This window comes from Nonlabens dokdonensis DSW-6 (genome assembly GCF_000332115.1).
Lineage (GTDB): Bacteria > Bacteroidota > Bacteroidia > Flavobacteriales > Flavobacteriaceae > Nonlabens > Nonlabens dokdonensis.
On record NC_020156.1, the window covers coordinates 230,686 to 288,356 of the forward strand.

The 57,671-nt window shown below is 35.3% G+C and carries 59 protein-coding genes and 1 tRNA gene (2 of these 60 only partly in view); 31 read left to right on the forward strand and 29 right to left on the reverse strand.

All coding sequences use genetic code 11. The features are described from left to right. Together DDD_RS00855 and DDD_RS00860 are read right to left on the reverse strand one after the other, a co-directional pair. Positions 1-309, reverse strand: the start of a protein-coding gene (locus tag DDD_RS00855; RefSeq protein ID WP_015360804.1) for an NAD(P)/FAD-dependent oxidoreductase. 1,248 nt of this gene lie to the left of the window's left edge; only the first 309 of its 1,557 coding nucleotides appear in the window; the start codon lies at positions 307-309; its stop codon lies off the left edge, out of view. A gap of 103 nt (positions 310-412) precedes the next feature. Beyond that, entirely contained in the window at positions 413-1,381 is a 969-nt protein-coding gene (locus tag DDD_RS00860) for an NAD(P)H-dependent flavin oxidoreductase (RefSeq protein ID WP_015360805.1), read from the reverse strand. 117 nt (positions 1,382-1,498) lie between these two features. On the opposite strand from DDD_RS00860, the gene DDD_RS00865 reads away from it, so the two are divergent. Both DDD_RS00865 and DDD_RS00870 read left to right on the forward strand, forming a co-directional pair. Beyond that, on the forward strand, positions 1,499-3,907 hold the full coding sequence (locus tag DDD_RS00865; RefSeq protein ID WP_015360806.1) for a TonB-dependent receptor: 2,409 nt from the start codon (positions 1,499-1,501) through the stop codon (positions 3,905-3,907). 3 nt (positions 3,908-3,910) lie between these two features. Next, positions 3,911-4,726, forward strand: coding sequence for a DUF4249 family protein (locus DDD_RS00870; protein WP_015360807.1), 816 nt, complete (start codon positions 3,911-3,913; stop codon positions 4,724-4,726). Positions 4,727-4,935: 209 nt separating this feature from the next. Here DDD_RS00870 and DDD_RS00875 read toward each other — a convergent pair whose 3' ends face one another. Continuing rightward, complete coding sequence (locus DDD_RS00875; protein ID WP_015360808.1) at positions 4,936-5,445, reverse strand: thioredoxin family protein; 510 nt, start codon at positions 5,443-5,445, stop codon at positions 4,936-4,938. Between the two features lie 66 nt (positions 5,446-5,511). Further along, positions 5,512-6,138 (reverse strand): NAD(P)H-dependent oxidoreductase, encoded by a 627-nt coding sequence (locus tag DDD_RS00880; protein WP_015360809.1) that lies wholly within the window; start codon positions 6,136-6,138, stop codon positions 5,512-5,514. 132 nt (positions 6,139-6,270) lie between these two features. Between DDD_RS00880 and DDD_RS00885 the strand changes: the two genes are divergently transcribed. From DDD_RS00885 to DDD_RS00905, 6 genes are all read left to right on the forward strand, one after another. Then, positions 6,271-6,657 carry an acyl-CoA thioesterase gene (locus DDD_RS00885; protein WP_015360810.1) on the forward strand — a complete coding sequence of 129 codons (387 nt, stop codon included), beginning with the start codon at positions 6,271-6,273 and terminating at the stop codon, positions 6,655-6,657. Then, the gene (locus DDD_RS00890) at positions 6,657-7,316 is read left to right on the forward strand and encodes a SanA/YdcF family protein (RefSeq protein ID WP_015360812.1); all 660 of its coding nucleotides are present in this window, start codon (positions 6,657-6,659) and stop codon (positions 7,314-7,316) included. Before DDD_RS00885 ends, DDD_RS00890 begins: the two co-directional genes overlap by 1 nt. A gap of 182 nt (positions 7,317-7,498) precedes the next feature. Next, the gene (locus tag DDD_RS18075) at positions 7,499-7,648 is read left to right on the forward strand and encodes a hypothetical protein (RefSeq protein ID WP_015360813.1); all 150 of its coding nucleotides are present in this window, start codon (positions 7,499-7,501) and stop codon (positions 7,646-7,648) included. A gap of 133 nt (positions 7,649-7,781) precedes the next feature. Then, positions 7,782-7,866, forward strand: a tRNA-Ser gene (locus tag DDD_RS00895). Positions 7,867-8,223: 357 nt separating this feature from the next. Then, entirely contained in the window at positions 8,224-8,523 is a 300-nt protein-coding gene (locus tag DDD_RS00900) for an isoamylase early set domain-containing protein (RefSeq protein ID WP_015360814.1), read from the forward strand. A 219-nt stretch (positions 8,524-8,742) separates the two neighbouring features. Beyond that, on the forward strand, positions 8,743-9,561 hold the full coding sequence (locus DDD_RS00905; protein WP_015360815.1) for a universal stress protein: 819 nt from the start codon (positions 8,743-8,745) through the stop codon (positions 9,559-9,561). Positions 9,562-9,729: 168 nt separating this feature from the next. On the opposite strand, the gene DDD_RS00910 is transcribed toward DDD_RS00905, so the two are convergent. Next, on the reverse strand, positions 9,730-10,887 hold the full coding sequence (locus DDD_RS00910; protein WP_015360816.1) for a PAS domain-containing sensor histidine kinase: 1,158 nt from the start codon (positions 10,885-10,887) through the stop codon (positions 9,730-9,732). A 72-nt stretch (positions 10,888-10,959) separates the two neighbouring features. Next, on the reverse strand, positions 10,960-11,664 hold the full coding sequence (locus DDD_RS00915; RefSeq protein ID WP_015360817.1) for a Crp/Fnr family transcriptional regulator: 705 nt from the start codon (positions 11,662-11,664) through the stop codon (positions 10,960-10,962). 266 nt (positions 11,665-11,930) lie between these two features. Here DDD_RS00915 and DDD_RS00920 point away from each other — a divergent pair, with 266 nt between their 5' ends. From DDD_RS00920 to DDD_RS18085, 12 genes are all read left to right on the forward strand, one after another. Continuing rightward, a complete protein-coding gene (locus DDD_RS00920; protein ID WP_015360818.1) occupies positions 11,931-14,381 on the forward strand; it encodes a heavy metal translocating P-type ATPase in 2,451 nt (816 codons plus the stop codon). A gap of 8 nt (positions 14,382-14,389) precedes the next feature. Then, on the forward strand, positions 14,390-14,782 hold the full coding sequence (locus DDD_RS00925; RefSeq protein ID WP_015360819.1) for a hypothetical protein: 393 nt from the start codon (positions 14,390-14,392) through the stop codon (positions 14,780-14,782). 106 nt (positions 14,783-14,888) lie between these two features. Next, entirely contained in the window at positions 14,889-15,068 is a 180-nt protein-coding gene (ccoS, locus tag DDD_RS00930; RefSeq protein WP_015360820.1) for a cbb3-type cytochrome oxidase assembly protein CcoS, read from the forward strand. 24 nt (positions 15,069-15,092) lie between these two features. Next, positions 15,093-17,300 (forward strand): cytochrome-c oxidase, cbb3-type subunit I, encoded by a 2,208-nt coding sequence (gene ccoN / locus DDD_RS00935; protein ID WP_015360821.1) that lies wholly within the window; start codon positions 15,093-15,095, stop codon positions 17,298-17,300. A 1-nt stretch (position 17,301) separates the two neighbouring features. Next, on the forward strand, positions 17,302-17,493 hold the full coding sequence (locus tag DDD_RS00940; protein ID WP_015360822.1) for a cbb3-type cytochrome c oxidase subunit 3: 192 nt from the start codon (positions 17,302-17,304) through the stop codon (positions 17,491-17,493). Between the two features lie 2 nt (positions 17,494-17,495). Beyond that, entirely contained in the window at positions 17,496-18,476 is a 981-nt protein-coding gene (locus DDD_RS00945; protein ID WP_015360823.1) for a cbb3-type cytochrome c oxidase N-terminal domain-containing protein, read from the forward strand. 58 nt (positions 18,477-18,534) lie between these two features. Further along, complete coding sequence (locus DDD_RS00950) at positions 18,535-18,783, forward strand: cupin domain-containing protein (protein WP_236613387.1); 249 nt, start codon at positions 18,535-18,537, stop codon at positions 18,781-18,783. A 13-nt stretch (positions 18,784-18,796) separates the two neighbouring features. After that, a complete protein-coding gene (ccoG, locus tag DDD_RS00955) occupies positions 18,797-20,218 on the forward strand; it encodes a cytochrome c oxidase accessory protein CcoG (RefSeq protein WP_015360825.1) in 1,422 nt (473 codons plus the stop codon). A gap of 78 nt (positions 20,219-20,296) precedes the next feature. After that, the gene (locus tag DDD_RS18080; protein ID WP_015360826.1) at positions 20,297-20,434 is read left to right on the forward strand and encodes a hypothetical protein; all 138 of its coding nucleotides are present in this window, start codon (positions 20,297-20,299) and stop codon (positions 20,432-20,434) included. After that, positions 20,431-20,877: a FixH family protein gene (locus DDD_RS00960; protein ID WP_015360827.1), complete on the forward strand. Its 447-nt coding sequence runs from the start codon at positions 20,431-20,433 to the stop codon at positions 20,875-20,877. Before DDD_RS18080 ends, DDD_RS00960 begins: the two co-directional genes overlap by 4 nt. After that, positions 20,877-21,584: a sulfite exporter TauE/SafE family protein gene (locus DDD_RS00965; protein ID WP_015360828.1), complete on the forward strand. Its 708-nt coding sequence runs from the start codon at positions 20,877-20,879 to the stop codon at positions 21,582-21,584. The genes DDD_RS00960 and DDD_RS00965 overlap by 1 nt, the downstream gene beginning before the upstream one ends. Positions 21,585-21,608: 24 nt before the next feature. Continuing rightward, positions 21,609-21,755: a hypothetical protein gene (locus DDD_RS18085; protein ID WP_015360829.1), complete on the forward strand. Its 147-nt coding sequence runs from the start codon at positions 21,609-21,611 to the stop codon at positions 21,753-21,755. Between the two features lie 320 nt (positions 21,756-22,075). Here the strand turns inward: DDD_RS18085 and hemN are convergent, their stop codons facing one another. Both hemN and DDD_RS00975 read right to left on the reverse strand, forming a co-directional pair. After that, entirely contained in the window at positions 22,076-23,440 is a 1,365-nt protein-coding gene (hemN, locus tag DDD_RS00970; protein ID WP_015360830.1) for an oxygen-independent coproporphyrinogen III oxidase, read from the reverse strand. 5 nt (positions 23,441-23,445) lie between these two features. Continuing rightward, entirely contained in the window at positions 23,446-23,733 is a 288-nt protein-coding gene (locus tag DDD_RS00975) for a hypothetical protein (RefSeq protein ID WP_015360831.1), read from the reverse strand. Between the two features lie 245 nt (positions 23,734-23,978). Here DDD_RS00975 and DDD_RS00980 point away from each other — a divergent pair, with 245 nt between their 5' ends. Next, positions 23,979-26,405, forward strand: coding sequence for a M14 family zinc carboxypeptidase (locus DDD_RS00980; RefSeq protein WP_041566822.1), 2,427 nt, complete (start codon positions 23,979-23,981; stop codon positions 26,403-26,405). 47 nt (positions 26,406-26,452) lie between these two features. On the opposite strand, the gene deoC is transcribed toward DDD_RS00980, so the two are convergent. From deoC to tgt, 8 genes are all read right to left on the reverse strand, one after another. Further along, complete coding sequence (gene deoC, locus DDD_RS00985) at positions 26,453-27,112, reverse strand: deoxyribose-phosphate aldolase (RefSeq protein WP_015360833.1); 660 nt, start codon at positions 27,110-27,112, stop codon at positions 26,453-26,455. A gap of 359 nt (positions 27,113-27,471) precedes the next feature. Continuing rightward, a complete protein-coding gene (locus DDD_RS00990; protein WP_041566823.1) occupies positions 27,472-27,801 on the reverse strand; it encodes a GIY-YIG nuclease family protein in 330 nt (109 codons plus the stop codon). A gap of 806 nt (positions 27,802-28,607) precedes the next feature. Next, on the reverse strand, positions 28,608-29,792 hold the full coding sequence (locus DDD_RS00995) for a hypothetical protein (RefSeq protein WP_041566824.1): 1,185 nt from the start codon (positions 29,790-29,792) through the stop codon (positions 28,608-28,610). A gap of 253 nt (positions 29,793-30,045) precedes the next feature. Continuing rightward, on the reverse strand, positions 30,046-31,587 hold the full coding sequence (gene dnaB, locus DDD_RS01000; RefSeq protein WP_052329248.1) for a replicative DNA helicase: 1,542 nt from the start codon (positions 31,585-31,587) through the stop codon (positions 30,046-30,048). 283 nt (positions 31,588-31,870) lie between these two features. Continuing rightward, positions 31,871-32,824 carry an acetyl-CoA carboxylase carboxyltransferase subunit alpha gene (locus DDD_RS01005; RefSeq protein WP_041567270.1) on the reverse strand — a complete coding sequence of 318 codons (954 nt, stop codon included), beginning with the start codon at positions 32,822-32,824 and terminating at the stop codon, positions 31,871-31,873. Positions 32,825-33,096: 272 nt separating this feature from the next. Continuing rightward, positions 33,097-33,996, reverse strand: a complete 900-nt coding sequence (locus tag DDD_RS01010; protein WP_015360840.1) for a DMT family transporter — start codon at positions 33,994-33,996, stop codon at positions 33,097-33,099. Next, positions 33,983-35,053 carry an LptF/LptG family permease gene (locus tag DDD_RS01015; protein ID WP_015360841.1) on the reverse strand — a complete coding sequence of 357 codons (1,071 nt, stop codon included), beginning with the start codon at positions 35,051-35,053 and terminating at the stop codon, positions 33,983-33,985. Before DDD_RS01015 ends, DDD_RS01010 begins: the two co-directional genes overlap by 14 nt. After that, the gene (tgt, locus tag DDD_RS01020) at positions 35,053-36,183 is read right to left on the reverse strand and encodes a tRNA guanosine(34) transglycosylase Tgt (protein ID WP_015360843.1); all 1,131 of its coding nucleotides are present in this window, start codon (positions 36,181-36,183) and stop codon (positions 35,053-35,055) included. Before tgt ends, DDD_RS01015 begins: the two co-directional genes overlap by 1 nt. On the opposite strand from tgt, the gene DDD_RS18310 reads away from it, so the two are divergent. The 3 genes from DDD_RS18310 to DDD_RS01030 all read left to right on the forward strand — a co-directional run bounded on the left by DDD_RS18310 (position 36,182) and on the right by DDD_RS01030 (position 38,388). Beyond that, positions 36,182-36,310: a hypothetical protein gene (locus DDD_RS18310; RefSeq protein WP_015360842.1), complete on the forward strand. Its 129-nt coding sequence runs from the start codon at positions 36,182-36,184 to the stop codon at positions 36,308-36,310. The two genes, tgt and DDD_RS18310, sit on opposite strands and share 2 nt — an antisense overlap. 246 nt (positions 36,311-36,556) lie before the next feature. Continuing rightward, on the forward strand, positions 36,557-37,402 hold the full coding sequence (locus DDD_RS01025; protein ID WP_015360844.1) for a transketolase: 846 nt from the start codon (positions 36,557-36,559) through the stop codon (positions 37,400-37,402). Positions 37,403-37,434: 32 nt separating this feature from the next. Beyond that, on the forward strand, positions 37,435-38,388 hold the full coding sequence (locus DDD_RS01030; protein ID WP_015360845.1) for a transketolase family protein: 954 nt from the start codon (positions 37,435-37,437) through the stop codon (positions 38,386-38,388). A gap of 176 nt (positions 38,389-38,564) precedes the next feature. On the opposite strand, the gene DDD_RS01035 is transcribed toward DDD_RS01030, so the two are convergent. Next, entirely contained in the window at positions 38,565-39,215 is a 651-nt protein-coding gene (locus DDD_RS01035; RefSeq protein ID WP_015360846.1) for a hypothetical protein, read from the reverse strand. Positions 39,216-39,489: 274 nt separating this feature from the next. On the opposite strand from DDD_RS01035, the gene DDD_RS01040 reads away from it, so the two are divergent. Further along, entirely contained in the window at positions 39,490-39,957 is a 468-nt protein-coding gene (locus DDD_RS01040; RefSeq protein ID WP_015360848.1) for a hypothetical protein, read from the forward strand. 18 nt (positions 39,958-39,975) lie between these two features. Here DDD_RS01040 and DDD_RS01045 read toward each other — a convergent pair whose 3' ends face one another. Beyond that, positions 39,976-40,641 carry a class I SAM-dependent methyltransferase gene (locus DDD_RS01045; RefSeq protein WP_015360849.1) on the reverse strand — a complete coding sequence of 222 codons (666 nt, stop codon included), beginning with the start codon at positions 40,639-40,641 and terminating at the stop codon, positions 39,976-39,978. A 196-nt stretch (positions 40,642-40,837) separates the two neighbouring features. Between DDD_RS01045 and DDD_RS01050 the strand changes: the two genes are divergently transcribed. Beyond that, positions 40,838-41,470 carry an acyloxyacyl hydrolase gene (locus DDD_RS01050; RefSeq protein WP_015360850.1) on the forward strand — a complete coding sequence of 211 codons (633 nt, stop codon included), beginning with the start codon at positions 40,838-40,840 and terminating at the stop codon, positions 41,468-41,470. 63 nt (positions 41,471-41,533) lie between these two features. Continuing rightward, positions 41,534-42,529, forward strand: coding sequence for a DUF6588 family protein (locus DDD_RS01055; protein WP_015360851.1), 996 nt, complete (start codon positions 41,534-41,536; stop codon positions 42,527-42,529). A gap of 185 nt (positions 42,530-42,714) precedes the next feature. Here DDD_RS01055 and DDD_RS01060 read toward each other — a convergent pair whose 3' ends face one another. The 5 genes from DDD_RS01060 to thrS form a co-directional block, all read right to left on the reverse strand. Further along, the gene (locus DDD_RS01060; protein WP_015360852.1) at positions 42,715-44,169 is read right to left on the reverse strand and encodes a vWA domain-containing protein; all 1,455 of its coding nucleotides are present in this window, start codon (positions 44,167-44,169) and stop codon (positions 42,715-42,717) included. 129 nt (positions 44,170-44,298) lie between these two features. After that, positions 44,299-44,643: a 50S ribosomal protein L20 gene (gene rplT / locus DDD_RS01065; protein WP_015360853.1), complete on the reverse strand. Its 345-nt coding sequence runs from the start codon at positions 44,641-44,643 to the stop codon at positions 44,299-44,301. Between the two features lie 106 nt (positions 44,644-44,749). Further along, positions 44,750-44,947: a 50S ribosomal protein L35 gene (rpmI, locus tag DDD_RS01070; RefSeq protein WP_041566826.1), complete on the reverse strand. Its 198-nt coding sequence runs from the start codon at positions 44,945-44,947 to the stop codon at positions 44,750-44,752. A 196-nt stretch (positions 44,948-45,143) separates the two neighbouring features. Further along, positions 45,144-45,653 (reverse strand): translation initiation factor IF-3, encoded by a 510-nt coding sequence (gene infC, locus DDD_RS01075; protein ID WP_083892360.1) that lies wholly within the window; start codon positions 45,651-45,653, stop codon positions 45,144-45,146. A 58-nt stretch (positions 45,654-45,711) separates the two neighbouring features. Next, positions 45,712-47,658 (reverse strand): threonine--tRNA ligase, encoded by a 1,947-nt coding sequence (gene thrS / locus DDD_RS01080; RefSeq protein WP_015360856.1) that lies wholly within the window; start codon positions 47,656-47,658, stop codon positions 45,712-45,714. Positions 47,659-47,919: 261 nt separating this feature from the next. Between thrS and DDD_RS01085 the strand changes: the two genes are divergently transcribed. Both DDD_RS01085 and DDD_RS01090 read left to right on the forward strand, forming a co-directional pair. Further along, entirely contained in the window at positions 47,920-48,336 is a 417-nt protein-coding gene (locus DDD_RS01085; RefSeq protein WP_015360858.1) for a hypothetical protein, read from the forward strand. 189 nt (positions 48,337-48,525) lie between these two features. Beyond that, complete coding sequence (locus tag DDD_RS01090; protein WP_015360859.1) at positions 48,526-49,803, forward strand: DEAD/DEAH box helicase; 1,278 nt, start codon at positions 48,526-48,528, stop codon at positions 49,801-49,803. Between the two features lie 547 nt (positions 49,804-50,350). Here DDD_RS01090 and DDD_RS01095 read toward each other — a convergent pair. Genes DDD_RS01095 through DDD_RS01105 form a run of 3 tightly spaced genes read right to left on the reverse strand, consistent with a single transcriptional unit; the run spans position 50,351 to position 53,317 of the window. Then, on the reverse strand, positions 50,351-50,962 hold the full coding sequence (locus DDD_RS01095) for a GNAT family N-acetyltransferase (RefSeq protein WP_015360861.1): 612 nt from the start codon (positions 50,960-50,962) through the stop codon (positions 50,351-50,353). Further along, positions 50,962-51,513: a hypothetical protein gene (locus DDD_RS01100; RefSeq protein WP_015360862.1), complete on the reverse strand. Its 552-nt coding sequence runs from the start codon at positions 51,511-51,513 to the stop codon at positions 50,962-50,964. Before DDD_RS01100 ends, DDD_RS01095 begins: the two co-directional genes overlap by 1 nt. Positions 51,514-51,571: 58 nt before the next feature. Continuing rightward, positions 51,572-53,317 carry a mechanosensitive ion channel family protein gene (locus tag DDD_RS01105; RefSeq protein ID WP_015360863.1) on the reverse strand — a complete coding sequence of 582 codons (1,746 nt, stop codon included), beginning with the start codon at positions 53,315-53,317 and terminating at the stop codon, positions 51,572-51,574. Positions 53,318-54,175: 858 nt separating this feature from the next. Between DDD_RS01105 and DDD_RS01110 the strand changes: the two genes are divergently transcribed. Both DDD_RS01110 and DDD_RS01115 read left to right on the forward strand, forming a co-directional pair. Further along, complete coding sequence (locus tag DDD_RS01110; RefSeq protein WP_015360865.1) at positions 54,176-54,721, forward strand: peptide chain release factor-like protein; 546 nt, start codon at positions 54,176-54,178, stop codon at positions 54,719-54,721. Positions 54,722-55,412: 691 nt separating this feature from the next. Beyond that, the gene (locus DDD_RS01115) at positions 55,413-56,513 is read left to right on the forward strand and encodes a slipin family protein (RefSeq protein ID WP_015360866.1); all 1,101 of its coding nucleotides are present in this window, start codon (positions 55,413-55,415) and stop codon (positions 56,511-56,513) included. Positions 56,514-56,588: 75 nt separating this feature from the next. Here the strand turns inward: DDD_RS01115 and DDD_RS01120 are convergent, their stop codons facing one another. The 3 genes from DDD_RS01120 to DDD_RS01135 form a co-directional block, all read right to left on the reverse strand. Further along, a complete protein-coding gene (locus tag DDD_RS01120) occupies positions 56,589-56,849 on the reverse strand; it encodes a hypothetical protein (protein WP_015360867.1) in 261 nt (86 codons plus the stop codon). After that, complete coding sequence (locus DDD_RS01125) at positions 56,846-57,256, reverse strand: hypothetical protein (protein ID WP_015360868.1); 411 nt, start codon at positions 57,254-57,256, stop codon at positions 56,846-56,848. Before DDD_RS01125 ends, DDD_RS01120 begins: the two co-directional genes overlap by 4 nt. Positions 57,257-57,560: 304 nt before the next feature. Then, positions 57,561-57,671 carry the final stretch of a tryptophan 2,3-dioxygenase family protein gene (locus tag DDD_RS01135; protein WP_015360869.1) on the reverse strand. 834 nt of this gene lie beyond the right edge of the window, so the window shows 111 of its 945 coding nt (coding positions 835-945); its start codon lies beyond the right edge, outside the window; it ends in the stop codon at positions 57,561-57,563.

Below are 57,671 nucleotides of genomic sequence, written 5' to 3' on the forward strand. Positions count from 1 at the left end.
TCCTTCTATGGCTCTCAATGCAGCATATAATCCTGCTGGACCAGCTCCTATAATGGCTACTTCTTTTCCATTAGAAACATCTTGAATTTTAAAAATTTCTCGCTTAGGAATTTCTTCTCCTTTGAGCCATAATTCTATTTGAAGATTGTATTTTACCTTTTTCTGACGTGCGTCTATAGACCGTTTTCTGATGTTCCACTCCTGGACATCATCCATACGAAAGTCTACCTTATCAAATACTTTTTGAAGTATATGATCTTCATCTTCTAGATGATGTGGTAAAATAGAGATTTGTACTAGCTGGCTCATGCAGCAAAGGTAATTGTAAAATTAAGAATCATGAGGTGTCAAGTCGTCCTTTCAACGCATCAGCAAATCAGCACATCAGCACATCAGCACATCAGCACATTAATCAACTATATTTCTTTAAATTCTCGATTTGTTTTTCAATAGCCGTTTTGAACTCGGCTTTCATTCTGTTGATTAACGCTGTAGCTGGCATACTATCTTTAATAGTAGCGCTTCCTTGTCCTGCACTCCAGATGGTTTTCCATGCTTTTGCTTCGGTATCCATTTCTTTTCCAAAATCGATTTTTACCTTAGCCTTCATTTGTTCTTCTGTGATTCCTGCTGCTTCTAGGCTAGCGCCTAAAAAGTTAGCACTTACTCCAGAAATAGCTGCCGTATAAACGATATCACTACAACCGGCTTCTATAATCATGTCTCGATATTCGTCGGTCGCCTTGGATTCGTCTGTATTGATAAAACGTGTCCCCATATAAGCAAGGTCGGCTCCCATTTGCAATGCACTAGCAACATCCTGACCAGAGCTCATTGCTCCAGAAAGTAGAATAGTACCATCAAAAAATTCTTTTACCTCTCGTACAAATGGCATAGGGTTATGTGTTCCAGCATGCCCACCTGCACCAGCACAAACTAGGATCAAACCATCTACTCCAGCTTCTTGAGCTTTTTGAGCATGACGTTTTTTAATAACATCGTGAAAAACAACACCTCCATAACTATGTACTGCGTTTACTACATCGCTTACTGCTCCTAAAGAAGTTATAATTAACGGTACTTTATGTTTGATACACAACATCAAATCTGCCTTTAAACGCGGATTGCTACCGTGAACAATCAAATTCACACCGTATGGCGCTGCTTTCTTACCTGTTTCTTCTTCCCATTGTGCAAGTTCAGTTTTAATTTGCACTAACCACTCTTCAAATCCTTCACTAGAACGCTGATTAAGTGCTGGAAACGTACCTACAATACCATTTTTACAGCAAGAAATAACAAGCTCTGGTCCTGAAATTAAAAACATAGGTGCTACCACTACTGGTAAGGAAAGTTGGTCTGTAAGTTGTTGAGTCGTCATAGAAATTGTTTTGCTCAAAGTTACTAAAGTGTTTTATTATGTATGCATAGTGTTTTGAAAAGATTTAAAATAAATGTTAAGTGTACAACCTAGGTGAATTACAAGTTTATTTTTGTAATGAATTTAGTGTCAAACCGTTTCTACCTTACAACTAATACAGGACTATTGAAAAATTTAATTTTAAGTGTTTTTGCTGTTCTCGCTTTCGCGAAAGCGTACTCACAAAAATCTACCTTATCAGGAACCATCATCGAGGCAGGAACTGGAGAAACCATGCTCAACGTAAATGTGATCATAGTGGAACTGAAAACAGGTACAATAAGTAATGAATATGGTTATTATTCCATCACGCTTCCTGACGGAGATTATACGGTGCAATACTCTAGTATAGGTTATGCAACGGTGGAGAAAAAAATATCTCTTACAGAAAATATCAAATTAGACATCTCTTTAAAAGAAGAAGGTGAAGAGCTAGAAGCTATTGTTATCAATGCCGATGTAGAGAAGTTGAGCACTAAATCTCCACAAATGAGTGTCAACGCACTTTCTATAGAAACGATTAAAAAAGTACCTGTAGTTCTAGGTGAAACTGATCTAATAAAAGCGTTAACCTTGCTTCCTGGAGTGAGTAATGCAGGAGAAGGATCGGCTGGATTTAATGTACGTGGTGGCGCAGCAGATCAAAATCTGGTGCTTCTTGATGAAGCTACACTTTATGGGAGCGATCACTTGTTTGGGTTCTTTTCTGTATTTAATCCAGATGCGATCAAAGATTTAAAACTTTATAAAGGTGGAATTCCTGCAAGATACGGTGGTCGTGTTTCTAGTGTTCTAGATATCTATCAACGTGATGGAAATAAAAAACAATTCAGTGGTACAGGAGGAATAGGAATTGTGGCGAGTCGACTTCTCTTTGAAGGTCCTATCATTAAAGATAAAGCGTCTTTTCTAGTAGGTGGACGTAGTAGTTATGCGCATTTATTTCTGCCATTATTTGACATTGAAAACGAAGCTTATTTCTACGATTTAAACGCAAAATTAAGCTTTAATCTAGATGATAATAATAGGCTGTATTTATCTAGTTACTTTGGTAGAGATGTTTTTAATGTGAATAATCTTTTTGCTAACACCTTCGGAAACAGTTTTGTAAACGTAAGGTGGAATCATTTATTTAATGAAAAATGGTTTTCTAATGCTTCTCTTATTTTTAGCGATTATAATTATGGACTGGAATTGAACTTTGTGGAATTTACCTTTGACAGTGGAATCACAAACTTAAACGCCAAATATGATTTGACTCATTTTGTAAATGATAAGGTAAAAATGAAATATGGTCTCAACTCTATTTACTATGAGTTTGATCCAGGAAGAATTCAACCTACCAGTCCTACCAGCGGTATAAATGACCGACAATTAATCAAAAAATATGCGTGGGAAAATGGCATCTATGCCGATGGAGAATTTGCCGTCACCGACGACATCAATATCAATGCAGGATTAAGAATAAGTACTTTTAGTAGATTAGGGCAAGAAAGCTTGAATATTTACGAGAACAACCAGCCACTTCTTTATAATCAAGACTTAGGCGTTTATGAAAGTGCCGAAGAAATTGACACCTTATCAAGCAGCCGTAGTGAGACGCTTAAATCATTTGTAAATCTAGAGCCTCGTTTTTCCATTGCTTATTCTCTAGACGATGATACAAGTATCAAAGCAAGCTACCAGCGTATTAATCAATACATACACTTGATTTCTAATACTAACGCTCCTACTCCATTTGATCTTTACGCACCCAGCGGCACATTTATAGATCCACAAGTAGGAGATCAAGTTGCAGCAGGTTTTTTTAAAAATATAGGAGACTACAGTATTGAAACAGAAGCTTTCTATAAAACGGTTCAAAACAGATTGGATTACATAGATGGAGCAGATTTAATAGCAAACGATGCCGTAGAACAAATTCTGCTAGAAGGTGAAGCGCGAGCCTACGGACTAGAATTATTATTAAGAAAAAATAGAGGAAGATTACAAGGCTGGATTGCATACACACTTTCTAGAAGTGAACAACGTACGCCAGGAAGAACTGCTCTAGAACCTGGAATTAATAATGGAGAATGGTACAATGCTGCTTGGGACAAAACGCACGATCTAACCATTACTACTAATTATGAGTTGAATAAAAAGTGGGATCTAGGAGCTAATTTTACCTTGCAAACAGGACAACCTATTACCTATCCTAACGGTCAGTATGAATTTGACGGCTTATTTATTCCAACTTTTGAGGCCCGTAACAGCAGTAGATTGCCTATGGTGCATCGACTAGATTTTTCTGCTACGTACACACCTAAGCCAGATAAGAAAAAAGGATGGCAATCCAGTTGGGTATTTAGTTTGTACAACGCTTATAACCGCAGAAACGCCGTAAGCATCACCTTTGGAGAAAATGAAGATACAGGAAGAAACGAAGCAACGAGACTAGCTATTTTTGGAATAGTACCAGCAGTTACTTATAATTTTAATTTTTAAGAGATGAAAAGAATTTTTATATACCTAATAGCTCTAATAGCAGTTTCTTCATGTTCTGATGTGATAGAGTTAAATCTTAATAATTCAGATTCCCGATTAGTAATCGACGCAGTAATGCAACGCAATGAATCTGGGACTACTTACACAAGAATTCAATTGACAAGATCTGCTGGGTTTTATGATGAAGATTTAGTTTTTGTCAATGATGCTACCATTACTATAACTGATAGTGAAGGAACTGTTACTCCTATTCCTTTTAGAGCCGATGGAGTTTATGATACCAGCTTTCCTTTTATTAGAATCAATAATCCTACTGACGTAAGTTATACGCTCAGCATTAATGATAATGGTGATATTTATACTGCAACTGAAGTATTGCAACAAACTGTTCCCTTAACAGAGGTAGAACAAGAAACGATCTCTGGTTTTGGTGATGATATTACTGAAATCACAGCATTTTTCAATGATCCGCCAGAGGAAGGTAATTTTTACTTGTTTGAGTATCTAGATGGAGAAAATGACGAAGTAGACATAGGTGATGATGAGTTCACTAATGGTAATCGTTCTCAAACCACTTTCTTCTTAGAAGAGTTAGAAGCTGGAACACCTACTACCATAACTATAGAAGGAATAGACCAGCGTTGTTATAATTTTTATGAGACTCTACTACAGCAATCTGATGGCGGCGGCGGTGGCCCATTTGCTACACAACCTGCTGTTGTACGAGGTAATATCGTAAATATTACAAATACAGATCGTTTCCCTTTTGGTTACTTTAGAATTTCTGAAGTTTTTGAAATAGAATACACAGTACAGTAGCTAATGGCTAATGGCTAATGGCTAATGGCTAATGGCTAATGGCTAATGGCTAATGGCTAATGGCTAATGGCTAATGGCTAATGGCTAATGGCTAATGGCTAATGGCTAATGGCTAATGGCTAATGGCTAATGGCTAAAATAATTTTTGAGCAAAAAAAACAGCATTTTCTAAAGAAAAATGCTGTTTTTTTTAGTCTATTTTTTCAAGCCTAGAGTTTAAAAATACTTTCGTTCTCTTTCATAAATTTCCAGTGGTATCTAGGATCTTCTCCACTAAAACGTTCTACTCGATTACGTTCTTTACCTTTAAAATCAAAAGCGATAACTGTAGGAAACTTGACATCCAGCTTATCGGCTATTTTTTTGTTTTCTTTCTTTTCCTTTTCTGGGATAATATCATCTCTATAAGGATTGTCTAAATAAACAAGATGATACTTATTTGCTGCTTTTTCAAAAGCTGGCGTATTAAAAAAATGTTTTTCTAGTTTTTTACAAGGTGTGCACCAGTCGCTACCAGAGAAATAAACGAGAATAGGTTTCTTAGATTTTTTTGCTTTTGCTTTTGCCTTTTCAAGGCTCGTCATCCAGTCTAGTTTTACCTCTTTAACGCTTTCGGTTTTCTTCACTTCTTTTTTTGCCTCAAGACCATCCATACTCATATTTTGAGCGCTAGCACTAAAAGAAATAAGTAAAACAGTTATAAAGACAAATAGTTTCATGATTCTTAACTTATGAATTCAAATGTATAATATTACTAAAACCTAGACAATTATCTTGCCATACTTCTATATATAAGAAACCATTTCTTGTTGAGGTCTACGTACTTTTTTAAGCTCAGACATCATGTCGTCTGCAGCACGATAGCCTACTGGTAAGAGTAATGTGCTTTTTAATCCTACTTTAGAAAGGCCTAATAACTCGTCTACTTTTTCTGGCACAAAACCTTCCATAGGACAAGAATCAATTTGCTCTTGTGCGCACACTGTAAGCAAATTACCCAAAATCAAGTAAGCTTGATTTCTTGCCCAAGTCTCTACTTCTTCCACCTCTTTTTTAGAAAAGGTGTCTGTCAAGAAATCTTCAAAAGGTTTCAATACCTCATCTGGTGTGTTGCGCTGTTTTTTTACTATAGAAAAATAGTCTTTTATATAGTTTTTATCTACAGCGGTCGTACACAATACTAAAACAGCACTGGCATCCTTAACCTGCAACTGTCCAAAAGAGTGCGCCACCATTTTATCCTTAACATCTTGGTCTTGAACAACTACAAGTCTACATGGTTGTAAACCGTAAGAAGTCGCTGTTAAATTAAATGCTTGAGCGAGTAATTCTAATTGGCTCACTTCTATTTTCTTGGCTGGATCAAACTTCTTTGTGGCATACCTCCATTTTAAACTTTCTATACTATTCATAAGTGTCTTACGTTATATTTGTAACTTTGATTATGAAACTATTTTCGCTTTCGCGAAAGCGAGATCATAACCATCAAAACAAAGGTAACTAACCTCTCAAACCCTATAATAGCTTTGCTATAATTAATATCAATGCAGGATATCAATAAACGAATCACGGATTCTGAAACACGTATTTTCAAAGCCGTTTTCCCAAATACTACTAATCATTATGATACTCTTTTTGGTGGGACCGCATTGCATCTCATGGACGAAGTAGCTTTTATTTGTGCCACTAGATTTTCAAGAAAAAAAGTTGTTACCATAAGTACCGATCAAATTGATTTTAAAAAACCGATCCCACAAGGAAGTATTATTGAACTCGTAGGAAAAATTGTTAACGTAGGAAATACGAGTTGTGTGGTAGGAATAAGTATTTATATGGAAGATATGTATAGTTACACGAGAGAAAAAGTCGTTGAGGGCACATTTACATTTGTTGCTGTTGATGATAATAAAAAACCAACTCCCATTATCTAATGCGTAAATTTTTAAACATTCTTGTTTTTGGAGTGCTCATCGTTGTGGTAGGTGTTTTGATATTGCAAATACACGTTAATAGAACAGCGCGCAATCAAATTTTTACCAATGTAGAAGAACTGGAACCAGCTTACACAGGTATCGTTTTAGGCGCGAGTGTACGTCCAGACAAAAGCTTATCTCCTATTTTACAAGATCGTGTAGACGCAGCTTTTCTTGCCTATCAAAACAAAAAAATAAAGAAATTTTTATTGAGTGGTGATCATGGAGAAAAGAATTATGACGAAGTCAACGCAATGAAAAATTACCTAAACAAAAAAGGAGTTCCTGACGAAGACATCTTTTTAGACCATGCAGGTTTTGATACGTATGATACCATGTTTAGGGCAAGAGATGTTTTTCAAGTTAAAAGCAGTATTGTATTTACTCAAGAATTTCATTTGCCTAGAGCTATTTATTTAGGTAAAAATATGGGACTTGATATTCAAGGCTACGTAGCAGATCAACGAGAATATCCTGGTAGCAGTCATTTTGCTAGAAGAGAATGGCTAGCAAATATCAAGGCCTGGATGGAACTCAACATAGAAAAATCTCCTACTTATTCTGGACCAGTGATACCTATAACAGGCGACAGCAAGGTGTCTCACGATAAAAATTAATAAAAAATACTTATATTCTTTTAGGTATTAAGAAATTCAAAATTTTGTCGTACCATTCCTTGAAAAGTGAACCAAAGTACATAAAACACTTAAAAAAGTACTAATTCTTTGCTCTTTGGCGGTTAAAATGTGTTAATCACCCTTAGAAAGCTCTTTTTATTTTTAACTTGAAAATAAAAATTATGAGCACAACCAAACCAAACCCTGAAAAAACAAGTAAAAAAGAGCAGGCTATCAATTTAGAAGCTACACATGGGAAAGATATTAATCACCAAGTAAAAGATAAAAAAGAGCACCACCAGCCTAGAGATGCTACACAAGATCAATCATAAAACTGGCTAACAATTTTACGATACTAAAATCTACAATTGAATTGTAGATTTTTTTTACAATAGACTTTAATTTTAAAAGAATAACTGTATATTTGCAACCGCTTAAACAAAAAGTGTTTTGTTTAATTTTTAAGGAGAAGTGGCAGAGTGGTCGAATGCACTGGTCTTGAAAACCAGCGAGGGTCACACCTCCAGGGGTTCGAATCCCTTCTTCTCCGCTTTACAAATCCCGATTTCTACAAGAGATCGGGATTTTTGTTTTATCGAATTCTATTCCGTTAGTTTTTATATTACCTTAAAATCAGTAAGCTGTTACTTAAATCTGACGTTTTAAGTCTATTTTACTTAAAAATAGGATTTTACGAATACGATTTCGTTTCTTAAAAGTCAAAAATACTGCTCAAAATATTTGACGTTTTAATGATAAATTGATGGTAAAACCTACTTTAAATTACTAGATTCTAAATGAAAATGGATAATAGATATAGAATCCTTAATTATTATAAAAATATTTGATTTTTAGACGGTTAGCTTCCTAAATTTAATATTTTTAAAGCAGAATTAAAAACAAGATTATGGCTATTAAAAAACAATTTTTAAAAAGCAAACCAGTTTGTAAAGTGACCTTCACGTTACCTATGGAAGAGGCAAAAAATGCTGCCGTTATAGGAAGTTTTAACGAATGGGATCAAAAAGCAACTCCATTAAAAAAATTAAAAAATGGTACGTTTAAAACAACTGTTGATTTAGAAACTTCAAATTCTTATGAATTTAGATATGTTGTAGATGGTACCACATATTTAAATGAAGAACAAGCCGACTCCTATGCATGGAACGATTATGCTGGAGCTGAGAATAGTGTTTTATCCCTATAGTTTTTCTATTCTTTTATACTAATTCGATTACCAATAGATTTACGTTCAAAATGTAAATTGACCTATTCAAAATTCAAAGCCACTTCTTTTAATATAGACTTGGCTTTTTTTTATGATTCAATTTTAAAGAGAAGGATACTTATTGAAGTGATAAAAATCATCTTTTAGTAGCTGCTATCTCCTTACTTTTGGCTATATTATAAATTAAAAACCATACAGATGAAAAATATTATTGTACCAGTAGACTTCTCAAATCACTCAGAATATGCTCTCGAGACCGCTGCTATAATTGCTAAAAAACATGATGCTACGTTGCACGTGCTTCATATGTTAGAGTTGTCAGAATCTCTAATATCTCACTCTAGCAATGACAATACAAACGAAATGATGTTTTTACTAGCTCTAAGCAGAAAGAAATTTGAACCTTTTCTAGAAAAGGAATATTTAAAAGGAGTAAAAGTAGAAGCAGTCATTAAGCACCATAAAGTATATAAAGAAGTAGATGTTCTAGCCAAAAAAATAAATGCTGACCTCATCGTAATGGGATCTCACGGATTAATGGCTCATCAGGGTATTTTTGCTGGGTCAAATGCAGAAAAAATGGTAAGAAACAGTACTACTCCAGTATTAACGATTAAGTCTGCTCCTAAGAACTTTAACCTAGAAAAAGTCATTATGGCTACAGACTTATCTGTTGAAAGCGTTCCTGCTTATCAAAAAGCCTTAGGACTATTTGAAACATTAGGAAGCTCAGTAAACCTCGTGTTTGTCAATAGACCACATGCTAGTTTCATAAGCTCTCAAGAATTTAAAGAATTGACTCAAAAATTTGAAAAAGCAGGTGGAACAAATCAAGTTTCCTTTATCGCTGGTTATACTATTGAAGATGGATTAATGCAATTTGCAGAAGAGTTACAAGCAGATGGAATTGCTATCAGTACGCATGGTAGAAAAGGACTTTCTCATTTCTTTAAAGGAAGTATATCAGAAGATCTAGCAAACCACTCTCCTCTTCCTGTAATGAGTTTTAAAATATAATAGGATTTTGAGATATTAGTAAGAAGTAGCTAAAAGATATCTTGAACTACTTCTTTTTCTAAATCAAACTAAGTTAGAATGTTATCAAGTTTATCCTTTTGAATCTTGGATTTTAATAATTAAATGTAATAAAATCTAATACTATCTATTAATTAAACAAAGACTCGATTAAGTCGAGACTATATCACTAGGCAGCTTTAAAGTGAGTGTAGTTCCTTCTTCTTCACTGGTTAAAAAAGATAGAGAGCCACCATGTATTTCGGCAATCATTTTTGAGATATAAGTTCCAAGTCCTGTACCTGTATCTTTTCCCGAGGTAGCATATTTTTCAAAAAAGTTGTTTCTCACACTTTTAGGAATTACCCCTTTATTGCTGATTTTTACAGTAAAGATTTGATCATAATCTATTGAGATACCTATCGTTTCTTTATCGGGAGATGCTTCCAAAGCATTGCGCAACAAGTTTTGAAATAAATGCTGCAGATAAAATTCATCACCTTTAATCATAAATTCATCTGTGCCAGGCTCACAAACTTTACCATCATGTATGAGACTAAAATCTGCCTCCTTTTCCATTATAAGATCCTTTAACTCTGAAGTTTCATTTGCAATAAGAGCTATTAAATCAAAAGTAGAAACATCTGGTTGATATTCACCACGCTCCATTTTTGCAAAATCATTTGCAGAGGTGAGCAGCTTTATGGTATCATTACCTATGTTCTTCAACATCGTTACCCACTTAGCTTGTTGCTTATCAAGTTCTGTTTTAGATAGAATAGTTGCTATGGAAACCATAGACGCAACTCTATTGCGCATGTCATGATCTACCATTTCGTTTGCAATATCTTGAGTCTTTATCTTATTCTCTAGAATATCGATCGTGGTTTTAAGACGATCAATAGTTAATTCTAATTCTTTCGCTTTGACCACTAGGGTCATTTTTTTCTTTACATTAGTTTCTTCATCATAAAGAAAAGCTGCATTTGAAATGATTTCAAATTGTTGATTTTGTTTATTTTGAACAGTCCAGCGTCCTTGAAGCTCATATTCTTTTTCAAGAAATTCTTCATGAAGTTTTACAAGCATATCTCTATACTCATCTGGTACGACTGTCGTAAAAGGTTTTCCTATAAGTTCATCTTTAGAATATCCGTAGATATCGCAATAGGTAAGGTTGACATCAGTAAAGTATCCATCTGAATCTGTAATACATATACCTATAGGCATTTGTTGAAAAACCTCATAGGATAATTTATTATCTTCCTCAAAGCTACTTTTAATTTGTGCAAGCTTCTTTTCTGTTGATTTTTGAAAGGATGAATTCATAGGGATTACTGGTACTCAAAATAGGTTTAAAAATGATTACAAAGATATGAAAAATGCTCTTAATCAGAACATTCACTCAAATCCTTCAATAAGATTGTAAAGTGATTTATGATCTACTAGTTTTATACGTTTACCGTCAGTAGCTATCCATCCTGCTTTTTTAAATTTCGTAAGCTGTCTTATACAAGCTTCCTTAGCGGTGCCGACTACATTTGCAATATCTTCTCTAGTTAATATCATTTTGATATAACCTTCGTCATCCGTGCCAAAAGTATCTTCCAGATATTTCAAGGTCTCTGCAATGCGCTGTCTTACATTCTTTTGAGCCATGTTTACGATCACATCATCTGCAAACTTTAACTCGTTTGCCATTTGTTGAAGAATAGCATTTGTGAATTTAATATTGTTGCTTATGTTGTCTTTCAAGTGGTTTTTAGGAATAAAACAAACCGTCATATCACTCAAGGCAACAGCGCTTAAATTGGTAGATTCTTCTGTTATCACAGATCGCTGTCCTAATAGCTCTCCTCGTTTAACAAGTTTTACTATTTGATCTTTACCATTGTCGCTCATTTTTGACAACTTAGAAACGCCGTCTCGCACACAAAAAACACCATTTAACTTATCACCTTCTTTAAAGATCTCATCACCTTTTTTAACTGTTTTAGTTTCCTTACTATCAGAAATGTTTTTAAGTTCTTCTTTAGTAAGAGCTTTAAGTGTATTTAATCTACGTACAATGCAGTTCTCGCATCTTTGCTCAGTGTGTTGACTCATCTAGTTGCTCAAAAGGTTAATGTAAATCTCCAATAATTTAATTCAAAACAGAAGTTTTATTTCATCTCTTTGAATTAATGTTTTTCATGTCATCTAAGTCTATTCAATAAGCTTATCCTTAAGATCTCAATCCGACACCTGTTAAATTATAAAAACAAAAATAACAATTCTAGGTGACAAATGTCATCGTTTTCAACCTGTGATTCGGTTCATATTTGCCACAGGTAATTATAAAAGTGCTTGCACTTAAGCAAATTGAATAAATTATGGAAAGTTGTTTCCATTGTGGAGATGAATGTCGCAAAACCCTTATCAAGCATCAGGAAAAATCTTTTTGCTGTAATGGTTGTAAAACGGTCTATGACATTTTAAACGATAATGACTTATCGTATTATTATGATCTGGAACACACTCCAGGAACTACTCCTGTTGAGCAAGAGGGAAAATTTGACTTTCTAGAAAGCAATGAGATCATATCGCAATTGCTGGAATTTAATGAACAAGGCATTCAGGTTATCTCTCTTCTCATTCCTTCTATTCATTGTAGCTCTTGTATTTGGGTATTAGAAAATTTACAAAAATTACAACCTGGTGTAAAAACTTCACAAGTAAATTTTCCAGAGAAAACAGTAAGAATCACCTATTCTAGCGCAGACTTGAACCTTCAAGATCTCGTACTTCTTTTATCTAAATTAGGTTACGAGCCGTACATATCGCTTGAAGATACTAATAAGCAAAAAACCGATAAGGATCGTAGTCTTATTTATAAATTAGGTGTTGCTGGTTTTGCTTTTGGTAATATCATGTTTTTATCTTTTCCAGAGTATTTTGAAGTGAACGAATTCTGGTTAGAAAAGTACAAACATGTCTTCAGGTGGTTGATGTTCATATTTAGCTTACCAGTTGTTTTTTATTCTGGTCGTGATTACTTTATCTCGGCATTCAAAGGGTTGCGCAGTAAAATTCTCAATATAGATGTACCTATCGCCATAGGGATTACGGTTCTATTCACACGCTCTTTTGTAGATGTTTTGATGGATTGGGGTTCTGGTTTTTTTGATAGCCTTGCAGGACTGGTCTTCTTTTTACTTTTAGGACGTTTCTTCCAGCAAAAAACCTACGCCTATCTTTCTTTTGAGCGCGATTATAAGTCCTACTTCCCTATCGCTGTTACAAGAATATTTAAAAATATAGATGGTGATGATCTCGCTTTCGCGAAAGCGGAATCAGGAAAATCTTCTTTCTCTACCAAAAAATCTGAACAACAAATTCAAGTCAACGATCTGCAGCAAGGCGACCGTATCTTGATAAGAAACAATGAGTTATTACCTGTAGATGGTGTGTTGATTAATGGAAACGCATTGATCGATTACAGCTTTGCGACTGGAGAAGCAGAGCCTGTGGCCAAGACATCTGGAGACCACCTATTTGCAGGAGGAAGACAGCTCGCAGGATCAATAGAAGTAGAAGTTTTGAAAAGCATGGAGCAAAGTTATCTCACGCAACTCTGGTCTAATGAGGTCTTTTCAAAAAAAGGAAAAAACGTATTCCAATCGCTTACTGATCAAATAAGTCGCCGTTTTACCATTACTTTATTACTAATAGCGATTGTTGCAACGGCGGTTTGGCTTTTTATAGATACTAGTATTGCACTTAATGTATTTACTTCTGTTTTGATAGTAGCCTGCCCATGTGCAATAGCGCTTGCAGCACCTTTTACATTAGGAAATTTGTTGCGCATTTTTGGACGTCACAAATTGTATATGAAAGACACGTCTTCCATAGAGCAAATGGCACATATTGATCTAGTGGTTTTTGATAAAACAGGGACACTTACCACAAATTCTAAAAACACTATTACTTATGAAGGTGTCGAGCTGGATGAAGATGAAAAATCTTTACTGTCGAGTACGCTACGCTCTTCTAACCATCCATTGAGTCGTTCTCTTTATGAAATGCTGGATCAACACGATATCAAAACCCTTGATGATTTTCAAGAAGAAGTAGGTAAAGGTGTTACAGGAACTATTAATGACCAGCACATTAAGATAGGCTCTTTTGAGTTTTTAGGATCGCCAGAACAAGGAGCCAGTGTTAACACGCATCAAAACACAGCTGTGCATATTTGTTATAATAATACTTATAAAGGCTGTTTCATTTTTTATAATGAATATCGTGATGGTGTTCAAGAGGTGTTTAACCAGTTAAAGAAGTCTGTTCAAATTGTTATTCTTTCTGGTGATAATGATGGGGAACGAGAGCATCTAGCAAGCATTTTACCTGCTAACACTACGTTGCTTTTTAATCAAAAACCAGAAGACAAGCTCAATTACATCAAGAATCAACAGCGAGCTGGCAAAACCGTTTTAATGGTAGGTGATGGACTTAATGATGCCGGAGCCTTAGCGCAAAGTAACGTTGGAATTACTATTTCTGAGAATATCAATGTATTTTCTCCTGCTTGCGACGGTATTCTTGACGCTTCAAGATTTAGCGATATCAACACTTTTCTATCTATTTCAAAAAATGGTTTAAAAACTATTAAATACGCTTTTATTTTCTCTCTTTTCTACAATATGATCGGATTAGGATTTGCTCTCACTGGCAAACTTGCTCCTGTGGTAGCGGCTATTTTAATGCCTTTAAGTTCAATAAGCATTGTGATCTTCACAACTGTAATCACTTATTTGTTAGGGAGAAAACTGAAATCTAATTAAAAATTATCATGATATTAAGCACTCAAAACTTCTCGCAAACTAGAAAGGATCTCAATTTTAATTTTTGGTTGAGCAATTTCAAAGAAAATGAAGTTATCTCTTTATTTCAGGACGCCATTTGTAATCATTCCATCAACACAGCTTTAAATGGATGGATTCAAAAAGCTCAAACACAAGTTAGTTCTCTAGAACAACTTTTATATAATAGCAATCATTTGTGTCCTACTCTTTATGAGTCTGTTTATAATAAAATCTCAACATACGACTCGTCTATTTCAGAATTAAACAGAAGTCTTCTATCCAATGAAGTAAACCTTCCCATACACGGAATATCTCTTTTAAAACAACTTCTTGAGTTACAACAAAGGATTCAAAATGTCTTCATGTATTTACATGTTTAAAGAACATGGAAATCTCAAATAAATAATTGAAAAAAAATATAAAGCTGACAAAAGTCATCTTTTCCCTTAGTCCTAGATTCTAATTTTACCAAATAATTCAAACGGTATGAATATTATTTATATGCTTCTCGCAATTAGTGTTGTCGTGGCGCTGCTATTTCTCGCAGCGTTTATTTTCTCTGTAAAGCTGGGACAATATGATGATACTTATACTCCATCAGTTAGAATGCTATTTGATGATGAATTGATAAAAGAAAACCCTAAAGAAAAAAAAACAACCGATTAATTTAAATCAACAACCTAAATAATTATGGAAGTACAAAAGTTTTATTACGATAATAAAATCGTAAGCAAATTTATCATCGCAACTTTGTTTTGGGGTGTTATAGGTATGAGCGTTGGGCTCTTACTTGCTTATATGTATCTGTTTCCTAATTTAACCGATGGGGTCTCCTGGTTAAGCTATGGTCGTTTAAGACCATTACATACAAATGCAGTGATATTTGCCTTTGTAGGAAACGCAATATTTGCTGGAGTTTACTACTCTACGCAGCGTCTTTTAAAAGCACGTATGTGGAAAGACTGGTTGAGCAATCTCAATTTTTGGGGATGGCAAGCAATTATTGTAGGTGCTGCAATTACATTGCCATTAGGTTACACAACTTCCAAAGAATATGCAGAGCTAGAGTGGCCGTTTGATATCGCTATTGCCTTGATATGGGTAGCCTTTGGAGCAAATCTAATTGGTACAATACTTAAAAGAAGACAGCGTCACCTGTATGTGGCTATCTGGTTTTATCTAGCAACATTTGTTACCGTAGCTGTTCTACATATAGTAAACAGTATGGAGTTACCAGTAAGCGCATTAAAAAGTTATTCTGCTTATGCTGGTGTACAAGATGCCTTAGTACAATGGTGGTACGGTCATAATGCTGTTGCCTTTTTCTTAACTACTCCGTTTTTAGGATTGATGTATTACTTTGTTCCTAAAGCGGCAAATAGACCAGTATATTCTTATAGGCTTTCTATTGTTCACTTCTGGTCGTTGATTTTTATTTATATCTGGGCTGGACCTCACCACTTATTATACTCAGCTTTACCAGACTGGGCTCAAAATTTAGGTGTTGCTTTTTCTGTGATGTTAATTGCACCATCGTGGGGTGGAATGATCAATGGATTATTAACCTTAAGAGGTGCTTGGGATAAAGTACGTACAGATCCTGTTTTAAAATTTATGGTAGTTGCTATAACAGGTTACGGTATGGCAACATTTGAAGGACCTATGCTTTCTCTTAAAAATGTAAACGCCATAGCGCACTTTAGCGACTGGATTATTGCACACGTTCACGTAGGAGCTCTTGCGTGGAATGGTTTCCTAACTTTCGGTATGGTGTACTGGTTAGTTCCTAGATTGTTTAAAACAACTCTTTGGTCCACTAAGTTAGCAAACGTTCACTTCTGGATAGGTACATTAGGTGTAATTCTCTATGCATTACCTATGTATGTTGCTGGATTTGTACAAGCTTCTATGTGGAAACAATTTAATCCAGATGGTACGCTTACTTACGGTAACTTCTTAGAAACTGTTACTCAAATCATGCCTATGTACTGGATGAGAGCAATAGGTGGAAGTTTATTTATAGTAGGAGCTTTAATAGGTGTTTATAACATGATTATGACAGCTCGTGCTGGTAGTAAAGTTACTGATGAACTTGCTGAAGCTGCTGCTTTATCAAATGTGACTAGTAAACGTACTGTAAAAGAAGGTTATCACACCTGGTTAGAAAGACGACCAGTAAAATTAACTATCTATGCAACAGTAGCAATTCTTATAGGTGGAATGGTACAGATAATTCCGTCTCTTATGGTAGATGATTATGTACCTGTCATTTCTAGTGTTAAACCTTATACACCGTTAGAACTGGAAGGAAGAGATATCTATATAAGGGAAGGTTGTGTAGGATGTCACTCTCAAATGATACGTCCTTTTAGAAGTGAGGTAGAACGATACGGAGAATATTCTAAAGCTGGAGAATATGTTTATGATCATCCATTCTTATGGGGTAGTAAGCGTACTGGCCCAGATTTAATGCGCGTAGGTGGAAAATATAGTGACAACTGGCACATCAACCACTTCTATGATCCACAAAGTACTTCATCTGGTTCTATAATGCCTTCTTATAAATGGCTCATTAAAAATGAGCTTGATAAATCTGATACTGAAGATAAAATGGCCGCTATGATGACCTTAGGTGTTCCATATACTCAAGAAGAAATCGATCGAGCGCAAGAATGGATGACAGAGCAAGGAACTCAAATAGAAAAAAGTCTCTACAACGATCCTGACTTTGCAAAAACTTATGAGGCAGATAAGCAGTATGCTCAAGAGAACAACTTACCATTTGTAGAAATGCGCAATAGAGAAGTAGTAGCAATCATATCCTATCTACAACGATTAGGTACCGATATCAAAGTCACCACTGCTGATGGAACTGTAATGAACTTAAACGAAGAATAAGATGTTAAAATTTGTAAAAGGAAACTTAGAAAACATTGATGGCGTAGAGATCTACCCTATCATATCATTACTCATATTTTTCATCTTTTTCACTGCTCTTTTCTGGTGGGTTTTCACTGCCAAAAAGAAACATATAGAAGAGGTAAGTAACATCCCTTTGACTGATGATGCTTCAACTATTAAAGACCTATAAACATGAACAATACAGGATTATTTATAAGAACGATAGCTTTTGCTGTCCTTGGATATTTTTTCTTCAACTGGATAGGCTCCACTGAAGATGCTACGGCATTTGAAAACTTGCCTTGGCTTTGGGTTGTATACGGTGTCATTATATTATTCTACATAGCAGGTGAAGCGAGTCTGGGAGCTCTAAGTAGGGTTCTTTATGCAAGCCTCAAGCCAGATGCACAGAAAAAGTATGATGAGAATATCGCTTTCGCGAAAGCAAACCAATTCAAATGGATCAAAAATATCTACAAAAAATCTTTAGGAAGCAAAGCTGTAGAAGAAGAGCATGAAATTATACTAGATCACAATTATGACGGAATCAAAGAACTAGACAACAATTTACCGCCATGGTGGGTTTACATGTTCTATGCAACCATCCTTTTTGCTGTAGTTTATCTAGTAAGATTTGAAATTTTCAATAATTATGATCAAGATGAAGAATATGAAACTGCAGTTGCAGCAGCTCAAATAGAGATTGATGAATGGAAAAAAACAGCTAAAAACTTAGTAGATGTAAACACAGTAGTATTGCTAACTGATGCAGCAGATATTAATGCTGGAAAAGTAATTTTTCAATCTAATTGTGTTGCCTGCCATAAAGCAGACGGTGGCGGTGGAATAGGTCCTAATCTTACCGATAGAAACTGGATTCTAGGTGGCGGCATTAAAAATGTATTCAACACCATTTCTGAAGGTGGAAGATCTGGAAAAGGAATGGTTGCATGGAAGCAAGACCTGAAACCTCTAGAAATGGCACAAGTAGCAAGTTATGTTTTGACATTTGAAGGAACTACTCCTGCAGAGCCAAAAGCTGCTGAAGGTGAAATATGGACCGATCCAGATGCACCTCAAATAGAAGAGCAAATCAATGAAATTATTACAGACTCTCTAGATCATCCAGAGGTAGAAATAGAAGAGCTTAAAGTAGTAACTGATAATAATTAATGTAATCATGACACTCAGCGAGATAGAACAAGCATCAATACACTCAGAATTACCTATAGTGAAAAACATTTTTAACACTGATGGATCTTCACTCATTGCAATAGGTATGAAAAGTGGTGCTGTTCTCGATGAACATAAAGCTCCTTGTAAAGCAAAACTTATGGTCATTAAAGGAGAGATTGATTTTAACACAGCAACAGAAAGTAGACGACTAGCCGTTTATGATAGTTACGACATACCGCTTGATGTAACTCATTCTGTTGAGGCATATGAAGATGCCTTATTTCTTCTCATGCTGGAATCTTAAATAGATATATCAAATGGCAGACCAAGGTCAAGACAATTTTAGAGACACAATAGGAACGCTGGACAAAGAAGGACAGCGCGCTTGGGTATATCCTAAAAAACCAGATGGTAAATGGTATGAATACCGCAAGTATGTAAGTTATATTTTACTTGCGTTTCTATTTGCTGCGCCGTTTATTAAAATTAACGGTAATCAGTTTTTAATGTTCAATGTATTAGAACGTAGGTTCAATATTTTTGGATTTCCATTCTGGCCGCAAGACTTCCATTTGTTTGTCATCATGATGATCACGGGAGTGGTTTTTGTCATCTTATTTACTGTGGCCTTTGGAAGACTATTTTGTGGATGGGTATGCCCTCAAACCATATTTATGGAAATGGTTTTTAGACGTATTGAGTACTGGATCGATGGCGATCGCGGTAAACAAATACGCCTTGCAAAAATGCCATGGAATGCAGAAAAGATTAAAAAAAGAGTTCTTAAGTGGTTTGTTTTCTTTGTGATCTCATTTTTAATAGCCAATGTTTTTCTTGCCTATTTGATAGGTAGCGATCAATTGATACGTTACATCACAGATGGACCTATAAAACAGCTCAGCACATTTATTTCTCTGCTCATATTTACCGGTGTTTTTTACTTCGTTTTTGCATGGTTTAGAGAACAAGTTTGCATCATTGCCTGTCCATATGGTAGGCTTCAAGGTGTATTACTGGATAATAAATCTATTATCGTTGCCTATGATCATAAAAGAGGTGAAAAAGAAGAAGGTCGCGCAAAATTTAAGAAAAATGAAGAGCGTGCTACAACAGGAAAAGGAGACTGTATTGATTGCTTTGCTTGCGTTCATGTGTGTCCTACAGGAATAGATATACGTAATGGGACTCAACTAGAATGTGTCAATTGTACCGCATGTATTGATGCGTGTGATAAAATGATGGAAGCCGTTGATTTACCTAAAGGTCTTATACGTTATACCAGCGAGGATAACATTGAGAAAAAGGAGAAATTTAAACTTACTCCTAGGCTTAAAGGTTACATAGTCGTTTTAGGAATTTTAACCGCAGTTTTAATCGGGATGTTATTCTTACGTAATGACATAGAAGCCAATATATTAAGACTACCTGGCCAACTTTATGAACACAAAGGTGAATTTAACATCAGTAATGTCTACACCTATAAATTAGTTAATAAAACGGTAGATAACATTGAAAATATTGAGTTCAAATTACTTTCTCATAAAGGAACAATTCAACTTGTTTCTCAAGATAAATTTACTGTAGAAGGACAAGGCCTTTCAGAAGGAACTTTGTTTATAGAAATAGATTCTCGTGCTTTAAGTGGTGATAAAGATCGCGTAGAAATAGGAATTTATAGCGATGGTGATTTGATTGAGACTACCACAACTGCATTTCTAGGACCACGTAGCTTTAATTAGCCACAAGATTCTAGTACGAGTTGAGGTGGTAGTTGTCATTCCGCTTTCGCGAAAGCGAGATACTTAAAAAAGTTACATATGAAATCAGAAGAAAAAGACGATTGCTGCAACGGTTGCCAAAACGGACAGCCTGGAAAAAACCCTTCTTGTCAAGCAAAATTGATGATAGAAGAATTAAATAGAAAAAAGGAACTTATTAAAAATATGACATCATGAAATGGAATTGGGGTAAAGGAATTGTGTTAGGTATGCTAGCATTCATGGGGTTTATACTATACATGGTGATTACCATGAGCGTAGATAAAAATTACAGTCACGATCTTGTTACCGAAGAATATTATGCTAAAGAAATGGTTTATCAAACTGAAATAGATGCCGAGAAAAACTTAAATGGACTCAACGAGAAAATAAGTGGTCAAAAGACGGAAGATGGCTGGTTATTAAAATTTCCAACAGAGTTGACTAACGAAAACGCTACCGGTAAAATAGCTTTATATCGACCTTCTAACCAGAAATTGGATTTTGAAATACCTATGAATTTAATAAACTCTCAAGTAGTAATACCTAAAAAGAACCTTATTGAGGGTCGCTGGAATATTACCATAGACTTTCAATATGGAGGAAAGGACTATTTGTACAAAAAAGAAATAGTATATTAATGTTATACTCTGCCATCATATTAGGATTATTGGGTAGTTTCCATTGTGTGGGAATGTGCGGTCCTATTGCATTTATGCTTCCTCTGGATCGCGTAAATAGATGGAAGAGAACTTTACAATTAGTAAGCTATCATTTTGGCCGGATTCTCACCTATTCTTTGTTAGGTCTTTTATTTGGGATTGCTGGTAATACTTTTCACTTTTTTGGAATACAGCAGCAATTATCGATTGCCATAGGGATTATCATGATCTTAACTATTATTACACCTACGCATATCACTAGTAAATACAGTCTTACAAGACCTATTTATAAACTGGTTAGTAAAGTGAAGAGTGCTTTAGGAGCTGAACTTAAGAAGAAAGATCCAGAAACTTTTTTTATTATAGGTTTTCTTAATGGACTTCTTCCTTGCGGGCTAGTATATATGGCCGTTTTTGGAGCTATTGCCCTAGGTGAGCCGTTACAAAGTAGTTTATACATGGCGTTATTTGGTCTGGGAACAGTTCCCTTAATGACTACTGCCATCTATTTAGGTAATTTCTTAACAGGCAAAGTTAAACAACGTATTCTTAAAGCCGTACCGTATGTAGTAGTAGCTATAGGTATATTATTTATTTTGAGAGGTTTGGGATTAAACATTCCATATCTATCTCCTTCAAATATGGTAACGGTGGAACAAGTTTCATCACAATACGACTGTCATTAAAATCAACTTCTAAAATATAAAATTATGAATTTAACAACATCACTTCCTTTAGTAAACTGGGGCATGGGCGTTATAATAATCGGCGTGTTTGCAATAGTATGTATTGCAATGGCATGGATCGTTTATAATATGGCAAACAGCGATAAAGAAAAAGCAAAAGACAGCGAGTAAACTTTATACTAAAAACTCCATAACTATTTACTCCAATTGAGTAACAAAAAACCTCCTTGAAAGCTGCGCTTTCAAGGAGGTTTTTGTTGTTAATGATCGTGAATTCGATGTAAAAAAGTCTGCAATTATATATTAATCAATAAGATAATAAATAAGGAGTTGAGAGGTCAGTTTGAGCGCAGTCGAAAACGAGAAAATATAGTAAGTATATAAACAGTCTCGACTGCGCTCGACTTGACAATTCTGTTAATGTTTGAGGATCAGTAATTTATTTATGACCTTAGGTCGAACTCACGTTATTCTACAGGCTATCACATTCTTTAAACGGTCATTGAAAATAACTGAGTCTCTGGTTTATTGCGTTGTAATCTTAAATCAAAAGGCAAACAAACATTTCTAACGTAAGGACGTCCTTTTTCTGTTACTAAGAGTTGATTACTTTTTATTTCTATAAGCTCATCTTTTTCTAACTCGATAAGACTCAATAGCACGTCTGGCAGCTCATTAAAATATAGGTCATCATCTTGCCATGAAGTCTCAAACCTGCACATTAAGTTCAAAATATGTTTGCGTATGATTAAATCTTCTTCAGTTAATAAATGTCCTCGATAAACTGGTAACTCGCTTTTTTCTACTAGACTTTGATACTCATCAATGTTTTTTACGTTTTGGGCAAAACTATACCAGGAATCACTGATAGAAGAAACTCCTAGCCCTATCATCACCTGCGTATTGCTGGAATTATATCCCATAAAATTGCGGTGTATAGTTCCGTTTTGTTGGGCTTGATATAGAGAATCGGTTTTGAGCGCATAATGATCCATACCTATTTCTACATATCCAGCTTCATCAAGCAACTTCTTCCCTATCTCGTATTGCTGCCTTTTTACCGCAGCAGTAGGAAGGTCTTCATCTTTAAAACCTCGTTGCCCATTTCCTTTGATCCATGGCACATGCGCATAGCTGTAAAATGCAATACGATCTGGTAAAAGCTCTATAGTACGCTCAATCGTATGAATGACATTATCAATAGTCTGAAAAGGTAAACCGTAAATAATATCATGCCCTACAGATGTATATCCAGCCTTTCTTGCGTTATTAGTAGCAGCTTGCACCTTTTCAAAAGGTTGTACTCGATTAATAGCTATCTGTACCGATAAATTATAATCTTGAACACCATAACAAACTCGATTAAAACCTAGTTGATGTAATGTTTCTAGATGCTCGAGCGTCGTATTGTTAGGATGCCCTTCAAAGCTGAATTCTACGTTCTCAGCACGATCAGCTAATTTGAAAATCTCATTAATCAAATATTCTAAATTTGATGAAGAGAAAAACGTAGGTGTTCCTCCACCTAAGTGAATTTGCTTGATTCTAGGTTTGTCAGAAAAGAGCGCCACATATAGTCTGAGTTCTTTTATTACAGATTCTAGATAAGGAACTTCTACCTTATGATTTTTTGTGATGCGCTTATTACAACCGCAAAACGTACACATACTCTCACAAAAAGGCAAATGAATGTAAAGGCTTATTCCTTCTTTGGAATTACTTTCTTTAAAACTCTTTTGAAGAGAATCTTTCCAGCTAGAAACAGAAAAGCTATCCTGATCCCAATAAGGAACTGTAGGATAGCTTGTATATCGTGGTCCAGCTACATTATATTTAGAAATGAGCGAGTCACACATATATTTTAAAATATAAAATTAAAAATCGCTAAAACCGAACAAATACTCACACTTGCAATCACCGCTTTTAAAACTAAAGCAGGCTTTTGAACTGTTAAAATAGATGCGAGAACTGTGGTACATGATATTACAATTGCAAAAATTTGTATAAAATGTAAGATGCCGCTACCATTTTGAAAAACAGACATCACTGTTAATCCTCCTAGACAGGTGCAAACGATAATCGCGGTAGAAGCATAAAGCATAAAATGTTCTTGCCAGTCTTTTTCTAATTTTAAATATGCAGTACTCATAACTTATTGTTTTAATTATTATGGTACAAATTTAGAAGTACATGCAAGCTTCAAACGATGACTTTTGTCAGCTATTGATTTTAAATAAAAAATAAGATGTTGTTGATCTCGCTTTCGCGAAAGCGGGAATCATATCAATTTAAGTAAAGTACCTAAAATGGTTATCAGATCAAATACACAGCAAACGAGCCAAAAGGTGGTTGAATTTTCGAATTGCAGTATATTAGCCCAGTAAATTATATTTTATGAAATCTTGGTTAGCGGTTGTAGTGTGTTTAGTTTCTTTGATTTGTTGGGGTCAACAAGAAATGTATCACAGAGCAAAAATTTATTACAATTCTTACGAACAATTTTCTCAAATTCAGGAAGCTGGCGTAACACTAGATCATGGTTATCATAAAAAAAACACCTCTTTTGAATCAGACTTTTCTGTAAGTGAGTTGCAAATTTTATCTTCTTTAGGTATTTCCTATGATATCACTATAAATGATGTGAAACAGTTCTATCTAGATCAAAATGATCCTAATAGTCCTAGATATATTGGACCTAAAGCTACTTTAAAAAATGCACGATGTTCCAGCGCATCAGGACAAATAAATTATACAACTCCACAAAATTACAATCAAGGAAGTATGGGTGGCTTTCTTACCTATTCTGAGATGCTGCAAGAATTGGACGATATGTATGTTTATTCTCAAGCAAACAATCTGAACATTATCACTCCACGAGCAGATAATATAAATCCTAGTAATCCTAATGATTTAGTAACTAGTGAAGGCCGTTACCAGCAATGGGTGAAAATATCAGATAATCCAAGTGCCACAGAGATGGCTGAACCACAAATCCTTTATACCGCAATTCACCATGCTCGTGAGCCAGCATCTATGCAACAGCTTATCTTTTTTATGTGGTACCTATTAGAAAACTATAGCACCGATCCAGATATACAGGCGATAGTTAATAACACCGAATTATATTTTATACCTGTTCTCAATCCCGACGGATACGTGTATAATGAAACCATAAGCCCTAACGGCGGTGGCTTATGGCGCAAAAACAGACGTGGCGGCTACGGAGTAGATCCTAACAGAAATTACAGTTACATCACACCGCAAGGAAATGAAGTATGGAACACAGCAGGAACTTCGGCAAATCAAACTGGTGAAACCTATGCAGGAACAGCACCATTTAGTGAACCAGAGACGAGAGCAGTGCGTTATTTTGTAGAAAGTCATGATTTTAAAATGGCTCTCAATAATCATACGTTTAGTGAGTTGTTGTTGTATCCTTTTGGTTATGCAGACAACAGACCAACTAATGAAGACGCTTTATTTCAAAACATCTCTGAGGTCATGGTTTCTCAAAACGGCTATACCAACCAGATAAGTGCTGACTTGTATCCTGCCGCCGGTGATAGTGATGATTTTATGTATGGTATGCTCTCTACAACAACAGGCGCAACTAGAGAAAAGGTCTATGCAATGACGCCAGAGATAGGCTCTTCTTTTTGGCCTGCCGCAAGTCAAATAGAAGGAATTTGTAAAGAAATGATGTTTCATAATATTACCGCAGCGCAACTAGTAGGTAATTATGGAAAATTAATTGATGAATCTCCTCAAAGAATAGCAACTACTGCTTTGAATATTCCCTTTAGTTTGACTCGACTGGGACTTGAAAATCAAGGAACTTTTACGGTAAGAATTCAACCCATAAGTACTAATATAACAAGTGTAGGGAATCCTAAAACCTTTAATAACTTGAGCCTTAACCAAGTGGTTACAGACGCTATAACAATGAACTTGAGTAGTACCATTCAATCTGGAGATATAGTAACCTATGAAATTATTTTGAATAATGGATTGTACGATACTACTCAAACTATCAACAAAGTATATGGAGACTTCAATTCTATATTTGAAGAAAATGTAGCAAATTCCAACAACTGGCAATTGAATGGTTGGGGAATTTCTACCACAGAGTTTGTTTCTCCTTCACAATCTTTTACAGATTCTCCAGCAGGAAACTACGGTAATAATCAGAATAAGTCTATTATTCTTAATAATGCTAATAGAATAGACTTGACTTCTAGCTCGCTGCTAGAGGCAAATCTTACTTTTCATGCAAAATGGAATATCGAGAATAATTATGATTATGTACAAGTAGAAGTCTCTATCGACAATGGATCTTCATGGATCCCACAATGTGGTAATTTTACTAATACTGGTGTGAGCACACAACCAGCAAACGGACAACCGCTTTATGATGGTATGCAATCTAGTTGGGTAGAAGAAAATATAAATTTAAGTGATTATTTGGGACAACAAATTCTGGTGAGATTTCAAATGGTAACCGATCAAAGTGTCACTGAAGATGGCTTCTATTTTGATGACCTTAAAATCGAAGTGATAGACACTACCGCAAGTGCAAGCGGTAATGATCTAGATAAATTAGTAAACATCTACCCTAATCCAGTACAAAACACTCTTTTTGTGCGCACATCTTTAGAGCGATTTAATGTTAGTATTTATAACGTTCAAGGTCAGCAACTCTATTCTAACTTCTCAAACAAGCCTAATTTAGAACTAGATTATTCCAGCTATACTTCTGGTATTTATTTTTTGAATATCTCTACAGATGATTCTTCAAAGACATTTAAGGTTTTGAAGGAGTAAATGTTAGTAAATTTCGCTTTCGCGAAAGCGAAATAATAAAACTAAACTTACCTCAAGAATATCTTTTGTTGTTTCATTAAATCCAACCCAGCACTCGTACCCAAAACAGTTGCTCCTGCATTAATCAAATCACAAGCAAACTGATAATTTTTGATACCGCCGCTAGCTTTAATACCTAAATCAACACCGCAAACCGATTTTATTATTTGAATATCTTGCATAGAAACGCCGCGTGGCCCATAACCTGTGCAGGTTTTGATACAATCTGCTTGAGTTTTTAAGACTATTTCTGTTGCTTGTTTTAATTGATCTTCATTGAGGTAACCAGTTTCTACGATCACTCTTAATTGTACCTCGCTCGCCAAATCTCGAACTGCTTTGATTTGATCTAAAACAGCTTTCGTCCTACCACTATGAAAAGAATGTAAATCCATGACCATATCTATATGAGACACATAATCAACTACATATTTCACTTCTTCTAATAAAGAAGTAGTATTAGTAGCTCCAAAAGGAAATCCTACCACCGTAGCAATGGATTCTTTAGCACGAGTCGTAAACTCTTCAGCACAAGCAAAAACGTTACCTGGTCGTACACAAACCCCATAAAAACTATGATCGCGTACTTCTTGACATAAATCACCTATTTGACGGTCAGAAAATGTGGGATCAAGATTAGTATGTTCTATGTGTTTGTTGATTTTCATAGCTATATTAGATTATATACTCCATAAAGTCTCTTACAAATATATGATTGAAGCAGCTGAATACCCTATATTGATTGGTATGGGTTTTGATAAAAACTAATTCTGATAGATGACAACTTGAGATCTATTGCATTGCAAATGCAGCTCAAGAACACATGCATTCAAAATGAGCGCGGTGTGGAAAATTTCATAAAATATTGTGATACAATATTCGTAATCTAATTTTCTATGATCTTTTTGACCTATGCTGTGTAGAGCACGAGCGAGACGCTCGCACCAACTGGGAAGAGGTTAATATAAAATTTTAAAACACAAATTTATTCAGCATCCAGTATGTATTTTTAGTTTAAAAACGTATCTCAATCTTCTTTATACTCTTCAATTTCCTTTTCGGTATACCATTCTTTAGCTAAGTCTAACCATTCAGGATTATGTTGCTGTATGAGATTTACTTTCCATTCTCTTTTCCAAGTTTTTAATTGCTTTTCTCTTGCGATACCTTTATCAGCATATTGAAAGAACTCTTTGTAAACTAATCGATCTAGTTCATACTTAGAAGTAAACTTACCGCCTTTTCCAGCCTTGTGCAGTAAAATACGTTGACCTAAATTTCCAGTAAAACCGATGTATATGGTTCCGTTTTTAAAATTAGTCATGATATAAACGTGGAATGCATAATCTCTGGGCATGACCTATAAATTGAGAATCCAAGTTAATGATAAAAATCTCGATCCAAAATGGATTCCAGACAAATCTGGAACTGTCTTCTTTCTTATTATCATAAAACTTTAACCAGATTTTCTGGAATGACAAACTGGGTGAGATTTATTGCGCGTGAGAGCGATTGCATTAATAAAAAGCCCGTTAACTAGGTTTGTCATGCTGAAAAATTTGTGTGACAAAAATTTGTAATGATTTTAAAGCTTAAAACGCAAATTTATTCAGCATCCCGTATCTATTCTCGATTCTTTTAGAGTTCTCGACGCAAATTGGATTACAAACAAATCTGGAACTATCTTCTTTCTTATTATCATAAAACTTTAACCAGATTTTCTGGAATGACAAACTGGGTGAATTTCTTTGCGCATGAGAATGATCACATTAATAAAAAGCCTGTTAACTAAATCTGTCATGCTGGAAAATTTGTGTGACAAAAATTTGTAATGATCTAAAAGCTTAAAACGCAAATTTATTCAGCATCCAGTAAGTATTCTCAATTCTTTTGAAGATCTCGATCCAAAATGAATTCCAGACAAATGTTGAACCGTAATCTTACCTTCTATCAAACCTTTTAACCAGATGTTCTGGAATGACAAACTGGATGAATTTCTTTGCGCATGAGAATGATCGCATTAATAAAAAGCCTATTAACTAAATCTGTCATACTGAAATATTTGTGTGACAAAAATTTGTAATGACCTTAAAGCTTAAAACGCAAATTTATTCAGCATCCAGTAAGTATTCTCGATTCTTTAGGAGTTCTCGATCCATTCCATCAAGTCTTCTGCTTTTTCTTTCTTGCAGCAGGAAACAATACATTATTTAAAATCAAACGGTAACCTGGCGAATTAGGATGCAAGCTCAACTCTGTAGGTGGATCTCCTACTCTATGCTGGTAATCTTCTGGATCGTGACCGCCGTAGAAAGTAAAAAATCCTTTACCGCGTATGCCGTGAATGTATTTAGCTTCTTTGTTGGATCTATTCTCTCCTAAAACCAATACATTTTTCTTTACTTCAGGTCTGTAAAAACTAGTGGTCTGTCCCATAAAACCTTTTACCAGACTGGTATGATTTTGATTGAGCATGGTAGGAATAGGATCCCACTTGGCACTGAAATCCATTAAAGAAAAGTAATCCAATTCTCTGTTGATCTTACGCTTTGTGGTCATATCTATAGAACTGAATTCGTACACCATCGGTGAGCGTTCTAGTGTATAATCTGTAAAGGCAAAAGTCTTAGAATAATCTATTTTATTCTGGTAACCAGGATCACTGGCATCACCGTCAAACATAGGCTCTGCGATATCAACTCCTTCAGCACTTAATGCGATGTCAAAACTGTCTGTCGCACTACACATCGCAAACATAAAACCACCACCTACTACATAATCTCTAATTTTGAGTGCCACATCACGTTTGGCTTCGCTTACCTTACTGTAACCTAGTTTTTGCGCCAGTTCTTCGGCTTCTTTTTTTTCTTGAATATACCACGGTGCAGCTCTAAAACTGCGGTAAAACTTCCCGTATTGACCTGTAAAATCTTCATGATGCAGGTGCAACCAGTCGTATAATAAAAGCTGATCGGTGAGCACCTCTTCGTCGTAGACTTTCGTATAAGGGATTTCGGCATAGGTGAGTACCATGGTTACCGCGTCGTCCCAAGGTAATTTTCCCGTAGGTGTATAAACTGCAATTTTAGGCGCTTTTTCTAGCAATACTTCTTGCATATTTTGTGATGGACTGGCTACTAACTCTAGTATCGTACTTACTTCGCCTTCGGTCATTTCCTCAAAGCTCACACCTCTTACTATCAATTCTTTCTTGATTTCTTCTACGTTAGGTAGGAGAAATGAGCCGCCGCGATAATTGAGCAACCACTTGACTTTAGTACCTTTTTCCAGCACCCAATAAGAGATTCCGTATGCTTTTAAATGGTCTGCCTGAGTCTCAGCATCCATGGGTATGAATAAATATTGAGCTTGTGCAAATAGCCCACTTGCACAAAATAAGAAGAGTAAAATATATCTTTTTAGCATTCTTTAAATTTTTGGAGTTCTCGCTATCGCGAAAGCGGAATAACAACCAACCGCTACATACAACTAGCAATGCACTAATATAAGGATTGGGTGCGAGATGAGAAACAATAATCAAACCAAGTTTTCTATGGGAAATAGAGTCTCAAATGTTTAAAGAAATAGGAAAAGTCGCTACTTAAAATGGCATATCATCATTAGGGATACCAAAAGCGTCGCCAGGATTTCCTGCTTTAGGAGTGTCAAATGGATCTGGTTTAAGCGTGTCGTCGTTTGCAGCATTCATCTTAGAACCAAATTCTTCTGGAGTGCCAAAAAACTGATCAAGATTATCAAACTTACCGAATTGCCCCATGAACTTCAATCGTATGGAATCGGTCGCACCATTACGGTGTTTGGCAACTATAAATTCTCCTTGTCCAGCGGTAGGACTGCGGTCGTCGTCATCCCATTCTTCAAGACCGTAATACTCTGGTCTATAGATAAATGAAACAATATCTGCATCCTGCTCAATCGCTCCAGATTCACGCAGGTCAGACAGTAAAGGTCGCTTAGATCCTCCACGAGATTCTACGGCACGAGATAACTGTGAAAGTGCGATAACTGGTACTTCAAGTTCTTTTGCAAGCGCTTTTAAGTTACGTGAGATAGTAGAAATTTCCTGTTCACGATTTCCTCCTTTATTACCTGTTTGCGCAGTCATCAATTGAAGGTAATCGATCATGATTAATTTGATACCATATTGCGAGGCAAGACGTCTACATTTTGCACGTAAATCAAAAATCGATAGCGATGGCGTGTCGTCTATAAAAATAGGAGCTTGCTCTAGGTCTTTTACTTTTACGTTAAGCTGTTCCCATTCATGTGCTTCTAATTTACCAGTACGCAATTTTTCAGAACTCAATCCAGTCTCAGACGAAATCAAACGAGTAATTAATTGTACCGAACTCATCTCCAGCGAGAAAAATGCAACAGGAATATTACTTCCTACGGCAATATTACGAGCCATACTCAATGTAAAGGCGGTTTTTCCCATACCAGGACGAGCAGCTATAATGATCAAGTCAGATGGCTGCCATCCACTAGTTAAACGATCGAGATCTGTAAAGCCAGATGGTATTCCTGACAGTCCATCACGGTTTGCAATTTCTTCAATACGTTCCTTTGCCTGGCGTACGAGATCCATCGCCGTTTCTGTACTTTTACGTATGTTACCTTGAGTAACTTCATACAGCTTGGATTCTGCTTTATCAAGTAAGTCAAAAACATCAGTAGATTCTTCATAGGAATCATTGATAATTTCTGTAGAGATTTTAATCAAACTACGCTGAATAAACTTTTGCAAAATGATTCTTGCATGAAATTCAATGTGCGCGGTAGAACTTACTAATTGTGATAATTGAACCAGGTAATGGTCTCCACCAGAGGACTCTAATTTTTCCATTTTACGCAATTGCGCGCTTACGGTTAATAAGTCTACTGGTTTCCCTTCTTTAAACAGAATATCTATGGCTTCAAAAATGAATTGATGGCTTTTCTGGTAAAAAACGTCTGGAGATAAAAGGTCTATTACCTCATCAACTCCTTTACCATCAATCATCAACGCTCCTATTACAACTTTCTCTAAATCAACAGCTTGAGGCGGTATTTTACCTTTTTCAAGTGTAACGACAGAGGTATTTCCAGTTACAATATTAGGGCGTTGTTGTACTTTTTCCATAGAGTTCAAAAATAGGGTTTTAATGTTATCTTAACGTTGTCAGTTTATGATAAGGTAATGAACATTACCTTAAAAAAACAAGTTTATAACCTGTTAATAACGATAAGTTTTTTACAAATGATACTGACCATCACTAGTGACAAAAATGCCAGCTAATTTGAGATTAGTTTTAATTAAGTTGATAAGTACTTAAAATGACTGAGTTTTAAAAATAAGGGGTCAAAAAAGCTACAAGTAGAACAGGTCTTTCTTGTAGCTTTTTTTAATTTATGTAGCGCAATTATTATCCTTTAAAGACTCCCATATTACAATACTTGTCCATGCGCTGATCCACTAGATCTTTTGATGATAAATCTTTAAGATCATCATACTGTCTTAAAATACAATCTTTAACTAGTTTAAAAGTAGTCTCTCGATCTTTATGAGCGCCACCTTCTGGTTCTCTTAAGATTTCATCTACTAATTTTAATTTCTTCATGTCGGTAGAAGTCAGCTTTAGGGCGTCTGCAGCTTGCTCTTTGTATTCCCAGCTTCTCCATAAAATTGAAGAACAAGATTCTGGTGAAATAACGGAATACCAAGTGTTTTCTAACATGACTACTCGATCTCCTACTCCTATACCTAATGCGCCACCACTCGCTCCTTCTCCTATAATCATAACAATAATAGGCACTTTAAGACGAGTCATTTCAAGAATATTTCTTGCAATTGCTTCTCCTTGACCACGCTCTTCGGCTTCAAGACCTGGATATGCACCTGGAGTATCAATTAAGGCAACAACTGGCACTCCAAATTTCTCTGCGCTTTTCATTAAGCGTAATGCTTTGCGGTAACCTTCTGGATTTGCCATACCAAAGTTGCGGTACTGACGCGTTTTGGTATTAAATCCTTTTTGTTGACCTATAAACATAAAGCTCTGGTCTCCTATTTTACCTAATCCACCTATCATCGCCTTGTCATCTTTAACATTACGATCACCGTGTAATTCTAACCAAGTATCACCACATATAGCTTTGATATAATCTAAAGTGTATGGACGACTCGGATGACGTGACATTTGTACACGTTGCCATGCGGTTAAGTTGGCATATATTTCTTTACGAGTAGCTTTAAGCTTTTTCTCTATTTGTTTGATGGTAGCACTTACATCTACATCACTTTCTTCACCTAGGGTAAGGGTTTGCTGGTACTTTTCTTCCAGCTCCTTGATCGGTAATTCAAATTCTAAATACTCCATATAAGGGAAATTCATTTTTTGGGTAGAACAAATATAGTAATACAAGTTGAAGTATAGGTAGAATTGAAATTGAAGTTGTGAACGAGGAGCAAAATCAAAAACAAAATCAAAATCAAAAGCAAAAGCAAAAGCAAAAGCAAAAGCAAAAGTAAAAGCAAGAATTAAACTCCACAAATACTGTTATCCTGAACTTTCTTATATTATTTGCACGAAGAATAAACTAACATAACTCCTACTGCGCACTGCAACTGAGACTGAGACCCTAACTGAGACTACTTCTTAGAAAATCGCGTTTTTAAAATCCCATTTGCCATGATAACTATCAAAATTAAAATAGCTCCAAAATAAAAATCTGGCGTCATCTCTTCAGAATCGCCTAAGATTAGAAAAGCAAGAAAAATACCATAAACAGGCTCTAAATTTATAGTAAGCATTACGGTATAAGCACTCAAAAATTTCATGACTTTTACACTTGCAATAAAGGCATAAGCGGTACAAACCGATGCCAAAATCCCTATCCATAACCAGTCCATAGAAGTTAATTGAGATGGCATTACAAAATCAACAGGTAGAAAAATGAAGAATAGTGATAGTAAAGCTACACCGCTCAATAATTCATAAAAAGAAATTAACGATGGCGGATTCTCCTTAGCCCATCTCACATTCATGATGGAAAAGATGGCGCTTAATAATGCACTTACGAGTCCTAATATCATTCCGGTAACGTACTCAGTTTCTACTTTAAAAATGTAGTATAAAGCTGCGATTATAATTGCACCGAAGAGCAACTCATACCACACAAATTTCTTAGAAGTAAACAATGGCTCCAGCAAAGCGGTAAAAAAAGCGCCCATACTCATCATTGCTAATGTGACTGAAACGTTAGATTCTTTTATAGCTCCAAAAAAGGTTACCCAATGCAATGCAATCACAACTCCAGCAAGTAAGAAGCCTAGAATACGCTTTCGCGAAAGCGCATCTCTACCATACAACTGCAACGGAATTTTCTTCCATTTCATATAAATAAATATGAGAACGACGGCTATACCCATGCGCCACCATACTAACGGAATAGAATCAATACTGATTAACGCACCTAAAACGGCAGTAAAACCCCATATAAATACAATAAAATGTAAATGAAGGTAATTAAGTAGCTTATCGTCTTGCATTTCTCAAAAGGAAAATAGCCACTACAGCAAAGAAAATATTAGGAAACCAAACTGCAATCCAAGGATTAAAAGTACTTTTCTCTGCAATCGTACCAAAGACTTTATCAAGAAAAACATAAGTCATCGCGATCACGATACCTATGGCGAGATTCATTCCCATACCACCACGTTTTTTTACTGAGGATACTGCAACAGCTATTAGCGTAAAAATAAATGCGCTTACTGGTATAGAGGTACGTTTGTATTTTTCTACGTAATAAATATTCATGTTTGCGTTACCTCTCTTCTCTTCTAACTCAATAAAATCGTTTAGTTCTGAAAACTGAAGTGTTTCCGCTATGTATTCTGATGGAGTAAGCTCGTCAATGTCAAAACTAAATAAGGTATCCTTTTTTTGTTCTTTTTCGATGATTTCTCCATCTTCAAGGATCGTACGCTTTTTATAACCACTTAATGCGTATGTAGAATCCTGAAACTTTATACGATTTGCATAAATCTTGTATTTCAATTCATTTTCTTCAAAATGCTCTAAAGTAAAATCAAAACCTGTCTGAGATGATTTTTGATAATTACTCACGTAGATGTAGTCGTTATCATTAATCTGCCTAAAGACGTTTGTTGTATTAACACCGCCGCCACGTTTGAAATATTTGTTTTGAAATTCATTAAAACCAGAAGAAGCATTAGGAACAAAAATCGCACTAAAAATTAAAGCTGCTATACATACTATCGTTGCTCCTATTATATAAGGACGCAAGAATCTATTAAAAGATACTCCAGAACTTAAAAAGGCTATCACCTCTGTATTCATCGCGAGCTTTGATGTAAAAAACATCGTAGAAATAAATAAAAACAGCGGAAATAAGAAGTTAGAAAAATACACTGTAAAATCAAGTAGGTAAAGAAATACCTCACCAGCAGGAACATCTTTTGAAATGATCTTACCTATTTTTTCGGCGATATGCACCGTTACCATAATAGGTAAAAATAAGGTGAGCAATAAAGCAAATGCACCTAGATATCGTTTTAATATGTATTTATCTAATATGCTTAACACTAGAGTCTGTTATCCATTTGTTTTACCATTTGATCTTTCCACGTTCTAAAATCTCCTGCGAGAATATGTTTACGTGCCTCTCTCATTAACCATAAATAAAACGAAAGATTGTGTATGGTACAAATTTGTCTACCTAGCATTTCATTTACCGTAAATAAATGACGTACATAAGCCTTAGTATAAGCGGTATCAACCCAAGCATAATTTGCTGGATCTAGTGGTGTAAAATCTTCAGCCCATTTAAGGTTTTTCATATTCATGGTACCATGAGCGGTAAAAATCATACCATTACGACCATTACGAGTAGGCATCACACAATCAAACATATCTACTCCTAAAGCGACATTTTCAAGTAGATTAATAGGAGTACCTACACCCATAAGATAACGTGGTTTTTCTTTAGGAAGAACTGCGGTTACCACTTCAGTCATCGCATACATCTCTTCGGCAGGTTCTCCTACAGATAGTCCACCTATTGCGTTACCGAATTGATCTGTCGCAGCAATTGCTTCAGCACTTTGCTTTCTAAGGTCTTTATAAGTACTTCCTTGAACAATAGGAAAAAGTGTTTGTTTATGCCCGTATAAATCTGGAGTATTGTCAAAATGAGTGATACATCTCTTCAACCATCGATGTGTCATATGCATACTACGGCGAGCATAATTGTAATCACATGGATATGGTGTACATTCATCAAAAGCCATGATGATATCTGCACCTATACTGCGCTGTATATCCATCGCACGCTCTGGTGTAAAAGTATGGTAAGAGCCATCTATGTGTGATTTAAATTTCACACCTTCTTCTTTTATTTTCCTATTAGAACTTAAAGAATATACTTGGTAACCACCAGAATCGGTAAGAATCGGTCTATCCCAATTCATAAATTTGTGTAGGCCACCAGCTTTTTCTAGAATATCAGTTCCTGGTCTCAAGTATAAATGGTAGGTATTCCCTAAAATTATATCAGGATTAACTTCTTCTTCTAGTTCGCGTTGATGAACTCCTTTAACAGTACCTATTGTACCAACTGGCATAAAAATAGGCGTCTCAATTTTACCATGGTCAGTATGGATAACTCCAGCTCTTGCCTGACTCTGTGGATCGTTTTGTAATAAATCAAATTTCATGGACGGCAAAGATACTTATATGAACTTGAAATTGAAGTCGATTTTGAATTTGAAAGTATTCGAAGTTAGCAGTTCAGAGTTTTTAAAGTTTACCGCTTTCGCGAAAGCGAGATCAAAACAGTCTTAGTTGAAATAGTCATCCCAAAAAAATTGGCTCTAAAAAACTTTACGCAAATCGAAAAGATGTTTCTAAATTTATCAGGGATCGGTTGATACTTTCTCAAAATTATTTTTTTATCCTTTTGATTTTGATTTTGTTTTTTAAATGTATTGTTCACAAAAACATAGGATATCGTTAATAACTGACTGAGATAATTATTTAATGAGTTATTCAATAAGAGTATTTTTGAAAAGATCATTAAAAAACCCTAAAATGGCTGATACACAGCACTTAAAAGATTTAGTAACGCAAGTAAGACGTGATATCGTTAGACAAGTTCACGCAGTAAGCAGTGGCCATCCTGGTGGATCACTAGGTTGCACAGAATTTCTAGTAACCTTATACAATGAGGTTATGGATCATGATCCATCCTTTCAAATGGACGGTGTAAATGAAGATTTATTCTTCCTTTCTAACGGTCATATTTCTCCAGTTTTCTATAGTGTTCTTGCAAGAGCAGGATATTTTCCTGTAGAAGAATTGAGTACTTTTAGAAAATTGAATACTAGACTTCAAGGTCACCCTACCACTCATGAAGGTTTACCTGGAGTGCGTATTGCAAGTGGTTCTTTAGGTCAAGGAATGAGCGTTGCTATAGGTGCCGCAGCTGTTAAGAAATTAAACGGCGATGATAAAATGGTATATACACTTCATGGTGATGGTGAACTTCAAGAAGGTCAAATCTGGGAAGCTGCGATGTATGCTGCTGCAAATAAAGTAGATAACCTAATTGCAACAGTAGATGTGAATGGCCAGCAAATCGACGGAAGTACAGATCAAGTTCTTGCTTTAGGAGATTTAAGTAATAAGTTCACGGCTTTTGGTTGGGATGTGGTTACCATTGAAAAAGGGAATGATGTAGATGCCATTCTTGATGGAATTAACAAAGCAAAATCCTTAAGCGGTAAAGGAAAACCTGTTTGTATCCTTCTTCATACTGAAATGGGTAATGGGGTAGATTTTATGATGGGATCTCACGCCTGGCATGGAATCGCTCCTAACGACGAGCAACTCGCTGAGGCATTGAGCCAAAATCCAGAAACTTTAGGAGACTATTAATTAAAACAACATCTGCCCAGCAGATTTTAGATATGAAAATTTACGAAAACACAGGAAATAAAGACACGAGATCAGGTTTTGGTGATGGCTTAACTGAACTAGGTCAAACTAATAAAGATGTTGTAGCACTTTGTGCAGATCTTACTGGCTCGCTTAAAATGAATGCTTTTGCAAACAATCATCCAGATCGTTTCTTTCAAGTAGGGATTGCCGAAGCAAACATGATGGGAATGGCAGCAGGAATGACCATAGGAGGAAAAATTCCTTTTACGGGAACTTTTGCAAACTTTTCTACAGGGCGTGTTTATGACCAGATAAGACAAAGTATCGCTTACTCAGACAAGAATGTAAAAATATGTGCTTCTCACTCTGGATTAACTCTAGGTGAAGATGGTGCAACACACCAGATTCTTGAAGATATAGGGTTAATGAAAATGTTACCTGGAATGACTGTAATCAACACTTGTGATTACAATCAGACTAAAGCAGCAACACTAGCTATCGCAAAGCATCACGGACCAGTTTATTTAAGATTCGGACGTCCTAAAGTAGCTAATTTCACTCCAGAAAATGGAACTTTTGAAATAGGTAAAGCGGTACAACTTCAAGAAGGAACTGATGTTACCATCGTAGCAACAGGACATTTAGTTTGGGAAGCACTAGAAGCTGCCAAAACTCTTCATGAAAAAGGCATCAGTGCAGAGGTGATTAATATTCACACCATCAAACCTCTAGATGAGGAAGCGATCATTAAATCAGTTCAAAAAACTGGTTGCATCGTTACTGCTGAAGAGCATAATTATCTAGGCGGTTTAGGTGAAAGTGTGGCGAGAACTCTTTCTCTTCATCATCCTACTCCACAGGAGTTTGTTGCCACTAATGATACTTTTGGTGAAAGTGGTACTCCAGCACAGTTATTAGAAAAATACGGTCTTAATGCCGAAAACATAGCTCTTAAAGCTGAAAAAGTGATCAAAAGAAAATAATTGATCGCTTTTTATGATATTTAAGTCCTCATCGATTGATGAGGACTTTTTTATTTCATTTCAAAATGTCAAACTGAGCTTTTCGAAGTTCAAGTCTATTGGTTTCAAAACGATTTTGACAAGTTCCATGTATCAATTTTAGAGAGGACCAGTTTTCAGACATCTTTTTATACTTCTCAAAACCTATAAGACAACTTAGGCAACAAAGTAAACGAACTCAAATCTTTTGTTACTGCTCGTTCCATTTTAAAAGGTGTGTATTGCACATCAAATGAAAATTGGAACATTGAGTTATCCTTGAGCGTAACATCATAAGTTAATCCTGGTGCAACTAGAACTGAGTTGATACTATCGTAATCTAAGGCTTGTGCTCCACTACTTTCTACAGGATCCACAAAAATGGCCGCTATACCGAGTGAAATTCCTAGACCTAATCTTCCCTTAGGCTTTTGCACAACATACTTATTCAATTTAATGAAACCGTTAACGATTGAAGTCGCTTCAATGTCAAAGGTATTGCCATTATCTTGCAGAATAAAAAACCTACGCTGCTCTGGAACACCTAGTTGAACTCCAATTTCAAAAGAGCGATTTTTCTTAGATTCTGGTATCACAAAAGCGAGCTCAAATAATGGGGAGTTGTCAATAAAGTTTGATAAATCACCTTTAGGCAACCAGTAACCTATTCCTATTTTAACATATGGATTTTCAAAGGAGGAAGTTTGCGATGGAAGTGAATCCTTTTGATGTTTGCATGCAAAAAGATCCTGCGCGTTTAAAAAATTTAAAAAAAGTAGCGCAACGGTACTAACAAATAATTTTCTCATAATAATTTGATTTGATAATCCAAAACTATATGGAGAAACCTTTTATTCGTTTATAAAAATCAATCTTTGAATGGATTGATTTTTGTACAAATCACAAAATGAGAGGTATTTAAAGAGCAATTTTGTAAAAAGGTCAAATCACCTTTTAAATATTAATCTTTTGGTATCTAGCATTTTACACTTAATAATTAATTGTTTTGGTTCCGCTTTCGCGAAAGCGGAATTACTTCTAAGAATTTATCCTACTTTTATAATTACTATCTAATAAGACATTATGAATCAAAACAATCTGGATACCATTATAGGTTTTTTAAATGAAATAGGTATAGAGGTAAAGCAGACTAAATTATCAAAGGAGACTTTTCTTCCTGGGCTGAGTCTTTTAGGAAATCGTGTTTTAGTAGATCATGACCTTCTCAAATTTCCTGGAGACCTTCTTCATGAAGCTGGACACATTGCTGTGACTCAAGAAAGCGAGAGATCGCTCATCGGTTCAGAAAATATGAATGAAGAATGGCCTACAGATGCTGATGAAATAACAGCCATCTGTTGGTCTTATGCAGCATGCAAACATTTAAATTTAGATCTCAAAGTTGTTTTTCACCCTAATGGTTACAAAAAGCAATCACAATGGTTGATAGATCAATTTGAGAATAAAAATTATTTAGGATTGCCCATGTTAGAATGGATGAGCATGACTACCACGGCTCAGTTTCCAAAAATGACAAAGTGGCTGCGATAAATATATCATGCCTTTTTATCAAAACATTTCATATAACGCGGTAGAAATAATCCCTTTGTGATTTTTGAGTTGCGTTTGTTCTAGAATACTGGATTTTTTAACTTTTAAATTAAACGGCTCTGCCAAAAGATCGACACCACTTTTCTTCTTAATTCTAATGCCTTGTCCCGATATGATATCTAGATTAGGAACAAAAGCGCCTTCTGGTAAATGCTCTGTTAAAATAATATACCTATATGTAGGCAGTTTATTGACAATTTGCTTTATTTCATTATTAGATAAATGTTGCAATACTTGTCTTATGATGACGCAATCTGCTTTAGGAAGTTGATCCTTAGCAATATCTATACATTGAAAAGACAAATTAGCTTCTTTAAAATATTTTTTATTCCGCGATATGAGTTCTGGAACTATATCTACCGCAGTGTAAGATTTACATAAATCGACAAACTCTTTACCTATATTAAAATCTCCACAACCTAAATCGCAAATACTAATAGGCTCTTCAAAAGAATTTAAAAATTGAGATACACATTTTATATATGGTGCAATGATATAAGGATTATGAGAACCTTCTCCAGAATAAAATTCACCTCCATTTTCTCCCCATAAATTTAGTTCATAAACTTGTTGCATCGCATCACGAGTAGGCCAAGGTTTTTTATTCTTTTTAATTTTAATCATTCAAATGGATTACTCGGTATAAAAATAAACAGTTCAATTTTAATATTACAAAGGTTCTATTTCTACTTTACCGTCTACAAATTAAGCAGATATTTAATACAACTTGCAACTTTTACTTACTTTAGCCTCTTAAAATTATAATACTACAACAATCAGCCCTTTCATAAAATTAATCAGTTTGAACTATAGAAGCATAATGCTTTTGATAGTAAATATGGTTTGGTGTTCTAATTATTCTATAGCACAAGAATCTAATTCAAAAAATTTTATCTCTAGCATAGGCTTACATTTAGGCACTTCTTCTCAAGAAAGCTTTTTAGGAAATGATCCTGATTATTCTCACGATAACAAATTCATAAACATCCAGCTTACCCATGTAGTAAAAACTAGTGGCAACTGGAGTTTTGAACTACTGGCGCAGCCTACCTATTATCAGACCACACATCAATTGCTCAATCTCTTTTACATTAAACCAGAGGATTTTGATAATTTTGAAGAATTAAGGGAACGCTTTTTACAATCTAACGATTATGAGGAATTCACCTTACACTTAGGATTACAAGCTAGGTATAACCTTACTGATAGCTGGAGTCTATATGCTATAGGAGCCGTAGGTCCTCAAATCTCAACAGAAAGTACAGAGCGACTAAGACAAGGCTTTACATTTTCTGACGTAATCGGTTTAGGAACATCTTATCGTTTTAATAAATTACGTTGGGATTTTAGAGCAAGCTTGAGACATACGTCTAACGCACAACTTGCAAGTCCCAACTCAGGCCACAATAGCTTCTCTATAGAAACTGGTGTGTCGTTCTTACTTAATGAATAACTAAATGATTAAAAACTAACTATCAGTCCTTTAAGAATTGTACATTTAACACCAAACCACCATATGAAAACATACCTTACTTTCAGCTTATTTGTTTGTTTATTGCTCAGCATGAATGAATCAAAATCTCAAAATGATGTAGAGAATGTACTAACTGATATTCTTTTTATTCTTGATGGTTTCAATGAACCTGCGACCGAAGCTAGCGTCATGCAAACTGGTGCAGGATGGTTTCATACCGCAAAGTCGTTAGATAAATTTAAAGTAAATGTTTCTGTAGGAATCAGCGGCTTGCCTTTTTCTAGTAATAAAAAGAACTTTACGGTTAGAGACACTGACTTTCTTAATGTAGATATTAGAGAAGGTGACCAGGCTAGCATACCTACTACTTTAGGAGGAAGAGGTTTGGACTTTTTTGACTTTACAATTGAAGGTGAAACCTATGAATTTCAAGCTTTTTCTGGTTTGGATACCGATTTTTTTGCACTTCCTTACGTACAAGGTCAGATAGGCTTATGGAAAGAAACGGAAGCCACTATACGTTTAGTCCCACAAATAAAATTTGATAATTCTTATTATGCGGTATATGGATTAGGCCTCAAGCATAACTTATCACAGTATTTCTTTAAAGAAAATAGATCGGTTGAGATTGCATTTTACGCAAATTATAATCTGACTGATTTGAACCTCGATTATAATGAGCCATTAGACCTTGCGCCTACTGATGGAGGAGATAACCTTGCAACCATTACTGGTTCTTTAATTGATTTTCATTCCATCAATACAGGTATCGTGGTAAGTAAAGATTTTAACAAGTGGACTTTATCCAGTGCTGTGAATTATAATAGCAGCTGGGTAGATTATAGTCTTGTAGGAGAACGCAGCTTGTTTTTTGACCTTTTCAACGATGTACTCACCACTTTAAGTGAGACTAGGAATTCTTTTAAAGTAGACCTAGGTGCCGCTTATCAATGGACTCCTAAGTGGAATCTCAACACACAAATAAGTGCTGGACAGTTCGTGAACCTTAATATAAGTGGTATTTATAACATCAATTAATAAAGCTTGTGTAAAGTTGTTTTTAATTCTGCTTTCGCGAAAGCGGGATCTTAATCCAACTCAGCATTTAAATTAATTTTTGAGATAGAAATTTACCATTGCGGTGTTTCTAAAACTAAGAGCTCAAAAGCCTTAATCGTTAAATGATTAAGGCTTTATAAATGTATTAAATAAAAACAACTGGTCTAAAAACCACTAGCTAATTGTACTAATTGTTCTAGTTCTGATTTATAACCATGAGGATCATTCATGGAAGCTTGCTGAAGTAAAGAACTACTCATCAAATAAGTTGCGTTACCCCTATATTGTGAATCTCTCATAACCAATGTAAATGCTGCAATTCCAGCACTAAATCGATGCGCGTCTGTTCCTAAATCAAAAGAAAGGTTCTCGTCTATAATTTCATGGATAAGCAAATTGCTGCTTGTTCCTGTAGCTTCTTTATACCTCGCATTAACCTTAAGACTAGGCAATGCCTGGTTACTCGCTGTGGAAGAAGGTACTATTTCATAAAGAGCGGTTATGGACTGACCTCTTCCTATTTCGCCAGCATCCTCTGTATCGTCATTAAAATCTTCAGTACCTAGTATTCTATTCTCATAACCTATTAATCGATAAGACTCTACCTCATCTGGGCTAAATTCGATTTGGATTTTTACATCTTTTGCTGCTGTATAGAATTTATTGCGTTCATGAATAAAGACTTTTTCTAGTTGCGCTACCTTATCGATGTATTCATAAGTACCATTTCCTTTATTTGCAATTTGTTCTAAAGTTCCTTCATTTAGATTTCCGTAGCCTACACCTAAAACAGTTAAATAAACGCCACTTTCTCGCTTATCTTCTATTAATGATATCAAGGAATCTTGATCGCTTATTCCTATATTAAAGTCACCGTCAGTTCCTAGAATAATACGATTGTTCCCATTTGGAATAAAATTGTTTTGCGCTATTTCATAAGCTGTAATGATTCCGCTAGCTCCTGCTGTTCCACCACCAGAACCTAGATATTGTATGGCATTTTTTATAGTAGTATGTTGGTCACCAGAAACACCAGATAAAACAACACTATTACTTCCTGCATAGGTAACAATTGAAATCCTATCATTTGCTGTTAATTGATCGGTAAGCAATTCAAATCCTTGTTTGAGAATATCTAATTTATTAACACTAGACATACTTCCCGAAACGTCTATCAAAAAAACATAATTTGTAGCTGGTGCATTATCTAAATCTATATCACGTCCTTTTACACCTATTCTAGCTAATCTATGATCTGTATTCCATGGACAAGAGGTGACCTCACCGTTTAATGTAATAGGTCTCGTAGAAGAGTCATCATCATATTGCATATCAAAATAATTGATGAATTCTTCGATTCTTATAGCATTTGCAATAGGGATTCTATTCTCCGTTTGGAGAATCCTTCTACTGTTAGCATAAGATCCGCCGTCTGCATCAATAGAAAAAGTAGAGATAGCTTCTTCTGAAGTTAAAATAAATGGATTCTCTCCTGTATCATTATATTGATTCCCTTGAAATTCGTTGTCAAAACCTGCGTTTAAAGAACTCATTGTCCCATCTGTATCACAAGAAAGAAAAACAGCTGTAATAAATACAATAAATATTGATTTTTTCATGATTGTCTTTATTAATAGATGCTATTCTATTGAAAAGGTTGCGTGATGAGATTGGACAAAATCAGAAATAAAAAAATCCCCATCATTACTGATGAGGATTTTTAATTTGCGAGAGGTTTTTACACCAAATTATTTTACTTTGTTTACTACTGCTTCAAAAGCTTCTGGGTGATTCATTGCAAGATCTGCAAGAACTTTACGATTTAACTCGATGTTGTTCTTCTTCACTGCTCCCATAAACTGTGAGTAGCTCATTCCATGCATACGAGCACCAGCGTTGATACGCGTGATCCATAATCTACGGAATGTTCTTTTCTTGTTTCTTCTATCACGGTAAGAGTAAGACATTGCTTTCTCTACTGCGTTCTTTGCTACTGTCCATACGTTTTTACGACGTCCGAAGTAACCTTTTGCCTGCTTGAGGACTTTTTTTCTGCGAGCTCTACGAGCTACGGCGTTTACTGATCTAGGCATAATTTTAATTTTTTAACAGCAGGCGATCCATTTCTAGATACTTTTATTGTGCGCTACTATTGGGTTATTGTGATAATTAATAAACCATCAAGGTTTACAAGTTTCCTTATTTAAGGTTTAACTGTAACTTGATATTAGGCTCGTCTGCTTTGTGCACTAATGTAGAGTGCGTTAAAGCAAGCTTACGTTTCTTACTTTTCTTAGTCAGGATGTGACTTTTAAAAGCGTGTTTTCTTTTGATCTTTCCAGAGCCAGTAAGCTTAAAACGCTTCTTAGCACTAGATTTTGTTTTCATCTTAGGCATAATTTCCTTTTTTAAATTCTCGCAACCTCAATTTAACTGATCTAACAACCTCAAAACAAAAAGATTATAAATTTGATAATCAAAATTAAATCCATTTAAATCAAGACATAAAAAAACAGTCCTCAATTGAGGACTGCAAAAGTAATTTTTTTCTCTGTAAAGACCTCACATTAATTGTGAAATCTCAAGAAATTATTTATTTTTTCTTTGGAGCGATAAACATATTCATACGCTTACCTTCCATTTTAGGCATTTGTTCTACTTTACCTAGTTCTTCTAAATCTTGTGCTAATCTTAAAAGTAAAATCTCACCTTGATCTTTATAAATTATAGAACGTCCTTTGAAGAAAACGTATGCTTTTAATTTAGCTCCTTCTTTAAGAAACTTTTCAGCGTGCTTTCTTTTAAATTCATAATCATGGTCGTCTGTGTTAGGACCAAAACGAATTTCCTTGATTACTACCTTACTAGCATTTTGCTTGATAGCTTTCTCGCGCTTCTTTTGCTCATAGACAAACTTTTTGTAGTCCATGATTTTTGCTACAGGTGGATCTGCATTAGGAGAGATCTCGACTAAGTCCAGTTCTTTCTCTTGTGCTTCTTTTAAGGCATCTCTAGTATCCATGATACGAGGTTCTCCTTCACCTACTAATCGTAATTTTCTCGCACGAATCTTTTCATTGATTGCGTGCTTGTCTTCTTTGATAATTCGAGCCGGACCACGGCTTCTGCGTCTACGTATTGCTATGACTTTATAATTTTAATTAAACTTCAAATGTTTTTATAGTTTCAGAGATTTCTTTTTTCACTAATTCAGTAAAAGATGTTACTGTCATAGCTCCTAAATCTTCTCCACCATGCTTTCTTACAGAAATAGTGCCATCTTTTTCTTCCTGCTCACCTACGATAAGCATATAGGGCAATTTATTCATCTCTGCCTCACGGATTTTCTTACCCATGGTTTCAGCACGATTATCAACTGTAGTGCGAATTTCGTTAATTTCTAGGGAATTTGCTACCTCTTTAGCATAATTTTCATATTTCTCACTGAGTGACAGTATGGTACATTGCTCTGGCATCAACCATAGCGGGAAATTACCGCCAGTATGCTCCAATAAAATAGCTATAAATCTTTCCATAGATCCAAATGGCGCTCTGTGAATCATGACAGGTCTATGCGACTCATTGTCAGCTCCTTTATACCATAAATCAAAACGTTCTGGTAAATTGTAATCTACTTGTATGGTTCCTAACTGCCAGCTTCTACCTAATGCATCCTTCACCATAAAGTCTAATTTAGGACCATAAAAGGCAGCTTCACCTTCTTCAATCACATAATTAAGACCTTTATCTTTTGCTGCACTGATGATCGCATTTTCTGCTATTTCCCAGTTTGCAGTGTCACCTATATACTTTTCTGGTTTCTTAGGATCGCGTATGCTTACCTGAGCTGTAAAATTCTCAAAACCTAAAGAACCAAATACATAAAGAACCAGATCTATAACTGCTTTGAACTCAGCATCGAGCTGCTCTGGCATACAAAAAATGTGCGCATCATCTTGAGTAAATCCTCTTACACGAGTTAAACCGTGCAACTCACCGCTTTGTTCATAACGATAAACCGTACCGAACTCAGCAAATCGTTTTGGTAGATCTCTATAAGACCATTGCGCACTTTTATATATCTCGCAGTGATGCGGACAGTTCATAGGTTTTAATAAAAACTCTTCATCTTCATTAGGAGTTTTTATCGGCTGGAAAGAGTCTGCTCCATACTTCTCGTAGTGACCAGAAGTTACATATAATTCTTTAGAACCTATGTGTGGACTCACCACCATTTCATAACCTGCCTTCTTCTGTGCTTTTTTAAGAAAATCTTCTAATCGCTCTCTTAATGCAGCTCCTTTAGGCAACCACAATGGTAAACCTTGACCTACACGTTGAGAAAAAGTAAATAATTGTAATTCTTTACCTAATTTTCTATGATCACGCTTTTTAGCTTCTTCTAGTAACTCTAAGTATTCTTTTAAGTCCTTTTGTTTAGGAAAGGACGTTCCATACATACGAGTCAACTGCGGATTGTTTTCATCACCACGCCAGTAAGCGCCAGCGATACTCATAATCTTTACCGCTTTTATAATTCCTGTATTGGGAACGTGTCCACCTCTACACAAATCTGTAAACGTATCGTGATCACAAAAAGTAATCTCTCCATCAGTCAAGTTTTCTATAAGCTCAACTTTGTACGGATTATTCTGATCTTTATAGAATTTTAAAGCATCGGCTTTAGAAACACTACGCATCTTAAACTCATGTTTACCACGAGCAATTTCTAACATGCGAGCTTCTATTTTAGGAATATCATTTTCTGATATAGCGTGTTCTTTGAAATCAATATCGTAATAAAAACCATTATCGATTGCTGGTCCTATTGTTAGGCTTACTCCAGGATATAACTCTTCAATAGCTTGCGCCATTATGTGAGAAGTAGAATGCCAAAACGCTTCTTTTCCCTCGGGATTACTGAAGGTAAATAGAACTAAGCTACCATCTTCAGTAAGTGGGGTTTTAGTCTCTACTTTAGTGCCGTTAAAACTAGCACTTATTACGTTGCGAGCAAGTCCTTGTGAGATGCTCATTGCGACATCCATAGGTGTCGTGCCGCTTTCCATTTCTTTAATACTGCCGTCTGGCAAAGTAATATTAATCATAACTACAAAATATGAACGGTAAAGGTAATGTCTTTATAGAAAAGCACAATTGAAATAAGAAACAGATTTTTGATAATTTTTGTTTTGAGTTTTGCCGTGTTTCCTTTCATTAATCCTGATAAGTTCAAAAACCTTTGTCATACCTCTGTCACTTGGAAACAGGTTCAAACATCATGTTTTTTCAAGTATAAATGTGAACTACCTTCAAGTTTCAAAATAAAAACTGGAACGCGGTTTGATAGGTCTATAAAAACATTGGTTATGAAAAAACTACTACTTCTAGCATTTACGTCTTTATTATTAGTGAGCTGTGATCCTTGGACAGACTGTATTATTGATAATAGACCTCAATTAAATCAGCGTGTATTTACTACGGGCTTCACAAATTCTTACTATGAAGACAGCCTGAATGCCGAAATTAATAACGATCCTCGAGATAACAATTATTACTATTATTTTTCTGTAAGAGGATTGCCGCGAGGCATGGATTATGAGTCTTACGGTCGTGAGCTGATTATTTTTGGAACACCTCAACAGGCTGGTCGCTATAATTTAGAAGTATTTCTAACCGTAGAACCTGTTATTTTAGAGTTTAATGATGGTGACGGTGCTTTTGAAGATGGCGATTCACTTTGTGAAGACAGTACTAGCAGAGTCTACTCATTAACCATTCAATAGTTTTAAACTGTGTAATTTGATGGTTGTGATCCCGCTTTCGCGAAAGCGGACTAAACAACAGACTCAAAACCTATTTGATACTTAATAGAAGTCACAAATACCGTGTTATTATTTGATCAATAGTTAACTATATCATAGTTTTAATTAGGAACCATTGCAATAGCTTACCTTTGCAGCTTAATACAATACATGACATTTAAAGAATTAGGGTTAGTTGAACCCATCTTGCGAGCTTTGCAAGACCAAGGATATGAACGTCCTACACCTATTCAAGCACAAGCCATTCCAGTTTTATTAGAAGGAAAAGATTTACTAGGCTGTGCACAGACTGGAACAGGTAAAACTGCCGCATTTTCCATTCCCATCGTTCAAGATTTATACAATCGCACACCGCCTAAGGGTAAAAGACGCATCAAAACATTAGTGGTTACTCCTACCAGAGAACTGGCTATACAAATAGGTGAGAACTTTACCGCTTATACTAAGTATACCGATATTAAAAATACGGTCATCTTTGGTGGAGTGAAGCAAACTTCTCAAGTTTATGCTTTACATCAAGGAATAGACGTACTAGTTGCTACACCTGGAAGATTATTAGATTTAATCAACCAGCGCTACATAACACTTGATCATATTGAGCATTTTGTACTGGACGAAGCAGACCAAATGCTAGACATGGGTTTTATCCATGACATCAAGAAGTTATTAAAACTTTTACCTCAAAAGAGACAGTCATTGTTCTTTAGTGCAACCATGCCTAGTGCGATCGTAAAACTTTCTAATGAAATTTTAGGAAATCCGGCAAGAGTCACTATTGAACCAGAAAAAACTACTGCCGAAAAAGTAGAACAGCGCATTTACCATGTAAATAAAAAGAATAAGACCAAACTCTTGATCGATTTATTGAGCAATGAGCTCAATGACTCGACACTTGTTTTTTCTAGAACTAAACATGGAGCTAATAAAATAGTGAAGGATCTGGATAAAGCTGGTATTAAAAGTGCCGCTATACACGGTAATAAATCTCAAGCTGCAAGGCAAAGAGCTTTACAACAGTTTAAAGATGGAGATTTACAAGCACTTATCGCAACAGATATTGCTGCTCGTGGAATCGATATTGATGAATTGAGCTACGTAGTTAACTATGACTTACCTAATGTACCAGAATCTTATGTACATAGAATAGGTAGAACTGGTAGAGCTGGCGCAAGCGGTCTTGCTGTTTCTTTCTGTATGCTAGAAGAACGTCCTTTCTTAAAAGACATTGAAAAACTGATCAGAACCTCTATTCCTACAGTAGATGATCATGATTTTGAATTTAAAATGGAAGACGCGGCAGAACCTAGTCTAAAAAAGCAAGGTGGTGGCCGTGGTCGCTCTCAGGGAAGAAATAACAATCGATCTAAAAGTAAAAGTTCCTCTTCAAAAAGTGGAGGCAATCGCAACCGCAGCCGAAACTCTAGGTAGATTCTACAACTAGAACAAAATTTAAAAGCTCTTTATGTAACGATAAAGAGCTTTTTTATTACTGGAAATCTAAAGAAGTTCTTAGAATAATTCTTAAACCGTAGCCCCATTGTCCTAGCGGACATCATGCATTCCTCTCGCAAAAAAGCTCGTCGGATGCAAGAAAGGGAAAATTGAAAAAGGTGGTAGAACCTTTCCAGTATTATTTACTAGGTCTAAAAATAATAATTTACCAAATTCCCAACATTAATAACATTTTAAAATGCAGGAACAATGTATCATCATAAAGGAATGGTATTTTATAAAGTAAGTGTTTAAACGAACCATCTTTGTACTCTAATTAAAACACTAAATAATATGAATACTCCAAACACCTCCATTTTTAATCTTATTGAAATTTTCACAACGGGAAAAAATAAAATCAAAGAAATGATTCAACCTAAGAAATATTGTGAAACACATCTTTTAGAAGATTACTATTGTGATCAAAGTCAAATCGGCAACTAGATTTTATTCTTATCCTTTGATAATAGATAACAATTGCATGCTAATTTAATCGCTTTTCAAAAAGACTGTTTAAGGAAAGTTTCATTTGCTTCTCTCCTACTTCGGTAAAACCTTGATCTAGATAATATTGGCATAGACCTAAATTTGCAGCATTACAATCTAGTCTTAGTAACCTAACATCGTTTTCTAAAGCTGATTTTTCAATTTGCTTAATGATATAGCTACCTATTTCAAGTCCTTTATATTGTGGATGAATTACCAAAGAATGAATGTAGTAAGCTAGCTCTTGTTGTTTGCCCCAGTATAATAGATCTTCCTCACAAAGTCGGTACATGCCTATTATCTCGTTATTGAAAATGATGAAATAGAATTCACCATTGATAAATCCTTCTCGCGCCCATTCCAGTCGTTCTTTAGGCGGATCAAGCCAATAATCCCATTGGTCAATACCGCGATCTTTTAAAGTTTGAGCGGCAGTTTTTAGTAAATGAAGAATTTGATTAAAGTCATTGCTGCCTGCTTTTTTGATAATGATCTGATGATGTTTAAATTTCATAACGTTTTGAAGGTATACTTTTGCGCTACGTATTTGCAACAAGGTCATTTGATAGCCTATTATTAAACTAACGATTAAGAATAACCACCAAAGCATTACAGATTATCTGAATTCCATTCTTCGTTCTTATCAAGAATTGCCAGTTTTGCTGCGACAGAAGAAGACCTCCAAAAATCTAATTGATTTTCAAATTGATAACCGCTAGTTCTAAAAGTCATTTTATAATTTTTACTGTAAATAATTAAATCCATAGGATCAATCCGGTAGAATCTATAAGGGAATAGGTAACGCGCATACCGCAATGACAAACCTATTTTATGAAAAACACCACCTAGTGAAAATGTACTTAAATGATTAATTTCATCTCCTTTTATCAACTGAATTTTTGAAATCTCGTTAAGTGGTAAAGCCACCATCATTTGCACATTTGAATTGTTAGACCTCAGCAAAATTCCGTTTACTCTATTTTCAAAGCTGCATTTAGAATTAATCGATAGCGTTTTTTCTGGATTTTTATAATTAATAAAGGATTTTAAAAATAGTCCAGAAGAACCAGAGGCTTTCATTTTTCTTAAATTAAAAGGAATAGCACTTCCTACAACTTTGCGCAGTTCATGTTCTTGAGCTTCTCGTGCGTTTAAAATCAACTTTGCTTTTTATATAACACTCTAATAACTCAAATATAAGAGAATGTGATTTACAAAATCAATCAAGATTAATTTCATTTTCAATAGTTACTCTATTTTTAGCAAGATGTGCTCCATCGTTTAATTCTGCCACAAATTTTATCAGTTCTTCTCTAAGCCTGCAATGTAAATCCCAGGCTGTAGTGGCGTCTTTTGCACTACATAATGCTCTTATGCCTATAGCTTTTTCTGTCACCTCTGTGACTTGAACTACAGGAGGATTTTCTTCGTCATAGTCGTCCGAAGCTTTGAGAAGCTCACTAAACTTTTCTCTTACCAAATTGACGTCTGTTTTATAATCTGCATAGATGGTGATAGGTCTTAGTTGATGCGCGTTAGTCATTGACCAATTTTGAAACGGTTTAGATATCAAATCTTTCAATGGCACAACTAAGCGACGTGAATCCCATGTTCTTACTACCATGTAGGTAAAACGTATATCTTCAACGTAGCCCCATTCATCATGTATATAAAGAGTATCTCCTATTTTGGCAGGTCTTGTTAAGGCAATTTGAATTCCAGCAATAATATTTCCTAAAGTGTTTTGTGCGGCTACACCTAGAATTATTGTTATTAAACCTGCTGATGCTAAAAGCGAAATACCCAATTTCTCTAAAGATCTAAATTGTGACAGAATAACTGAAATGGCTACAATGATAATGACCACAGTTAGTATCCTTCTAGCGACTGATATATAGGTCATCATCATTCTAGCATGAGAGTTTTCTTCCATTGAAGAGTCACCTATTCTATGATCTGCGATATAAGTCATAAACGCATCAATGAATTTCATTAAGAACCAGGCAATACACGAGATGACTATCATTAAAAGGACTGCATAAATAGTACTAGCTAACTGTCCAGAAAAGGAAATAAGTTTATTAAGTGTGATATAGAAAAACAAAACACCTAAAGCCAGCCCAGCAGGTTTTGCCATTTTGTTAGCAATGGTTCTCATCCAAGCCCGATCAGATTTGAGCAATAATTTTTTTGTGACATAACTAAATCCTTTACCTAAAAAATAAGCCACAAATAACAGGAACAAAGTACCTACTACTTTCCACAATGGTAAATTTAACACGGTGACACGAGCCCATTGAGGCATGATACGATCTAATTTACGTGGTCCATAAACAGCGTAAAGTGGTTCTACATTTTCTACCGTATTAGAAGAAATCATCCAAAACGCCCCAAATTCATTCAGTTTTACACGTTGTAATCGTAAAACGACATCTCGTCCATCAAGATCTACCTCACCAAAAACAACACTACGCCTTGGGTTTCCTGCAATCGCTCCATTAGTAGATGTGGTAATATCAACCTGTCCATCTGGTCTATCTGAAATATTATCCCAATCTATCCCTACACGCTGATTGATAACAAAATATAATTTTTCTGCTAAAATTGCCGCTTCTTGAATGGTTACTTCCTTTGGGAAAAGGTTCAAATTAAGAGCGTAAGCAGCATCTTCAAAATTTTTCTCTCGACAACTTAAAATAAAATGCTCTAGAGTTGATTGAGGAGATTGAAAATTGAATTTACTAGGTGGCAAACCTATGTTTTCATTCAGTCGATCTAGAATATAAAACGCTTTGTTGTATTCACCTATCGGATTATTTTGATAAGTTCCTTTATTAGAAATCGTGTCACTAAGTTTAGGGAAATTGTTACCAGAGTTTTCTTGCGATTTCTTTTGTCCAGAAACTGACGAAAAAATGAATAATAAAAATATATAAACTATGGTGTAACGTTGATAGGAAGTCATAATTTGAAATTTACAACGATCATGAAGTTTTTATTATTAGAGAACCGTTAAAAGTTATGAATCGATTAATGAGTTTAATTTTCGCTTTCGCGAAAGCGAATCTAATATCAAACCATATATAGTAAAATGAACTATTTGAATAAAATCTTATATATTCGCAGCATCATGAAAAACAATAGCATATATAACAACACACGTCAGGAAGTACCTTCTTGGACAGATCTAGGAGGATTTTTATCTTCCAGATCAAGTAGTTATCGATTTGTTTTTGAACCTTAGAACTATTTTAAAGAGGTAAAACATAAAGAAAAACGCTTGATCTTATACATCAAGCGTTTTTTTTGTGGGTTATTTAATTTTTTTTTCAAAATAAATATGAGCGAACAAATAAATGAGTCCATATCCTAATTCCATCACTATCAATACGATAGCAAAAAGGATCTTTATCTGCAACTAGCGGACAGACCAACTCATGCTTAAATTAAGATATAACTATTTGATTTTCAATTAATTAATTTCAGTTTTATTTGGAAATTAAAAAAATACACCATTATATTTGCATCGCATTTAAGAACAATGCACCATTATTAATTAAAACAAGAAGTTGATGTTATACAATCAAATACTTAAAGGATTCTCGTCTTTAGAAGACCAGTTTCCTACAGCTCTAGGGCTGGCAGGACTTCAGCATTCTTTTTACTGAATAAACACTATTCCATAAAATGAATCCGAAGCAAATGAAAAAAAGTAAAAAATCATGTTTCGGATTTTTTTATGCGATCAATTCAAATAAAAAATTCACATAGAAAAATCCGTAACTCAACATTGAGGTAAAATCTACCTCATAACAAAACAGTTATGGACAATATCACACATAATACCTATTTGATCAAAGCCTTAAACTGGTTCAATTGGGATTTAGAACAAACCGTAGAGTCATTAAACTATGCGCTCGCTTATGATCCTGAAGATGCTTACACACTGTATACAATGGCACGTTTACAAGCTGAGCATTTAAAGAATTATCCAGCAGCCAAAGACTTTTATGCGCAAGCACTATCTAAAAATCTAAATCTAGTAACGGCTTATCCCGGCTACGTTAAGGTTCTTATTTTAAATGAAGAATATCATGAAGCATTGCGATTGATTGATTTTGCGCTGGGAATTCAAGGAACTAACAAAGCTTTCTTATACATGCAATTAGGACAAGTTCTAGAACATCTAGGCAAGTACAGACTGGCTGTAAAAGTTCTGGAGCAAGCCTACTTAAGAGCAACTGATGAACTCAACTGGGAAATAGACCAAGAATTAAACCGTGTAAAGGAGAAGATTAAAAGAATTAAGGCCAATTCTAAAAAAACGAAGGGTAAAAAGAAAAGTAAAGGCAAAAAGAAGAAGAAATAGACTTTTAATTATTCCGCTTTCGCCTTGAGCTTCCTTAGGATAAACTTCAATTTTTTCAAAAATGAAAAAAGAAAGCGAAACAGCCTTAAAAACATCATTCCAACTTAGAACCTGTGTTTCTGTATAGCACGGTAGTATCATTTCCTGCGCAGTAGCGTATAGGAATTTTGATATCCTGTTGGGAGATAGGTTGATAGTAACCTTAAAACTATCGCAAACTGAAGACGTTGGTTCGAATCCAACACTTGCGAGAGCAAGTTAGCTAAGAGGATAAAGCAGCAGTACACTTGCAGGTTCGAATCCTGTCAAATCCTTTAATGATTTGCGGCCCGATTGGTAGAGGCACTACAATTAGGATGTAGCGTGTATGAAGAAAGGGACACTTCTCAAAATGTCCCACCAGAGCCGATGACCTTAGGCGTTAAAAAGGTACACCAGCAGTAAAATCGCTGTTATTGTGACTAGAAGTTACTTCTTGAAGTAAAAGAAAGACACCTCAATTGTTGAGCGAGAGCAAATCTCGTAAAGAGTGAGTGATATGATTATCAATTCTTTGTTGACCAGAGAAATATAAAAAGAACATCACGAACTCTTCATGCGTTTTGCACTTCCTCGGTGATTTTGAAATAGGATTTTACTGTTTTTAAAACAACAACCAGCTCCATTAAAAAGAGCACAATAATTAGAACTAATGAAAAGAATAAGAATTAGAGAAGGTAACAGAGGTATCGTCTTGAAAAATGGAAATTTTGAAAGAGTATTGATCGCAGGCGTGCACTGGCTCGGTTTTAACGAGAGAGTTGTCGTTAGAGATATGTCCGTTAAACAAGTAGGACCAGTTGCGATGGATTTGATGTTGAAGAACAAAGAATTTTGCGATATGGTAAACGTGATCGAAGTAGGAATCACAGAGATTTTGATGGTTACTGTTAACGGTATGCTTCAAGAAGTACTTACAGCAGGTAGGTACGTGTTCTGGAAAGGTTTGGTGGACTTCGCTTTCGTGAAAGCGGATACCACATCCATCTACATCGATAACAATGTGCCAGTCGCTTTTTACGATTCCTTGAAAAACTTGGGGTTTTTGCGCAGCGTAGAAATCGCAACCGGTTGCAAAGGACTCTTGATGGCAGAAGGAACTCGTGTGAAAGAGCTGAATGCTGGAACACACCACTTCTGGAGAAATGCTGTGAAAATTGAAACCATTGCTACCGATATGAGATGGAGACAACTAGAATTGAACGGTCAGGAATTGCTTTCTAAAGATAAAGCTACCATAAGAATGACGCTCAATGCCAGCTTTAAAGTGACCGATGTGTACAAAGCATTATTGAGCAATAAGGACTTTGAAAAGCAATTGTATGCTACATTGCAAATGGCATTGAGAGCTTTTGTAGGTAACTACACGCTCGACGAATTGCTAGAAAACAAGCAAGAAATCGCAGTTGCAGTAGAGACTGATGTCGAAACAGTTGCCAGCAGACTAGGTGTAGAAGTGAGCAATTGTGGTATCAAGGACATTATCCTTACCGGAGAAATGAGGGCAATTATGAACAAAGTAATTGTAGCCGAAAAAGAAGCGCAAGCAAATATCATTCTAAGGCGTGAACAAACGGCGGAAACAAGAACGATGCTCAACGCAGCAAAATTGATGGAGGAGAATAAAACCTTGTTCCAACTTAAAGAAATGGAATACGTAGAAAAAATAGCCGATAAAGTAGGTCAAATCACGATCTCTGGTAACGGAGGAATGATCAAACAACTAAAGGATATTTTTGCACTAGGTAAATGATAAAAGACTCTTTCTATGTGGAAAGGGTCTTTTTTGATATTAAAAAAGGGGTTAAATGCTAGAAACTTTGAGTTTCTATTTTATAAGCTTATTCAATTCAGACCAACTTAAATCAATTACTTTACCGCTATCTTTCGTAACTAAAAATCCAGGAGCACCGCCAAACATTAAGTTTTCTTCGTTGTTCTTTAATTCAAATTCATAATCAAAATAAAATCCTGAAAGATACTCTTTAGCTTCAGTTAAAATATAATTCATTTTATCTGCATATGGATTCTCTTTATTTATTAGATTTATATGATCGTTTGCTATTTTTAATACCTCTTTTTCTGTCATTCTATTATCTCTGTAAATTTCAAGTCCAACTCTTTCATCACTTGATCTACATCAAATTCAAAGAACTCTGGAATATTGATTGTAAGAATACCGCCAAAATCCACTTGCCAAAATCCACCTTGTTTAATAAGCTCTTCTCCTAGAAATCTATAATCTGATTCTTTATAAGTTGGTGACAATAAAAAACGTCTGGTTGTAAATTCAGAATCTTTCAGAATTTTGATAATCTCATGATCACCGTTGCTATTGATTCTGGTTCTAAATTCAGTTCCTTTGGTTAATCGGCAATTAAGAAGATCGTTATCGGACATTCTGAATTCATTTTCTGAAAGTGGCTCCACATAAAGATTCCCTCTAGATTTTTCTCTCTTATCAAATACCCAAATTTCCATTTCTTTAAATTCCATATTATATTGGGATTATTTTCTTTTTAAAGATAAAAAGTGGATTCTTATTATCTTTGAAAAATGTACCTACACGAAGAAAATTTCAGAAATCCTTTAGTAATTTATATTTTCTGCGGTTTAGGAATGTGCTTACGTTTTCTTTTCTATAAACCTATATATTTAATTATAGGAAAAAAGCAAAAGAGTTTCAAAGCCTATTCTCATGGATTTCAACAAATAGTTTATAATCTACTACTGAGCTTATTTTTAATTATGGCTGTTGTTTTTACCATTATAATTCAATCAGTTTATCAATAAGCTCCACTTACCTCAACACCTCGTGACCTTCTAAATTTGTAATTCCCCAATTCTTAAGTTCTTCTTCTGTCCATAGATCTGGAAAGAAAATTCGTTTTTGATATCTAGGGTGCATGTA

Excerpts from the sequence above, each read along its gene's own strand:
- DDD_RS01060 (WP_015360852.1), bottom strand. The coding sequence starts at position 44,169 with ATGAAAAAATCAATATTTATTGTATTTATTACAGCTGTTTTTCTTTCT.
- DDD_RS00875 (WP_015360808.1), bottom strand. The coding sequence starts at position 5,445 with ATGAAACTATTTGTCTTTATAACTGTTTTACTTATTTCTTTTAGTGCT.
- rpmI (WP_041566826.1), bottom strand. The coding sequence starts at position 44,947 with ATGCCTAAGATGAAAACAAAATCTAGTGCTAAGAAGCGTTTTAAGCTT.
- DDD_RS01005 (WP_041567270.1), bottom strand. The coding sequence starts at position 32,824 with ATGGAGTATTTAGAATTTGAATTACCGATCAAGGAGCTGGAAGAAAAG.
- rplT (WP_015360853.1), bottom strand. The coding sequence starts at position 44,643 with ATGCCTAGATCAGTAAACGCCGTAGCTCGTAGAGCTCGCAGAAAAAAA.
- DDD_RS01045 (WP_015360849.1), bottom strand. The coding sequence starts at position 40,641 with ATGATTAAAATTAAAAAGAATAAAAAACCTTGGCCTACTCGTGATGCG.
- DDD_RS01040 (WP_015360848.1), top strand. The coding sequence starts at position 39,490 with ATGAATCAAAACAATCTGGATACCATTATAGGTTTTTTAAATGAAATA.
- DDD_RS18310 (WP_015360842.1), top strand. The coding sequence starts at position 36,182 with ATGGACGGCAAAGATACTTATATGAACTTGAAATTGAAGTCGATTTTG.
- dnaB (WP_052329248.1), bottom strand. The coding sequence starts at position 31,587 with ATGGAAAAAGTACAACAACGCCCTAATATTGTAACTGGAAATACCTCT.
- DDD_RS18085 (WP_015360829.1), top strand. The coding sequence starts at position 21,609 with ATGAATTTAACAACATCACTTCCTTTAGTAAACTGGGGCATGGGCGTT.
- DDD_RS00890 (WP_015360812.1), top strand. The coding sequence starts at position 6,657 with ATGCGTAAATTTTTAAACATTCTTGTTTTTGGAGTGCTCATCGTTGTG.
- DDD_RS00975 (WP_015360831.1), bottom strand. The coding sequence starts at position 23,733 with ATGAGTACTGCATATTTAAAATTAGAAAAAGACTGGCAAGAACATTTT.
- DDD_RS01030 (WP_015360845.1), top strand. The coding sequence starts at position 37,435 with ATGAAAATTTACGAAAACACAGGAAATAAAGACACGAGATCAGGTTTT.
- DDD_RS00885 (WP_015360810.1), top strand. The coding sequence starts at position 6,271 with ATGCAGGATATCAATAAACGAATCACGGATTCTGAAACACGTATTTTC.
- ccoS (WP_015360820.1), top strand. The coding sequence starts at position 14,889 with ATGAATATTATTTATATGCTTCTCGCAATTAGTGTTGTCGTGGCGCTG.
- DDD_RS00990 (WP_041566823.1), bottom strand. The coding sequence starts at position 27,801 with ATGCCCAGAGATTATGCATTCCACGTTTATATCATGACTAATTTTAAA.
- tgt (WP_015360843.1), bottom strand. The coding sequence starts at position 36,183 with ATGAAATTTGATTTATTACAAAACGATCCACAGAGTCAGGCAAGAGCT.
- DDD_RS00965 (WP_015360828.1), top strand. The coding sequence starts at position 20,877 with ATGTTATACTCTGCCATCATATTAGGATTATTGGGTAGTTTCCATTGT.
- DDD_RS01095 (WP_015360861.1), bottom strand. The coding sequence starts at position 50,962 with ATGCTTTGGTGGTTATTCTTAATCGTTAGTTTAATAATAGGCTATCAA.
- DDD_RS00960 (WP_015360827.1), top strand. The coding sequence starts at position 20,431 with ATGAAATGGAATTGGGGTAAAGGAATTGTGTTAGGTATGCTAGCATTC.
- DDD_RS00865 (WP_015360806.1), top strand. The coding sequence starts at position 1,499 with ATGAATTTAGTGTCAAACCGTTTCTACCTTACAACTAATACAGGACTA.
- DDD_RS01090 (WP_015360859.1), top strand. The coding sequence starts at position 48,526 with ATGACATTTAAAGAATTAGGGTTAGTTGAACCCATCTTGCGAGCTTTG.
- DDD_RS00900 (WP_015360814.1), top strand. The coding sequence starts at position 8,224 with ATGGCTATTAAAAAACAATTTTTAAAAAGCAAACCAGTTTGTAAAGTG.
- DDD_RS00870 (WP_015360807.1), top strand. The coding sequence starts at position 3,911 with ATGAAAAGAATTTTTATATACCTAATAGCTCTAATAGCAGTTTCTTCA.
- DDD_RS18080 (WP_015360826.1), top strand. The coding sequence starts at position 20,297 with ATGAAATCAGAAGAAAAAGACGATTGCTGCAACGGTTGCCAAAACGGA.
- DDD_RS00980 (WP_041566822.1), top strand. The coding sequence starts at position 23,979 with ATGAAATCTTGGTTAGCGGTTGTAGTGTGTTTAGTTTCTTTGATTTGT.
- DDD_RS00860 (WP_015360805.1), bottom strand. The coding sequence starts at position 1,381 with ATGACGACTCAACAACTTACAGACCAACTTTCCTTACCAGTAGTGGTA.
- DDD_RS00920 (WP_015360818.1), top strand. The coding sequence starts at position 11,931 with ATGGAAAGTTGTTTCCATTGTGGAGATGAATGTCGCAAAACCCTTATC.
- DDD_RS18075 (WP_015360813.1), top strand. The coding sequence starts at position 7,499 with ATGAGCACAACCAAACCAAACCCTGAAAAAACAAGTAAAAAAGAGCAG.
- DDD_RS01055 (WP_015360851.1), top strand. The coding sequence starts at position 41,534 with ATGAAAACATACCTTACTTTCAGCTTATTTGTTTGTTTATTGCTCAGC.
- DDD_RS00925 (WP_015360819.1), top strand. The coding sequence starts at position 14,390 with ATGATATTAAGCACTCAAAACTTCTCGCAAACTAGAAAGGATCTCAAT.
- DDD_RS01105 (WP_015360863.1), bottom strand. The coding sequence starts at position 53,317 with ATGACTTCCTATCAACGTTACACCATAGTTTATATATTTTTATTATTC.
- DDD_RS00995 (WP_041566824.1), bottom strand. The coding sequence starts at position 29,792 with ATGGATGCTGAGACTCAGGCAGACCATTTAAAAGCATACGGAATCTCT.
- DDD_RS00880 (WP_015360809.1), bottom strand. The coding sequence starts at position 6,138 with ATGAATAGTATAGAAAGTTTAAAATGGAGGTATGCCACAAAGAAGTTT.
- DDD_RS01035 (WP_015360846.1), bottom strand. The coding sequence starts at position 39,215 with ATGAGAAAATTATTTGTTAGTACCGTTGCGCTACTTTTTTTAAATTTT.
- DDD_RS00910 (WP_015360816.1), bottom strand. The coding sequence starts at position 10,887 with ATGAATTCATCCTTTCAAAAATCAACAGAAAAGAAGCTTGCACAAATT.
- ccoN (WP_015360821.1), top strand. The coding sequence starts at position 15,093 with ATGGAAGTACAAAAGTTTTATTACGATAATAAAATCGTAAGCAAATTT.
- DDD_RS00905 (WP_015360815.1), top strand. The coding sequence starts at position 8,743 with ATGAAAAATATTATTGTACCAGTAGACTTCTCAAATCACTCAGAATAT.
- DDD_RS00940 (WP_015360822.1), top strand. The coding sequence starts at position 17,302 with ATGTTAAAATTTGTAAAAGGAAACTTAGAAAACATTGATGGCGTAGAG.
- DDD_RS01010 (WP_015360840.1), bottom strand. The coding sequence starts at position 33,996 with ATGCAAGACGATAAGCTACTTAATTACCTTCATTTACATTTTATTGTA.
- DDD_RS00915 (WP_015360817.1), bottom strand. The coding sequence starts at position 11,664 with ATGAGTCAACACACTGAGCAAAGATGCGAGAACTGCATTGTACGTAGA.
- DDD_RS01050 (WP_015360850.1), top strand. The coding sequence starts at position 40,838 with ATGCTTTTGATAGTAAATATGGTTTGGTGTTCTAATTATTCTATAGCA.
- ccoG (WP_015360825.1), top strand. The coding sequence starts at position 18,797 with ATGGCAGACCAAGGTCAAGACAATTTTAGAGACACAATAGGAACGCTG.
- DDD_RS01125 (WP_015360868.1), bottom strand. The coding sequence starts at position 57,256 with ATGGAATTTAAAGAAATGGAAATTTGGGTATTTGATAAGAGAGAAAAA.
- DDD_RS01115 (WP_015360866.1), top strand. The coding sequence starts at position 55,413 with ATGAAAAGAATAAGAATTAGAGAAGGTAACAGAGGTATCGTCTTGAAA.
- hemN (WP_015360830.1), bottom strand. The coding sequence starts at position 23,440 with ATGTGTGACTCGCTCATTTCTAAATATAATGTAGCTGGACCACGATAT.
- DDD_RS01110 (WP_015360865.1), top strand. The coding sequence starts at position 54,176 with ATGGACAATATCACACATAATACCTATTTGATCAAAGCCTTAAACTGG.
- DDD_RS00945 (WP_015360823.1), top strand. The coding sequence starts at position 17,496 with ATGAACAATACAGGATTATTTATAAGAACGATAGCTTTTGCTGTCCTT.
- thrS (WP_015360856.1), bottom strand. The coding sequence starts at position 47,658 with ATGATTAATATTACTTTGCCAGACGGCAGTATTAAAGAAATGGAAAGC.
- DDD_RS01085 (WP_015360858.1), top strand. The coding sequence starts at position 47,920 with ATGAAAAAACTACTACTTCTAGCATTTACGTCTTTATTATTAGTGAGC.
- DDD_RS01025 (WP_015360844.1), top strand. The coding sequence starts at position 36,557 with ATGGCTGATACACAGCACTTAAAAGATTTAGTAACGCAAGTAAGACGT.
- deoC (WP_015360833.1), bottom strand. The coding sequence starts at position 27,112 with ATGAAAATCAACAAACACATAGAACATACTAATCTTGATCCCACATTT.
- DDD_RS01120 (WP_015360867.1), bottom strand. The coding sequence starts at position 56,849 with ATGACAGAAAAAGAGGTATTAAAAATAGCAAACGATCATATAAATCTA.